This window comes from Posidoniimonas polymericola, assembly GCF_007859935.1.
In the GTDB taxonomy this organism is placed as follows: Bacteria; Planctomycetota; Planctomycetia; order Pirellulales; family Lacipirellulaceae; genus Posidoniimonas; species Posidoniimonas polymericola.
Genome location: NZ_SJPO01000003.1, coordinates 519,045 through 576,715, shown reverse-complemented (window position 1 = coordinate 576,715; position 57,671 = coordinate 519,045). Strand labels below are relative to the sequence as shown.

The window sequence follows — 57,671 nt, the reverse complement described above, 5'->3', positions numbered from 1 at the left end:
GCCTGCGCAAGCGTGCGGCCGACGCTCAAAGCCGCGTCGGCCGCACTCGGTTCGAGAGTTGTCGCGCGGGCCGGTCGGCTAGCGGCGCCGAACCAGCAGCCCCGCGACGCCGCCCACCAGCGACCCGATCAACGCCGCCGAGGGCTCCGGCATACGAACCGGCACGTTGATCCCGGTCAGCGTGGTCTCGAAGAACTCGCCGGAGATGATGTTGCGGGCGACTATCCGCGCCGTACCGATCGGGGCGAAGTCGGTCGCGTCGGTGAGGGTCGACACGAAGTAGCTCTCTTCGGGAGCCAGCAAGTCGTCAACGCCAAACAGGTACTGCAGGCCGTCGCCACTGAAGCTCCGCAGCCCGAAGGAGGGCCCGACATCGCCGAGGCCGTCGGTCCGGTACTCGACCTCGGTCTGGAAGCCGGCGTAGCCGTCGACGAACACCGCGCGGACCTCCATGTCCGGGGCGAACGGCGCCCCAACCAAGTCCCGCAGTCGCGGGGCAAAGATCAGCGTCCCCTCGGTGTTGGACTCTACTACCCGGTCCTGCAAGTTGCCAGACAGCAGCACCTCGCCGAAGTTGCCGAGGATCTCGAACGGGTGCAGCGCGTCGCTCTGGACCGTGCCCGCAAGTCGCGGATCGCCGGCCGAAGTCGTGCCGAACAGCGGCGCCAGGTCGCCGGCGTTGAGCACCGCCGCGGCAGCGCGGTCGGCGATCGCCGCGTTCGCCAGCACAACAGACAAGCCGGCCAGCATCAGCCGGTGGGCAACGGGGTTCGCAAGTTTCATCGGGGGCCTCGCTCTCGTGTTTCCGGTTCCTGCCGCCGCGGCGGTGCGCCGCGGTCGGGTACTTGGGAATCAACAGAACGCGGAGCGGCCCGCCACCCCAGGAGAGATTTCTAAAGCAGCCCACCCCGCCAGGGGTGGGACCGGCGGCGAACTCCACACCAGGGCAACCGGCGAGGCGTAGCTCGCCGGCTAGTGGATTCCGGCGATTGGACTCCCGCTATGGGGCCGGGTAGTCCTTCGCGAGCTGCGCGGCACGCTCCTCGTCGACGCTCAGCCGGCGGATCGAGACCGCCCGGCCCGAGTCGGGGTCGACGTCGATGATGGCGCCGTTTAGCCGCACGTTCTCGGTGGCGACATCGAACGGCGAGGGGAGCCCAGTGAGCGTGGTCTGCAGCACGCGGTCGATGCGGCGGCCGATGATGCTCTCGTGCGGGCCGGTCATCCCGACGTCGCACTGGAAGGCCGTGCCGCCGGGCAGCACCTGCTCGTCCGCCGTCGCGACGTGAGTGTGGGTGCCCACGACTGCCGACACACGACCGTCGAGGTAGCGGCCCATGATCTGCATCTCGCTGGTCGCCTCGGCGTGGAAGTCGACCAGCCGGACCTTCACGTCGGAGGGCATGTGGGCGAGCGCGTCGTCCATGGCCCGCCACGGCGTGTCGACCGGCTTCATGAACAACTGGCCGAGCGCACAGCAGACGCCGACCGCGACGCCGTTCCTGGCTTTGACCACCGCCCAGCGGCGGCCGATCGCCTCGCACGGCAGGTTCACCGGGCGGACGATGTTCTCCTTCGCCTCCAAGATCTTGTAGATCTGCTTGCGGCGGTACAGGTGGTCCCCCAGCGTGATCGCGTCGACCCCCGCGGCGGTGATGTCCCGGTACAGCTCGGGCGTCAGGCCCGAGCCGCCGGCGGCGTTCTCGGCGTTGGCGATGACCAGGTCGAGCCGCTCTTCGACGATTAAGCCCCGCACCGCCTGGGCCACGATGGCCCGGCCGGGCTCGCCAACGATGTCGCCGATGAAGAGAAGGTTCATGTCAAAAGCGGAAATCGGGAAAGGCGAAAGGGGGACGCCCCCTGGCATCCCCCTTTCCACTTTCGACTTTTACTTGGCGGTTTCAGTAAAGCGGCTCTCGCGGATCATCGTGACGCGGATCTCGCCGGGGTAGGTGAGCTGCTGCTCGAACGCGGTGGCGATGTCGCGGCAGATCTTGGCGGCGGACTCGTCGGAGGTGTGCTTGGTGTTGGCGATCACGCGGACCTCGCGGCCGGCCTGAATCGCGAACGCCTGGTGCACGCCCTCGAAGCCGGTGGCGATGCTCTCCAGCTCCTGCATCCGCTTGATGTAACGGTCGAGCGTTTCGCGGCGGGCTCCGGGGCGCGAGGCGCTGCACGCGTCCGCCGCGGCGCAGATCACCGTGTACGGCATGTCGGGGCGGATGTCGTCGTGGTGGCCGAGCGCGGCGTGCACCACGACCTCGTTCTCGCCGTACCGCTTGAGCAGGTCGGCGCCAATCTTTGGGTGGCCCCCCTCGGTGTCGTGGTCGGCGGCCTTGCCGATGTCGTGCAGCAGGCCGGCGCGGCGGGCCAGGTCGCCGTCCATGCCGAGCTCCTCGGCGATCAGCCCCGAGATAAACGCCACCTCGATCGAGTGACGCAGCACGTTCTGGCTGTAGCTGGTGCGGTAGCGGAGCCGGCCGAGCAGCGTGATGACCTTCGGGTGCAGGCCGGGGACGTCGACCTCCTGCATCGCCTCCTCGCCGTACTCCTGCAGCTTGCCGTCGATCTCCTTCTCGGTCTCGGCGACCACCTCCTCGATGCGGCTGGGGTGGATGCGGCCGTCGGTGATCAGCTTGGCGAGCGCGATCCGCGCCACCTCGCGTCGCACCGGGTCGAACGCGCTGACGATCACGACGCCCGGCGTATCATCGATGATGACGTCGACGCCGGTCGCCTTCTCGAACGAGCGGATGTTGCGGCCCTCGCGGCCGATGATCCGGCCCTTCATGTCGTCGTTGGGGATGTCGACCGTGTTGGTGGTCGCCTCGGCGGTGTGGGCGGCGGCGAAACGCTGGATGCAGGTGATCAGCAGTTCCTTGGCCCTGACGTCGCACGCCTTCTCGATCGCCTTCTGCTGCTTGACAATCAGCGCGCCCTGCTCGTGGGCCAGCTCCTTGTCGAGCCGTTCGAGCAGCTGGTTGCGGGCGTCCTCGGGGCTGAGGCCGCTCAGCCGGTGCAGCGTCTGCCGCTCGACATCGAGCAGGTCGTCGAGCTCCTTCTGGCGGCGGTTCACATCCTCGGTCTTCTCGGCCAGCCGGCGCTGGTTGCTCTCGACCATCTTCTCCTGCTTGCCGAGCTGATCGTCGCGCTGCTGCAACGCATCCTCGCGCTTGTCGAGCTGGCGGTCGCGGTCGTGCAGCTCGTTGCGGAGCTTGTTGGCCTCGTCCTCGACGCGGGACTTTTCCTTGAGCGCGACCTCCTTGGCCTCGATCTCGGCTTCCTTGCGGCGGGCGACCGCCTCGAGGTTGGCGCGGTCAAGGATGTCGCGGGCCTCTTTGTCGGCGTCGCGGCGGCGGAGGTGGTTGATCAGCTGCACGAGGCCAAAGCCCATGCCGGCGCCAACCAGCGCGGTGATGATGTAAGCAGCGACCTGTCCGCCGGACATGCCAGCGGGGGCGGCGACGGGTGAGGCGACCGGGGTAGCTTGGGCGAGCAGCAGCCCGCCTAGCGGGGCGCCCAGCGCTGCGATGGGAAGTAGGAGTTGCATGATCGACTGTCTGTAAGAGCGGCGGCCAGGAGCCGCGCGTGAGGCTGGTTAGGACGCCGGCGTGTGCGGCGCACCAGGCAGAGAAGTCGGTCAGACCGACCAGCCACAGAAAGACTAGTAACGTTCAGCGCAACGCCGATGACGTCAGGGCTGCGTTAATCACGCCCCCCGCCTTAGGCATTCCTGATGTCTCTCTCGGCCGCTATCCCAAAATTGGGAAGCCGCAGGCGGCATCGCTGCACGCCCGGCGCGGCTGCGGGAGCGATACACGCTGCCGCAGGAGCGAAACCGGCCGCTGCAACAACCAGGCAGATCCGAGGAACTCTTGCCACCCCAGCACAAGCCGATCGTGCAGCGACAAGGCAACCGGCAACCAGCCAATCGTCTCGCGGCGTGCAATCGGCCAGGGGCGGCCATCAGGAAGCGAACGGGAGAGCCAAACCAACGCCTCCGCAGATCCGTCGGACGCCCCTTGCAGGGCCCGATCGTGCGTGCCGATCGGGGGTTGTCCAACCGGTGGCGGATTGTCAGAGGACGTCGATCTGGTGGTTCCGAGTCTTCGACAAACTCCCAATGCCCAAGGCGATAGCCATAACAACGCCGCAAGACACAGCCGTGCCCGGCGAGGCGGCCCGCCCAAGGGATTGGAGATCGTCGAAACACCCAGATGTGTCAACGTAGGAGCCTATTCTGCAAGCAAACTCTCTGCTCGGCGGCTGTACGACCACCGGCCCGCAACAGATATAATCAGCGAATAAGTTGGAAATGAATCCAGCAGCGCGTCGCGGGCGGCGGGACGATTTTGACCGGCCGGTAAGATCGCAGCAATGTACACAAATCAAAGCTCAGCCGCAAGATACGTCGCCGCGATGGCCGCTGATTGAGCGACGCGATCGGCGGTTCTCATGACACAATCGCCCGCACCCCGGGGACCCGCGTGACACCCTCGCTAACGGAAGCCGTTGCCCAGGCCTGGCCCCCCGCCGAGTGGCGCGACGTGCACTTGCTGGCCGCGGTTTCAGGCGGGGCCGACAGCGTCGCCCTGCTGCGGGCGTTGCACAAGCTAAAACGCGAGGCCGGCGGCCGCGGCCGGTTGCTCGTCGCCCACTTTGACCACGGCATCCGCGGCGTGGCCTCGGCCGATGACGCCCGCTGGGTCGCAGAACTCGCCGAAGGCCTGGGGCTCGAGTGCCGCCTCGGCGTCGCCGCGGGGCCGCCGCCCGCCAGCGAGCAGCACGCCCGCGACGCCCGCTACCGCTGGCTCGCAGAGACCGCCGGCGAGGTCGGAGCCCGGCACATCGCCACCGGCCACACCGCCGACGACCAGACCGAGACCATCCTCTACCGCTTGCTGCGGGGCTCCGGCCTGGCCGGCCTGGCCGGGGTCCCCCCCCACCGGCCGCTCACCGCGGCCTGCGACGTCGTCCGCCCACTGCTTGAAGTGACCCGCGCCGAGGTCGAGCAGCACCTTCGCGCCCTCGACCAGCCCTACCGCACCGACGCCACCAACGCCGAGCCGACCTACGCCCGTAACCGCATGCGGAATGAGCTGCTGCCGGCCCTCCGCCTCGAATTTGGTGAAGGAGTCGACGCCGCGATCCGCCGCGCTGGCCAACAAGCAGGCGAGGCGCAGCAGGTCGTCGGTGAGCTAGCAGCCCGGCTCGCCGGCGAGGCTCGGATCGACGGCAGCCCCGATGAGGTGCGGCTCTCCCCTGCCCTACTAGCTGCCGCCCCGCCGCTGGTCGCCCGCGAGGCGTGCAAGCTCGCCTGGCGTTCTGCCGGCTGGCCGGAGCAGTCGATGGGCGCCGAGCAATGGCAGCGGCTCTACACGCTGCTCTGTGACGCCGGCACGGCTGGCCTTCAACTCCCAGGCGGCGTTGACGCTCGCTGGGTGGATTCTATTGTGGTTCTGCGACGCACCAGCGCCGACTAGTCCGCTTGCCCGGCGCCAGCCTTCTTCACGTCAACGATATCCGACGCCGCGGCCGCTATCCGCACCGCCGCCTTCTCAGCCGCGGGGATGTCGCCGTCGTTGGCTGCCACTGCGACGACCAGGTTGCTCTCGAGGTCAAACGTAAGGTACGCATACCACATGGTGTTCGAGCCGTTGTGCCAGCACGACACGACCTTGCCGTCTCGCTGGGTGACGACCCAGCCGCACCCGTAGTTGTCGAGCACCGGCGTGTGGAGCCGCTGGTAACTTGCCGCGGTGAACAGCTTGCCCTCGCCCCGCTGCCCGCGGAGGTGTTCGTTGCCGTACCGGCACAGCTCTTCGAGCGTCATGCACGCCGTGCCGGCGGGACCCATGATCGGCGTGTTGTCGGCCGTGTCGGCGACCGCGACCTTGAAGCCGAGCCGCGTGACGTGGCCGCGGGGCTGCAGGAACTCCGGCGCCCGACTCTTGGGGGGCCCAAACCCGGCGTGCTCGAGGCCGAGCGGCTCAAAAACCTCCCTTCGTACAAGGTCCTCCCACGACTCGCCGGTGGCGGCCTCGGCCATTGCCCCGGCGATCGTGAAGCCGACGTTGGAGTACCGAAACGCCTCTCCCGGCGGCGTCAACGGGGGCTTTACCAGCACGCCGAGCACCGCTTGGCGGCGGGCGTCGACCGTCGGCCGCCCCTCGGCGGGGCGTTGGATCCGCACGGCGAGCGAAAAGTTAGCCGGCGCCCCGGCGGTGTGCGTCAGGAGCTGGCTGAGCGTGACGCCCCGCCAGTCGACGTGAACGCCCTCCTCGCCCAACGTCTGGCCGACAGTCGACTGCCAATCCAGGTCGCCCCGCTCGACCAGCCGGGCGATCATCGTCGCGGTGATCGATTTAGTGATCGAACCCAGGTGCCAGCGGTCGCCGACCTCCACCGGCACGCCACTGCCGAGCTTCCGCTCCCCGTCCGCCGCCGCGGCGACCACCTCGCCGTCGGCCATCACCGTGGCCGCCAGTCCTACCAGCTTCTGCTCGGCCCGGAGGTCTGCGACGAGCTTCTGCAGCGCGTGCTTCTGCAGCGCTTCGTCGCCAAGCCGAACCGAGTCGGGCTGCGCCCCGTAAGCCAGCGTGGCGGCCGCTAGCACGGCGATCACCACGCCGGTTCGATTGGAAAGCTGGTTGGCGACCGTCATTGGGCTGCTCGGGGCGGCGGTGTGGTGTCAGGATGGGTGGGGGCTATCATTAGAACCGTTCGGCGTGGCTGATTCGACTGAAATCCCGGCTACCTCCCGTGCTAGCACCGCCAGAAGGCGCCTTGACCGGGCGCACAGCAGGCCCCTACTATCCGCGCCTCTCTCGGGAGAAAAACCATCGCCGCTGCGCGGTCTTAAGAACCGCTTGGAGATCATCCGTTGGGCCGAGTCGTCAAATTCTGCTGGAGCTGCTTTAAGTGGGGCGCTGGGATTGCGCTCGTGCTGGCGGTGACGGTCGGCGGCTACCTCTACTTCAAGCTCGACGAGGAGATCACCCGCTACGCCCAGCAGTACCTGGCCGGGCAGTACGCGGAGCTCGACGTCCACGTCGGCAGCGCCCGCTACGTCCGCGGCAGCGGGGTCGTCGTCAGCGGCATCGAGATCGACGAGCCCCAGCCGGGCGGCCCGGCGGTCCGTATGCTCGAGATCCCCGAGCTGCGGCTGGTCGGCGAGATCGACGCCGAGGCGATCACCACCCGTCAGCCGAAGTTCGAGCGGATCGAGTTGATCCGCCCGCGGCTGAGCGCCGTGCGCCAAGCCGACGGCGCGTGGAACTTCGAGCGGCTCCGCCCCGCCCCCAGCGACTCCGGCCCCAGCGGCCTGCCCGTCCACATCCACGACGCGACCATCGCGTTGTCGGATTCTCGCAAACCGGAGGCCGAACCGGTTACGCTCCGCAACGTCGACCTCAAGATCACCAGCGGCCCGGCCGAGCCGGGCGCGGCCGCCGGGGTCCAGCAGATCACCATCGAGGGCCAGGCCGAGGACACCCTCGCCAAGCTGGTCCGCGTGCAGGGCGCCGTCGACTCCGACGGCGGGCGGCTCGACCTGACGATCGACGTCTCGCAGCTCGGCGTCACGACGCAGCGGCTGATGGCCGCGCCGGGCGTCCCCACGCTGCTGCTGGCGGGCCTCGACCTGGACGCCAAGCTCGACTCGCGGACCACGCTCAAACGCCTCTCGCCAGCGGCGCCGATCGACTGGCTGTGCGACTTCCACGTCAGCAAGGGGACGCTCTCGCACCCGCTGCTCCCCAAGCAGATGACCGAGGTCGACCTCCGCGGCAAGTGCGACCAGGCCGGCGTGCGGATCAAGCAGGCGACCGCCAACAACGGCGCCGCCGAGCTCAGCGCCGCGATCAACGTGCTCGGCTGGGGCCCCGAGGCCCGCGCGGCGGGCTGGCTGAAGGCGCTCAAACTCGAACTCAACAACGACGTCTACCGCGTGCTGCCCGACTCGCTCAAACGGGGCTGGGAGCGGTTCGACCCCGCCGGCGAGGTCGACGCCACGGCCTACTTCTGGACCGCCCCCGGCCGGGTCTGGTCCGACGTGAAGATCGACGGGCACAACCTTTCGTTCGAGGACAACAAGAAGTTCCCCTACCGGCTCACCGGCGGGACCGGCTCGCTCCGCTTTGTCGACAAACAGACCAAGGACAAGTCGCGGCTGGTGCTGTCGCTCAACGCGCAGGGGGAGGGCCGGGCGGTGCAGATCGCCGGCGAGTTTCAAGGACTCCCCCTTCCCCCCGAACGCCGCGGCGAGTGCCCCCCGGGCGTCCTCCGCGTCAGCAGCAACGCCATGCGCGTGACGCCGAGGCTGCTGGCCGCCCTGCCCCCCAAGGCGGGCCGCGTGCTCGACTCGCTGCACCCCGAGGGGGAGTTCGGCATCGTGTGGACGATGCGGCGTGACTCGCTCGCGCAGCCCGAGCCCGAACTCACCACCGACCTCTTGATCCACGACGCCTCGGTCCGCTTCGAGAAGTTCCCCTACCCCATCCGCCGCCTGACCGGCCGGGTCGAGCAGCGCGGCAAGCAGTGGACCTTCACCGAACTGCGCAGCCGCGGCGAAAGCGGCGGCGCGATGCTCACCGCCGCCGGAGCCTTTTACGAAGGCGAGGACCCGCCCCGCCTCGAGCTCGCCATCAACGGCGCCGGCGTGCCGCTCGACGAGACCCTCCGCTCCTCGCTCACCGACGAGGAGCAATCCGCCTGGGCGTCGCTCCAGCCGGCCGGCCGCGTCAACTTCCAGAGCCACATCCACTACCTTTCGGGCGAACCCAAGCCGCAGGTCAAGCTCACCGTGCAGCCCCAGGGCCAGACGGTCTCTATGCAGCCGCGGTTCTTCCAGTACCGCCTCGACGCGATCGAGGGCGAGTTCGAGATCAACGACGACAGCATCCGCTTCAACGACGCCCGCGCCCGGCACGGGCCGACCCACCTGATGGCGGACGGCGAGTACCAGAAGCTGACCGGCGGCGGCTGGAAGTTCGACCTGCTGCAGGTGAACGTCGAGCGGCTGGCGATCAACGCCGACTTCCGAGCGGCCGCGCCGCTCGGCCTCAAGAAAGTGATCGACTGCCTCGAGCCGCAGGGCGGCATCGGCGTGCACGACGGCCGGCTCTCGTTCAGCCACAACGGCGACCCCAGCCAGCCGATCCAGTCGGCCTGGGACGTGTTTGTCGACTGCGTGCAGCTGGACGTCAACGCCGGCGTGCGGGTCGACGACATCTACGGCACGGTCCGCGTGACCGGCAACGGCGCCGGCGCCAGCGGACACTCGTTCGGCGAGCTCCAACTCGACAGCCTGATGTGGAACGGCATGCAGCTGACCAAGGTCACCGGCCCGATCTTCTGCGACCAGAACATCTGCCGCCTGGGACGCGGCGTCGCGGAGATCAACCGCGGCCAGCCCCGCCCGATCACCGCCCAGGGGTACGGCGGCGTCGTGACGATGGACGGCCACGCCGTGCTCGGCCTGCCCTCCCAGTACGGCATGCAGGTGCAGCTCACCGCGGTCGACCTCGGCCGCCTCAACACCGACTACCTCCACAACGCCAGCGGCATCACCGGCAAGCTCAGCGGCGAGGTCACCGTGCAGGGCTCGGGCAACACCATCTACGGCATGACCGGCGCCGGCCGCCTGCAGGCGACCGAGGCCGACCTGTACGAGCTGCCGCTGCTGGTGTCCATGCTCAAGGTGCTCCGCAACCGCCCGGTCGACTCGACCGCCTTCAACACGGTCACCGCCGACTTCACCATGCAGGGCGACGACATCCTCTTCGAGCACCTCGACCTCGAGGGCGACGCCATCAGCCTGTACGGCCGCGGCGAGGCCAACCTCGACCGCCAGCTCAACTTGGTTTTCCACACGATGGTGGGCCGCAACGGCCTGGCCGCCCCCGTTCTCCGCACGCTCGCCGGCCAGGCGAGCGAGCAGCTGTTCAAAATCCGCGTTACCGGCAAGATGGACGAAGCGGTTGTAACGAATGAGCCCGTGCCGCTGGTGAGCAATGTGTTCCAGCAGCTCCAGAAAGACTTCCGCCCGCAACCGCTCACCCGCCCCGCCCAACTCCCCGACGCGGCCGCCCAGAGAAGGTAAGTTTTCATTGGAGGTAGTGAGACAACCAACTCGTCCGCGACTGGCGTTCGGCAACCTTCCGCCCCCTCATGGCCGGCGGCCTGGCTGACCGATAGCCGATAGCTGACAGCCAACAGCCTACGGGAGCTAGTGGTATGAGCATCGGACCCATGGGGGGCGTCCTCGGCAGCGCTGCCGGAGCGCCCCTCTCGCAGACCAAGGGCTCGGAGACCGAGCGCTCCGCCCGCGAAGGCGCCGCCCAGGACAAACGGGTCGACGCCGACAACCACGCCGACGCGGCCTCGGGCATCGGCACCACCGAGGAGGACCAGGCCACCGAGGACCGCGACGCCGACGGCCGCCGCATGTGGGAGGCCCCGCCCGACGGCGAGCACGACGCCGACGAACACTCCTCGCCCGACGACCAACACGCTTCCGAACAACCACGCGAACCCCGCCGGGTCCGCGACCCCAAAGGCGACGCCGGCAACCAGCTCGACCTGCTCGGCTAGCCGGGGCTGACCCAAACGGTTTAGTCCGGCTCCATTTTCAGCGGCTCAGCTCCGAGCCCCATTGGGCGGCCGTTTCACGCTGCTATGGCAGTGTTTCTCGCTCCTCCTGCTGCTGCCCTGCCCTCCAGGTTTTGTCCGAAACTTCGAGCCGAGGGGACAAAACCCCCGCGCGTTCTCATCCCCAAGTAACCTCCCGCGGAAGCCGGAGGGCGGCCCCGCTCGCACAGCGGATCCATGCGAGCGCGCAGCACTACCCAAACTGCCGGCTTCCGCCGGCAGCTGGTGAGTTCGGGCGTAGAACCAGGCTTTAACCTGCGATCTGCTTAGCCCCCTATTGGACCACGCAAGGCGGCGATTCTCTACCACGAAATGTGAGCAGGTGCTTGATAGCCGCACGATGGACCTCCCACCGTGATGGCCCATCAGCAGCGGGGCGTTAGCCCCCGGTTCGGCCCCGCCTAGGGAGCAGGACCAAGAGAACGAACCGCCAAGTCACTAAGGCCGCCAACCGAAAAGAGGGGCGTGTTCACGGGTGGCTTGCCCCAGCAGGGCGTGGCGCATCACCAGCGGCGCCGCCGCTGCCAACCCGACGCTCCCAGGAGCAGACAAACCAACAGCGTCGCAGCAGGCTCGGGGGCCGTATACACCAGCAGGAGCGTCTCTCCTTGCTGCTGCACGGTGAACTGCGCAGCAGCCGGCATGCCCAAAGCGCTCTCAAATGGCCCGGCGTCCACCACGAACAAGCTCCGATCAAAACCTTCGATGCTCGCCGCAGTTGCGATGAGCCAGCTCTGCGATTGGCTGGGGTCCCAGTGATCGACCGTGCCGAGCGGCCCGCCGTCCACAACCGAGGCGACGCGGATGACTGCCGGTTCCTCGGGAGTGCTCTGGACCAGAAGCTGCTCACTCACCGCCAGGAGGTCCCACCCGTGCTGGACACCGGCGACGCCGAGCGCGTCGGCAATCTCCCACTGGTACACGGCTCCAGGCCCGAACGTCAGCGAGCCATCGATCGACAACACGCCGGGCGAGTCCCCTGGCGACACAGAGGCGCCACCAGCGAGCACGACATCGCCAATGAACTGACCACTCCCCGCCAGACTGCTGGTCGCGCCACTGAGCATGACGCCCGCCGGCGTTCCGTCCCCAACAAGCGCGAGCGTCGTCCCTTCCGCAAGCTCAATCGAGCCATTGAACTCGAAGGTGTCGTTTCCTTCGAGCCGCAGCTCGGCGTAGGCCGAAGCGGGAGACAACGCGCCGGCCAGCTCCACGAGGCAGTCAAACGACGTCAACGTCGCGACCCCGTGGACGATCAGGTCCGACTCGATCTTCACCCGCTCCTGGAACAACCCCACGTTCCCGTTGACGCCGCTGCCGGGCGCCTGCGCAACGACCAGGTGGGAGCCAACATCGAGATGGATCTCCCCGGCGACCGAGGCGCGCGTCTCGGGTGATTTGGCGCTGCCGGAGATGAACAGGTGCGAGTAGCCCGCCACCCGTTGCGTTCCACTAAGCGAGGCCGCGGCGGCACTCAACTGAAGCACACCTCCCGCAAGGTTTAGGTTGGCGTGGAGCGGCCGGTCGACAATCAGCTGCGACTCGGCCGGAACCGTCACAACGGCCTCGCCGAACGGGGCGCCACCCGATGTTGTCACGCGGGACGCGGCGAGCGTCAGCGGCTTCTCGTACCGAAACTGTTGACCGAGTCTAATAGGGCCGCCGGTCAGCCGGAGCTCGCCACCCAAGGCGGCAAAATCGGCATTGAGCAGCATCAACGCCTCGCGCCCGACGCCCGCTTGGATCACAAGGTCTCCTTCTCCGGAAACCGGGCTCGTGATCTCGGTGGTCCTCTCGCCGCCCCTGATGGTCCCGCCCCCCGGAAGCAGTTCGATGGACGCCGACACCCCGCCGGCGTCCTCCATGAAGAGTACGCCCCCGTCGAATCGCAACGGCCGTTTCGCGAGGGTAGTATCCGACCCGACCTGCAGCGTGCCCCCGGTCTCGATCGTGATGGCAGCGGGCGACACCGCCCCAGTGGGATCCGGCGAATAGTACGAGTCGAGCACACCGCCCTCGATCGTGATCGGCCCGGTGTACAAACGCAGCGTGGTCGAGTAATCGGCTACCCCCGAACCGACCTTCCTGAGTGGCCCGTCGCCGACGAGATCGAGCGCTGAGATCGAGCCCGACTCGAGCAGAATGCTGCTGGGCGTGACCTGAGGCCTGGCTAAGCTCTCGCCTCGAAGATTGCCCGAGCCGCGTACTTCAAGCCGTCCTACTGAACGGGCCGAGTCTCCGCCAGTCAGCAGCGAAAGGTATCCGCCGTTGACCGCCACGTCGCCGCCGTCGGGGAGAGCCTCATCGTGGTCCACGAATAACCGCGCGCCGTTGTTTACTGTCGTAGGGCCGGTGTAGGTATTGGCGCCGGAGAGGCGCAGGTCGCCCGAAACCACCGTCAGCCCAACTGGGCCGGCAGCCCCGTCAACGATGCTAACCTCAATCTTACCGCCGCCGGAAGCGAGGAGCTCGCCGCCCGCTTCGCTGCCGACGGTCAACTCCCCCTCTCCTAGCACGCGTGATAGAGAGCGTCCCGACAGGGCGCCGCTGCCGATCGTCAGCCGATAGCCAGCGAGGTCGACCTCGCCGCCTGCAGTGGTGAGCGAGTTGATGAGTGAGTCGCCGTTCAGCGTGCCGCTGTTCTGGAGTCGGACGTTGTCGCTGCTCGTCGCGGACGCCAACTCGGTCGCGTAGCTGTGGATCTCGCTGTAGGGGACCACGCCATTGGGGCCGTAGGTGGCCAGCTCTCCGTTGGCCAGCGCCCAGCCGCCGATGAGCCCATCGTCGAGCGCCGGGGCGTTGTCGAGCATGATCCGAGCGGTGGGGCCAGTCGAGAAGGCGACCGCCGCGCCCGGTTGCCGAACCAGAGAGTCAACGCGTAGCACCGCGGAGGTTTCGGCGGCGGTTGGCGCCTGAGCGTCCAGGCCGCTCGTGCCGTAGGAGGCCGTCACTTGGCCGATGTTCTCGGAAACCGGCGCGCCGCTCCGTCCGATGAGCGATACGGTCATCCCGTTCGACAAGATCGGCACGCCGTCCGGCAGGCGGTCTGAGAGGGCGGCCTCGCCGGAGTTGTCGAGCTCTAGGCTCGCCCCCGGCCCGCCGACGATGCCGCTGGTCGAGCTGAGTCTGCCCGAGTCGATCAGTGACACCCCCCCGCCAACCAGTTCGGTCGCGCCGCCGTAGGTGTGATTGCCTCCCCGGACGACGCCCCCCAGCCTAATACCCGCGCCCTGGATCGAAGCGTTTGGGCCGAGAATGCCTCCGACTTCTCCGACGCCGGTACCCAAGTCAAGCACGCCGTCGAATACCGAGCCGGAGCCCACCGAGACAACGGCGCCATGACGCCCCGGCACGCTGTTGAGATAGACGGCCCCGCTGTAGGCGCCGGTATTCTTCAACTCGAGTCGGGTGGTCTCATGCGGACTCAAGTAGATCGCGGCGGGCGAAGGGCCCGCGCCGCCTTCGATGACCAGACGGCCTTCCTCAAGGTCGATGCGTTGAAAACTGGACGCCGCGCCGTCAGCCAGGTAACCCGAGGCCGCTCCCTGCTTGACGAGGGTTTTCTGACCGGTGAAGTTACCGCTCAGCTTGCCGCCGCGGAACTGCACGCCACTGGTGAGGTTCAGCGTCGCCCCCTCTTCGACCAATACCGCCGTGAAGTCGGAGCCGTCGTCCCCACCGATATCGCCAGTGTCGAGCACCAGCTCGCCAATGCTGACCTGACCGGCCACGACCAGGTTGGCTCCGGGGACCGCGTGCGTCGGCGCCAGCCGAAACGGCGTGGAAGAGAGGTCATGGTCGCCGGACAGTCGCAACACGCCCTGTTCGACGAAGGCCTCGCCCGCGAGTTCCACCGGCCCCGAGAGCTCCGCGTCGCCGCGGTAGTAAGAGTAGAGGTTTCCCCGCGCGGAGAGCCCGGCCTGCAGTCCGACTTTGTTCATAATGCCAACGGACCCCGTTCCGCTGACACTGCCCTGCAGCAAGAAACCATCAGGGGTCGAATACTCGCCGAGAATGATCCCCTCGCTGTACTGCACGTCCGTCGAGAGAATCACCGGCGTCGCCAAGCTGGATTGCCCCTCGCCACTAAGCCGCCCCGATCGGATCGTGATCTCGTGACCATAGGGGACCTCTGCTTCGGAGAGGACAAGCCTGCCGCGATCAACAGAGATCCGCTCGCCGCGACCACCGCCGGTCAGCACCAGCTGCCCACCCATCACCCGCGTCACGCCGACGGTATCGCCGAGCTGCGCGCCATTGATCATGTGCAGCGACACGCCGGCACCGATGACGGTGTGCCCCGTGTAGTCAGCGTCTCCAATGAAATCGATGTAGGCCGTTAGAGCGGTGGGAAACGTCGCCTCCCGGTTCTCACCTGAGTGGAGAAAAGAAAGCCCGCCGTCACCTGTAATCGAGCCCCTCAGGATAAGTTTCGTGCGACCGGCCGACTTGATGGTGTTGTCGCTAAGCAGCGAGAGATTGACATCGGCCTCCACGCTGCCGATGGGGTGCAGCGGGACCGCCGCCTGAAGCGTGCCGCCGTTGAGATTCAGGCTTGGCAACGAGTATCGACTGCCAGGGAGTTCGCCCGTGTCGAACGGCGATACAATTTTCAGCGTCCCGCCCGGCGCGACGGTCGCCGCGGTGTGCGCGAGGATCTGCGTCCGCTCAAGCCGCAGCTCGCCCGCCTCGATGTCAACACCGCCGGTCAGGCCGCTGAACTCGCTCGCCAGCACGACCGTCCCGTCACCAACCTTGCGCAGCGCGCCGTCCTGCATGGTCACTCCCCCGGAAAGCACTACGGACGCGAACGAATTCGCTTCCAGCTCCAGGGGGTTCTGCGCGGCGACGATAATCGGCGTGGCGACGTTGAACGTTCTGCCGTTGCTGTTGGCGATGGCCGAGATAATTGCAGAGGCTCCGGCCAGATTGTCGAGAGTTATGCCCCCCTCGCCATCGAGGACAACGCTGCTGTGGCCGCTGAACTTCAGCTCGCCGACGGTGACCGGCTGGGACACACTCGCATCGACCATCGGCCCACTAGCGCCAAACAAGCGAGCCACGTCGCCCGGGCCGTTCGGCACATCGCCGAGCCAGTCGTTCGGATCGAGCAGCCAGTCGGAGCCGGTCGACGGGATCCGCCAAGCGGTTTCGACCGCCCACGCGGCAGACGGCAAGATGCACGCTAGTAGACCCGCCAGAAACGAACACCCGGTCACGAAGCTGATTCTACGAGTGACCGCGAGACGCGATTGATTCATTAAAGTCTGCTTGGAAGAAGAGTCGCGTCCAATCGCCGCCGGTGCGGAAGCACATCCGAAACTTCAGCACACGCAGCTGCTCGATGGATTGGAGGAGGCGGGGGAAGACGATCTCTGACCGCTTCAATCTCGCCAGCGGTCATCCGCTATAAGCTACTTGGCCGTGCTGGCCCAGTCAAATAGGGCAAGAAGAAGCGTCACCGTCGAAGCAGGCAGGCTGCGCTACCTCAGAGATTAGAGAGTTGAAAGCCGGCGACTTCTAGAAGCTCGTTCGGTCTCGATGCGATGGCTTCGGCCCCCGAGAAAGGCTGCCCTACCCCGTTTGCCGCCCGCAAGCTAACGCGTGGCGGCAAACACCACACGAACCCTCACGGGTTCGGATTCGGCCACGACGCGGGTTGGGCCGGCACGCCGGACGGTTGCGGCTGGTAGGGCGGCTGCGCGGCGTAGCCGGGCTGCGGTTGGGGCCAGGCGCCGGTGGGCGCGCCGCCGGGGTTGGCGTTCGGCCAGCCGGTCGGTTGTGCGGCCGGCTGGGGCATGGCCTGACCGGTAGCGGGCCAGCCCTGGCCGGCGGGCTGCTGGCCGTGCGGCTGTTGGTTGGGCCAGAGGGGCTGGTTCGACGGCATATTGGGTTGGGGCTGGCCCGGCATCGGTTGGCCGGGCGCTGGCTGGGCGCCCTGCTGCAGGCCGGCCTCGATCCGCTGGATCACCGGGCCGATGACGTCGTGCACCTCGGGCGGGACGACCGAGTGCGTCTTGTTCAGCGCGACCGCGATCGTGCGGCCCGACTTGGTCTGCAGGATCCACTCCTTCTGACCCTGCGGCAGCAGCGTGACCGCGAAGAACGTGATGCCGACGCACCACAGGAAGCCGCGGGATGCTCGCCTCTGGAATGCCCTGAGCTATCGTCGGGCGCCATGGAGCCGCGACCGTTGCCACGCGATGCAAACGGGGCGGCACGGCGCCCGGCCATTGCTTGACAGACCATAGTAGGCCAGATAGCCTGCCTACACCTTCACACCTTGGACGCTCTGGCATGTTTGCTTTTCTCAAGTCTTGCTGCGTCTCCTGGGTCTTCGTCGCGATGCTGGCAGCGACCGTAGGCTAGTCCCTCTGGGTTCTGCTCGTCGTCACCGCGTTCGCCGCTCTTCGGCCGCGTCGCCTCTGGCCGTTCTCGCCAGAGAGCCTCTCCCCACGAAGGGAAAGAGGACTGTCTCCCGCTGCGCCGTTAGGGCAACGCTGGGGACTGGCTCCGCCGCTGATCCACCTTGCAGGAGGGTCCTAGGCATGCTTCGCGCATCTTGTTCTGTACAGAGCTCTTCGATACTGGTGTTGCTCTCACTGGCCGCCACCGGGCTAGGAGCCGACCTCACTTCCATCTGGGATAACGGCGCGGGCGACTGGTCGGACAAAGCCCACTGGGACTCGGCCAACTTCCCCAACAACGGCAACGGCGGGCTCACCTTCGACGCGGTGGTAGGCGGCGGCGAAGTGTCCGTCGACCAGCCGATCGCAATCGAGGTCCTCCACTTCAGCGCCGGCGCCATCGGCGGTTCCGACCCGCTCAACCTCTCTTCGCTCGCCTGGTCGGGAGGAGTGTTCAACGGCACGGGCGTGGTGACCGCCGCGGGCGGCGTGATCGACGCCGGCTACGGCGGAGCCGTCTACCTCGACGGAGCCGCGCTCCACCTGACCGACGACCTCCAGTGGAGCCGCGGCTTCATCAGCTACCTGACTGCCCGCGGCACGATTGAGGTCGCCAGCGGCGCCACCCTCGCCAAGACCACCCTCCTTGAGGGCTGGAACTACCACCTCGACGCCAACCTCGCCGTCGAGTCTGGCGGCAGCTTCCTCCACGACAGCGACGAGACCACCTACGTCTACGGCGCCCTCCTCAACAATGGGACGCTCCATGTAGAACAGGGGGTGCTCTCGCTGCAAGACTCCCTCTCGGGATCGGGGCAGGTCGTCGTTAACGCCGGCGGCACGCTTCAGCTCTATGGAGGGTCGCACACCCCCGGCAACGACTTCAGCGGCGCCGGCACGGTCCAATTCTCCGGTGGCGACGTCGAGCTCAACGGCGTCAGCTACGCCGTCGGGACTACCGTGGTCGACGGTGGCGTTGTCGCCTTCAACACCGGCGGGCCGCTCAGCATTGGCGGCATCGATCTTGGCGCCGGCGCCATCGGCGGCTCCGACGCGCTCAACCTCTCTTCGCTCGCCTGGTCGGGAGGCGTGTTCAACGGCACGGGCGTGGTCACCGCCGCGGGCGGCCTGATCGATACTGGCTACGGCGGAGCCGTCTACCTCGACGGAACCACGCTGCGACTGACCGACGACCTCCAGTGGGGCCGTGGCTTCATCACCTACCAGACTGCCCGCGGCTCGATCGAGGTCGCCAGCGGCGCCACCCTCGCCAAGACCACCCTGCTCGAGGGCTGGAACTACCACCTCGACGCCAACCTCGACGTCGAGGAAGGAGCCCAATTCCTTCATGACAGCGACGAGACCACCTACGTCTACGGCACGCTCCTCAACAATGGGACGCTCCATGTAGAACAGGGGGTGCTCTCGCTGCAAGACTCCCTCTCGGGATCGGGGCAGGTCGTCGTTAACGCCGGCGGCACGCTCCAGTTCTATGGAGGGTCGCACACCCCCGGCAACGACTTTAGTGGCGCCGGCACAGTCCAATTCTCCGGTGGCGACGTCGAGCTCAACGGCGTCAGCTACGTCGTCGGAACGACCGCGGTTGACGGCGGAGCCGTCGCCTTCAACACCGGCGGGCCGCTCAGCATTGGCGGTCTCGACTTTGGCGCCGGCACGATCGGCGGTTCCGACCCGCTCAACCTGACGTCGCTCACCTGGTCGGGCGGCCTGTTTAACGGCACGGGCGTGGTTACCGCCGCGGGCGGCCTGATCGACACGGGCTACGGCGGAGCCGTCTACCTCGACGCAACCACGCTGCGACTGACCGACGACCTCCAGTGGAGCCGTGGCTTCATCACCTACCAGACTGCCCGCGGCTCGATCGAGGTCGCCAGCGGCGCCACCCTCGCCAAGACCACCCTGCTCGAGGGCTGGAACTACCACCTCGACGCCAACCTCGCCGTTGAGGAAGGAGCCCAATTCCTCCACGACAGTGACGAGACCACCTACTCCTACGGCACGCTCCTCAACAATGGGACGCTCCATGTAGAACAGGGTGTGCTCTCGCTGTACGGCGAGCTTGCCAACTACGAGCCGGTCGGGGGCGTGTTGACCGACGGGACCTACCGTATCGCTTCGACCTTGCAATTCCAGAATGCGGCGATCGCGACGAACCGGGCCGCGATCGAGCTTGTGGGGCCCGGCTCGGCGATCGTGGACCAGGCAGACCAGAACGCATTGTCGGCGTTGTCATTGAACGATACGGGCGCCTCGCTGCGGCTGCTCGGCGGCCGCGGCTTCTCGACCTCAGCGGCACTGACCAACCGCGGCGCAATCGAACTGACCGGCGGCACGCTTACAGCGGCTTCGCTGATCAACGCGTCGGCGGGCTCGATTACCGGCTTCGGCAGTGTCGCCCAGCGGCCGAACAACTCCGGCCTGCTGAAGGCGGTCGGCGGCGTGCTCGCTCTTGAGAACGGCGTCGTCGGAACCAGCGGCAAGGTGGAGGCCGCGACCGGCGGTACTGTAAGCGTCTCGGCGGGCGCGCAGAACAGCACGGCCAACCAGCTCACTATCCGCAGCGGAGGCATGCTCGCCCTGGGGGTCCACGACTTCTCCGTTGCGGGCGACTTCCTCAACGAGGACGCAGGCGTTGGCAACGGCTTTGCTCCCAGGACCGGAGTCACTGGGACGGGAAAGATCCTGGCGCCGGTGGGGGTTACGCAGTCAATCGTTGGCGACGTTACCGGGGGCGGAGCCGGTGCGAGCGCGACGCTCGCCTTCGGCAATATCCACGTTGGCGGCACGGCGACCGCAACCTATCGCGTCCAGAACAATGGCAGCGGTCCATTGCTGCGAGGCGCCGTCCAGACCAGCGTGAACGGGGCGAGCGTTACTGACCCACGGCTGACCGGTTCCGGCGTCACGCCGGGCAACTTTGCACCGATCGTCGCCGGGGGGAATTCGCCGAACTACGCGGTGACGTTTACGGCATCGTCGGCGGGGGCACTGGCTGGCCAGAAGGTCCACGTCGCCAATAATTACGACAATGTTTCCAACCAATTGGTAGAGTTCTCCGGCGCCGCCTACCGCCTCGCCAGCCCCTCGGCCCACGCGCCGGAGCCAGTGGCGTTGCCAATCGTCCACATCGGCGATACCGCCCAGCAAACGCTCTCGCTCACTAATACCGCGGCGGCCGACGGCTTCTCCGAGTCGCTCGACGCGGCGTTCGCCGGGGTTACCGGCGCCGCCACGGCGGCCGGTTCCATCAGTCTGCTCGCGCCCGGGGCCGCCGAGTCGTCGAGTCTGGTCGTTGGTCTCGACACGTCAACCGCCGGGGTTAAATCGGGGACGGCGACGATCAGCCTGACCTCCAACGGCGCCGGAAGCAGTGGCCTGGGCGCGACTGCCCTAGGCACACAGACCGTAAACATTCAGGGACAAGTGAATCACTACGCGGCTCCAGCCATCACCAAGGTGGCCGGCGCCGGAACGCTCTCACCGATCGGCCCCAACTCGTACCTGCTCGACCTCGGCTTGATCCCGCTTGCCGGCGTCGGCGCCGTCGTGGAGCTTGGAGTTCTGAACGACGCCCTCGCGCCCGCCGACGAGCTGGCCGGCGACTGGTCGCTGGCCGCGTCGGGGTTCGTGCTGGGCCAGTTCACCAGCTTTGCCGGGCTGATGGCGGGGGAATCGATTACAGGACCTACCGTCAGCGTCGGCGCCTCGATTGCCCAAGACCTGTCGGGCACGATCACCCTGCTTCCTCTGAGCGAGAACGCTAGCGGCTACAGTGGGCAGCTCACTCCGGTGTCGATCACGGTCCAAGCGAGCGTCGTCCTGGCGGGCGACTTCAACGACGACGGCGTTGTCAACGCGGCCGACTACACGACCTGGCGCGACAACCTCGGCGCCGCCGCTGGCGTTCTGCCAAACGACATCGATGGAGGAGCGATCGGCGTCGCCCAGTACAACACCTGGAAGACGCACTACGGGCAGGAGACCTCGACGCTTGCGTCCGCCAGTACGGCGGCCGTGCCTGAACCCGCAGCAACGCTGCTGCTGGGAGTGCTCGCGTGCATGGGGCTCAAGCGTCGCACGCGATCTGGTCGCTGAGGCGGACGGAGCCCGATACAGAATTGCGCCGCCCAGCAGGGCCCGACATGATCGGGTGCTTCGGCCCTCAGTAGCCTCACGGGCTCGGGTTCGGCCAAGCCGCCGGCTGGGCCGGGACGCCCGATGGCTGGGGCTGGTAGGTCGGCTGCGGCGGCTGGGCGGCGTAGCCGGGGTTGGCTTGGGGCCACGCGCCGGCGGGGGAGCCGCCGGGGTTGGGATTGGGCCAACCGGTTGGTTGACTCGTCAGTTGGCCCGCTTGTTGACTCGTCGGTTGGCTGGCCGACTGCCCGGTGGCGGGCCAGCCTTGGCCGGCGGGCTGCTGGCCGTAGGGCTGCTGGGTGGGCCAGAGGGGTTGGTTCGACGGCGTACTGGGTTGGGGTTGGCCGGGCATCGGCTGGCCTGGTTGGCCGCCCTGCTGCAGGCCCTGCTCGATCCGCTGGATCACGGGGCCGATGACCTGGTGCACCTCGGGGGGAACGAACGTCTGCGTCTTGTTGAGGGCGACCGCGATCGTGCGGCCCGACTTGGTCTGCAGGATCCACTCCTTCTGACCCTGCGGCAGCAGCGTGACCGCGAAGAACGTGATGCCGACGCACCACAGGAAGCCGCGGGCGGCGCCGATCAGGGCGCCCATCTGGTGGTCGAAGCCCTCCATCTTCACCTTGTCGATGGCGCCGCGGACGACGCGGAAGCCCATCCAGATGAAGAACGAGGTCACGATGTAGATGACCAGCATCGCCACGAACTTGTTGAACGGCGCCGAGTCGCCGAACATCGGCGCGAACTGATCGGCGAACTTCAGCGCGACGAAATAGCTGGCGATCAGCGAGCCGAGGTACGCGATCTGCCAGGCCATGCCCTTGGAGTAGCCGTGCAGGGTGAGGCCCGCCAGCACGGCGATCATCAGGAAGTCGTAGGGCTGAAACATCAGAGCGGTTCGGACGGTGGGAGGAAGGGCCGCGTGACAGGCGGAGAAGTATACCCAGGGGGCGCCCGACCACGAATATCAACCGGCTATCAACCGCCCGCTGGCGCCGCCAGCAACAACCGGCGTTGTGCGACTTTCCCGCAGAAGTTACCCTCCGGCGAAAATACCGACAGAACCCCTACCCGGCCGCCGCCGTACAAGGGGCTGGGCCGCCGCCGGTTGCGGCGGCGCCACAGTGCCTGTTGCGGCGGCGCCACGCCGGTTGCGGCGGCGCCACTGGGCCGGGCGATCCGTGTTGCCCCGCCGCGACATGACAACGTAAAATCAGCGGCGTGGGACCCTCGGGCCCACGCAAGATCGGAATACCCTGAAAAGTGAGCGTGCCCGCGCTGACTGGCCTTTTGACGAAACGGTGGATGGATTGCCCCTGGGGCGTCGATCCTCTCAGTACGCTCGTCGAAGGGTCACGCAGTCCGCGTGACCGCCGCATGGAGGGGCGCCGCGATGCCGACCTGGCCAGGACGACCTGGCCACCACAGAACCTTTGGTTCTGAGGGGTCGACACCAGCGGTGATCGTGGTAGATGGATCCGCCACACGACCCGCTCCGGGCATTGGTCTAACGACCGGCCTGGGGACGGGGAGCGATGACCAGACTGTCTTACCACTCACAACCTTCGTAAGTTTCGTTCCGCCAGGCGACCGGCCACGGCGGGGCAGCGGCACAACGGGGAGCTATAAGATGCAGATTCACGGCGCCACTCACGTTCACGGACCCCAGGGCCTGTCGGGCCCCCACTCGACCCGCTCGGCGCAGGGCGCGTCGGCGCCGCGTCCGCAGACGGTCGACCAGTTGGACATCTCTGCCGAGGCGTCCGCCGCCTCCCAGGCCGCCGAAGTCCGCACCGATCTGGTGGCTAACCTCAAGAGCCAGATCGCCTCTGGAGCGTACGAGACGCCCGAGAAGCTCGACGCGGCCCTCAACCGCCTGCTGGACCAGATCGGCTAGCGGCCGAAAAGCGGCGCTGCCGCCGCACGGCTTCGGTTGTTGAAACCGCCCGACCGATCTAGAATATGAGCGTCCCTCGCCAAGGCCCGCCGGGGCCCTCCCGAGGATTCTATGCGCAGACGCGTGGCCGGTTTCCCGTCGCCGCGCAAACGGTCGAAGGCAGCATGTCACAGGAAGCGTCCCAAGATTTCTCGCTCGGCAAGGTGCAGGTCGCGTCGTCTCCGCAGGAGCGGTTCGACGAGTACCTGCAGAGCAAGGGCAAGCGCACCACGCAGCAGCGTCGGGCGTTGGTCGAGTGCGTGTTCGAGGAGCACGACCACTTCGACGCCGACGAGCTGCTGGAGATGATCTCCCGCCACGCCGAGGGCGCCGGGGTGAGCCGCGCCACCGTGTACCGCACGCTGGACGAGCTGGTCGAGGCCGGCCTGCTGCGCAAGATGGACCTCGGCGGACGCGCCGTCTACGAGCACGACTACGGCTACCCCCAGCACGACCACCTCTACTGCCAGCTGTGCCGCAAGCTGATCGAGTTCCGCAGCGAGGAGCTGATGGCGATCCGCGACGCCGTCGCCGCCAAGCACAGCTTCCGCGTCACCGGGCACCGGCTGATTGTGTCGGGCGTGTGCGAGGAGTGCAGCCACAAGCGGCACCGCCGGCACTCGCCCCTCGACCTCATTTAGCGGGCGCGAGCGGATGGAAACGGTCCTCATCACGGGCGCCAGCTCCGGCATCGGACGCGAGCTGGCCCGGCTGTTCGCCGCCGACGGCGCCCGGCTGGTGCTGACCGCCCGCCGCGAGCAGAAGCTGCACGAGCTGGCCAACGAGCTCAAGCGCGATCACGGCGCCGAGTCGATCGTGATCCCCAAGGACCTGGCCGACCCGGCGGCGCCGCGTGAGCTGCTCGACCAGCTCAAGGCGGCCGAGGTCGAGGTCGACGTGCTGGTCAACAACGCCGGCTTCGGCGCCATCGGCCGGTTTGTCTGGCTGCCGGTCGAACGCCAAACCGCGATGGCCCAGATGAACGTCGTGGCCCTGACCGAGCTGACCCGGCTGTTCACCCAGGGCATGGCCAACCGCAAACGGGGCGGCGTGCTGAACGTCGGCTCGACGGCGTCGTTCCAGCCCGGGCCGTTCATGAGCGTCTACTACGCCAGCAAGGCCTACGTGCGGTCGTTCAGCGAAGGCATCGCCTACGAGTTCCGCCGCGCCGGCATCACGGTGACGTGCCTCTGCCCGGGCCCTACCAAGACCGAGTTCGGCGAGGACTCCGGCATGGAGTCTACCCTGCTCTTCCGCTACGCGATGCCGGTCGAGCAGGTCGCGCGGGCCGGCTACAACGGCTTCCGCCGTGGCAAGCTGATCGTGGTGCCGGGCGTGCTCAACAAGGTGCTGCGGTTCGTTTCTTGGGCGTCGCCCCCCGCGCTGGTGCGGCTAGTGGTCGGCAGGCTGCAGCGGCCGAAGTAGCCTCGCCTGTTAGCCCGCCCGACGGCGGAACACGGCAAGGGCTAGCACGCTGAGCACTAGCCTTGCGGTGCTCGGCTCCGGCACGCCGGCCAGGCCCCACTCTTCAAAACCGCCCGACGCGCCAAAATCTCCGGTGAAACCGGCTGGGTCGACGCCCTGCAAACCGAACTGCGAGTACAGCGTCACAACGTCCGAGGCGGCGAAGCCGCTAAACAGCGAGAGCGGCAGGTACATGTCGACGTCGCCCGCGCCGCTGCCGGAGTTGAGGTTGGCGTTCATCGCAACCCAGTCGTCACCGCCGGCGTCGAGCTGGTAGACGAGTGTACCGTCGTGATCGAGGATGCCGAGCGTGAACGTGTCGACGTTCGAGTTGGGCGTGCCCCCGACAAAAATCTGCACCTCGTCAAGCGAGATAAACTCGGCCCCGCCGCCGATGGACTCGTTGAGGTCGAGGCTGAACTTGAGCGACGGCACGCCCGCTCGATTCACCACTGGGGCGTCGCCCAGCTCGATCGAGTAATTGAAGTTGTCCGCGCTCTTGTTGTCCAGCACGTTGTTGACGGTCGTGTTGTACGCCCGAGAGATGGTCCCGTTGCCCTGCGGGCTCTGCTGCACAAACGTGTCGAAGCCGCCGGTGCCGGTGGCTTGGACGATGTTGGTGTCGAACTCCGCGGCGACGATCGAGCCGCTGCTGCCGGCGGTGGTGAGGTCGACAAACGCGGCCGAGGCAATGCCGCAGTCGGGCGGTGCGACGAGCAGGCCGACAATCAGCGAGGCGGGCAACGCGACGGCGCGGGCGCACGCCGGTGCAGAGTAGTTGCGGGTCATTAGGCGGACTCCTGAAGAACTCGGTGAGAAGAGCGGTCGCGCTACGCGTCGGCCAGTTCCCTGCCAGGTGTCCCCTTGCGCACTACTGCCACCCTAACTTCGGCAAACCGAAACGGCAACGAAATTGCCGCCCAAGGGTCCAGAATCCCGCAATCGCCTCGCAAGCCGCCGTTCTCGATGCCGCTGCCCCCAGGCCGGACGGCCTACACCCGCAGCTCGTCGCCGCCGGCGGACTGCTCACCAAGCCGGACCAGGATCGGCTCGACCACCTCGTTGAGGAACTCGTCGACCTGCTCCGGCGCCCGGCCGACCAGGCCGGCGGCGTCTACGGCGGCGTCGATGTCGACGCCGGCGAAGGCCGGGTCGTTGCGCAGCCGGTCGAGCAGGTCGTTGTCGCCACCTTGCTGCTTGACCACCGCGGCCGCCTCCTGGCTGTGCGTGCGGATCACCTCGTGCAGGTCCTGCCGATCGCCGCCGGCGCGGACCGCCTCCATCAGCAGGTTCTCGGTCGCCATGAACGGCAGCTCGGCCGCCAGGTTCCGCTCGATCACCTTCGGGTACACCACCAGCCCGCTCGCCACGTTGTGGTAGATCGACAGCACCGCGTCGACGCCCAGCAGCGCCTGCGGCAGCGACAGCCGCCGGTTGGCCGAGTCGTCGAGCGTCCGCTCCATCCACTGGGTGGCGTGCGTGTCGGCGCCGTTGGCGGTGAGGCTCATCACGAACCGGGCCAGGCCGCAGATCCGCTCGCTCCGCATCGGGTTCCGCTTGTACGCCATGGCCGAGCTGCCGATCTGGTTCTTCTCGAACGGCTCCTCGAGCTCCTTGCGGTTGGCGAGCAGCCGGATGTCGGTCGCCGCCTTGTGGCAGCTCGCCGCCACGCCGCCGAGGGTGCTCAGCACGTGCGTGTCGACGCCCCGCGGGTAGGTCTGGCCGGTTACCGCGTAGGTGCGTTGGAAGCCCATCTTCTGCGCGACCAGGGTTTCCAGCTCACGGACCTTGGTGTGGTCGCCGTCGAACAACTCGAGGAAGCTCGCCTGGGTGCCGGTCGTGCCCTTGGTGCTGCGGGCGCACAGCACCGCGATGCGGTGCTCGACCTCCTGCAGGTCGAGCACGAGGTCGTAGCACCACAGGGTGGCCCGCTTGCCGACCGTGGTCGGCTGGGCCGGCTGCATGTGGGTGAAGCCGAGGGTCGGCAGCGCGCGGTGCTCGCGGGCGAAGTTGTCCAGCGCCTGGATCACGGCGACAATACGGTCGCGGACCAGCTCGAGCGACTCCCGCAGCAGGATCAGGTCGGTGTTGTCGACCACAAAGTTGCTGGTCGCGCCGAGGTGGATGATCGCCTTGGCGCCGGGGCACTGGTCGCCGTAGGCGTGCACGTGGGCCATGACGTCGTGCCGCAGCTTCTTCTCGTAAGCCGCGGCGTTGTCGAAGTCGATCTTGTCGACGTTCTCGCGCAGCTCGTTGAGCTGAGCCTCGCTGATCGGCAGGCCGAGCTCGGCCTCGGCCTCCGCGAGCGCGACCCACAGCCGCCGCCAGGTGCTGAACTTCTTCTGCGCCCCCCACAGGGCGGCCATCTGCCGCGAGGCGTAACGGGTGATCAGGGGGTTCTCGTAGTACTCGGACATTTTTTGGCTGCTGTCGGTTAGCTATTGGCTGCTGATGGTATCCACGGTTCTCCGAACCGAGAACTAGCGACTCGGAACCGTGATCTTAAGTTTGTGTAGCGTTTCATGGCCGGCTAGATTTCCCGGCTCGGAGAGCCGGGGATACATTCGGTTGAAAAAGGGGACTGGCTCGATACCTTGAGCAAGTCTTGCCCTAGCGTTGTCTCGCCGCGGTTTCGTGCCTGTCCCCTTTTTCGGCCACCGGGTGAGGCACGCAGAAAAGGGGACATGCGCTGCTTCCTCGCTCTGCAAAGAGACCAGCTCCTAGCGGCCGCGAGCCAGTCCCCATTTCTGCTCTGTTGGCTCGGCTCACATATTCGTCAGATCGTCCTCGCCGCGGCTGCCGACAATCGCGTCGAGCGCCGCGCCGACGGCGCTCGCCTGTTCGGGCGTGTGGTCCTTCTTGAGGTAGATCCGACACGCGCGGTGCGCCAGCGGCAACTGTCGGAACAGCTGGTCGTCGGTCAGCGGGTACACCTTGCCGGTCGCGGGGTTGAACTGGAAGTTCTGGCCCGCGGTCGCGGCCAGCGCGTCGGGCCGGTAGATGTGCCGCGGCAGGTCGATCTGCATCGGCACGTCCTGAACCCCGAGCGGCAGCGTGCTGCGGAGCACTTGCTCGAGCACGGTCTCGTCGGCGAAGATGCTCGTCTGCTCGCTCTCGCCCTCACGGATGGTCTGGTTGCGGTCCTCGACGCAGATCCAGTCGACCTGCCGCTCCAGCAGGCGGTCCCACCGCTCGCCCAGTTCGCGGGTGCGATCGTCATCGGACCTGCTCCACCGCGACACGTCAATCAGCAGCGACCACTCGGTGAAGCCACGGTAGTCGTTGAGGTGCTCAAGCGGGTTGCCCGGGAACAACAGCTCGCGGCTGTCGCGGAACAGGCCCTCGAGCGTCTTGTCGATCGCCCGCACGGTGCGGTGGAAGTAGACCGCGCGGAACAGCTCGCTCTTGGTCTGCATGAACTTCAACAGCGCGTTGATCCCCTTCTGGTGGATCGTCAGACCGCGTTCGCTGAAGAAGCTGTACCGCAGCAGCCGGTCGAGGTCGTACGCCCGCGGGCTGTAGCCCGACATGTACGCGTCGCGGAGCACAAAGTCCATGTTGTCCACGGTGTAAAGGCCGCAGAACAGGCTCCTCAGCAGGATCAGCCAACGCGGGTGCTGGTCGGCGTCGTGCGACTTGGGCCGCGTGATCAGCGTGCAGACCTGCCGCGGGTCGAGCGTCGCGCTCTCCACGATCCGCGTGTTGGGGCACTGGCGGACGCCGCGGAGCAGGTCACCCAGTTCGTGCTCGATGATGTGGGCGCCGAGGGTCTCGTGGTTGAGGCCGAAGTGCGGCTTCAGGAAGTGCGCGTCGAAGAAGTGCCCGAACGGCCCGTGCCCCACGTCGTGCAGCAGCGCGGCCATCCGGGCCAGGCACTCGACGTAGCCGCGGCTGGGCACGTCGCCCTTGCAGACCTCGCGCAGGCTGGGGTAGAGGCCGTCGACCGCGCGGCTCGCCATGTGCATGGCGCCTACCACATGCTGGAACCGCGTGTGCTCAGCCGACGGGTAGACCCACCAGGCGGTCTGGAGCTGGTGGATCTGCCGCAGCCGCTGCAGCCACGGGCTGTCCAGCAGCTGCCGCTCCGAGACCTCGCCCTCGGGCACCTTCGACGTAAACGGGATGTAGCCGTGCACGGGGCAGTGCAGCAGGCTCTCGCGGTTAAAGTCCTTCATCCGGGTATTCTGAAGGGGGAAGGCAAACGGCGGAAGGGGGAGCCGTTTTCGCACGGAGCCAGTCTCAGAAAGTAGCCGGCGAGCTACGCCTCGGCGGGAGTCCAGGGGAAGTCCTTCCTGTCGAGTGAGAATCAACACCGGGGTCCCCGGCGAGGCGTAGCTCGCCGGCTAGGGGGGATCGCATCAAGAACCGTTCATGCGGTAAGTGGTCAGTCTTCCCGGCGTTCTGGCAATTGGTCGGGGAGCAGCGGTGCATCACTCGGCCTGCGTGTTCGCCCGCAGTAGCGAACCGCCGTGGGGCGGCCCAGGGCGACCAGCGGCGCCCATAAACAGAGGGCGGCGACCGCAAGGGTCGTGAGGTGCACGATCGTCCACAGCCAAACCTGCGACGGCGGCACACTGTAACCGAGGAATGCGAAACCCGGAGACGCGACCACGCCGCCACCCGGCGAGGCGGCCCCGAGACCAACGACCACCAGAACAAAGGTCATCAGCGATGCGTAGAGCAGCAGCACCAGCCGCGACAGCAGACGGGATCGTGGGGTGCGTAGCCAGATCCCCAGCAGCGGCAGCGGACCCCCGGCGAATACCGATGCCGTTATGAGAGCGGCGACGCTCGTGACTCCAAACTGCCTCGTATCCGACACCAGAACCGCTAGGAACAACAGTGAGTAGAGCGCCAGGCAGGCGACCGACACCTTCACGCTTGCCGGCATGCCGCCGTACTCACCAAGCGGTGGCCTGACGCGCTCGGCCGCCACTCCAGGCGAAGCGTACGGGTTGTCTGGTGCAGACGGCATCACGAGATCGGGCTCCTCTCGATTCGACTAGCCGGCTCTTCTTCGCCCCACCGGGCAGCGGGCTCGAAATGTCGCACCGCCGCGCGTCGGCCGAGGGCGAAGTAGGCAATCCAGAGGGACGCCGCCTGAATCCCGAGGGGGAGCGCCATGAGCACGAGCCGCAAGTTCTCCGGGATCGACGCCCCAAACATGAACGGCTGTGGCGTCGTGTTGAGGAATGCCCCGCGGCGCCACATCGCGTAGCCAAACGCCACCACCCACAACGTCATGAGCACGGCGCCCGCGAACGAGAGCACGCGTCCCCACAGCCGCGCGTAGCGGTTCCTCTTGAAAAGCCCGTTTGCAATGCGCGCACCGGCCAACGCCGGCACGCCCGACAACACCGCGATCTCCCACAGCTGAGCGCCCTCCCGCCAGAACTGCACGCAGATACAGAAGGCCAACAGCGTGAACAACGCCACGCCGCTGATCGCTAGCTTGACGCTCGCGGGGCGGGCGCCGAGCAGCTCCGCCGGAGCCTGGGGCTCGGCAGTCGACTCGGGCGACACGTACGGGTTGGGCGTTGGCGTAATCACTACACAAGTCTATCAAACCGGGTCGGCAGGTTGGTCGGTTGGCAATTGGTGCTGGAAGAACCGCCGCGCCGACCGGGTCATCAGCCCAACGCAAGCCGTCCCCAGCAGCGTGGCGAGCGCCGCCAGCACCACGGTGGCGACCCAGTAGGACGGCAGGGCCGTGTTCGTCGGCACGGGCACACCGTTGAACTCCGTATCGTGGACCCCGATTCCCCACCACCGCTCGGCCACGAAGATCGCCACGGCGCCCGCTACCAGCACCGAGAACATCGCCGCGACTATCGCGGAGAACCCAAACGCCGCGGCGCCGGCGACCGGATTCCGCCGACGCATCCCCTCGACTACCCCGGCAATCAGCAGCAGCGGAACGAGGTGGAACCCTAGAAAAGCGGCCGAATCGCCGTACTCGGTGAGCCATCGCAAAAGGTTCGCGGCGACGACTGCCCCAAACAGGAGCAGGCAACCGATAGCGAGCTTGACGCTGCTGGGCATCGGGCAACACGGCGGAGCGGCGTCGCCCGCCTTGGGCGACGCGTAGGGATTCTCGGCTTCAGTTGTCATTGCCCAAGCTTGCGATCGGCCCAGAGAAATAAGTCCGTGCCGACCTTCGGCCCAACGCGAAGACGGGGATCCACAGACCTAACGCCACCGCAGCAATCGAGCCGACCATGAACAGCTCGAATGCTGGACGAACGCTTTCGGAGATTGGAATCCCATAGTACGAGGTGCTGCTGCTCACGACCGTGCCGGCTGGTGGCCTGAACATCAACTCAATGACTGCGATCAAAGCCAACGTCATCATCACCGCAGAGGTCAACGCCATGAATCGACAACCACGCCGCGCTAGTTGAGTACGCACTCGCACACATACAAGCATGATCGCGATCGCAGAAAGAGGAATGACCGCGGATAGCAGCAACTCCTCGGCGTCGGCGCCAGAAAACAGGCAGCCCATTAGGTTGAGACCGAAATAGAGGCCCACGGCGGTAAAGCATCCTCTCGACAGTTGTACACTGCCGGGCATGTCACCGCGCGGCATGGCAACGGGCTCTGAGTCTCCTGGTGACGCGTAGGGGTTGCCACCTTCTGCATGCGGATCGCTCATAAGCCCCATCCTACCAAGACTCACCTTGCAGTGACGTTCGGCTGCGTGGACTGGGGCGGACGCCACTCGTGGCCGCAGCCGCTGCAGTGCAGATGATCCGCCGACCGGTTGACGGCCGTCACCCGCTTGCCGTGGCACTCGGGGCAGAGCAGGTAGAAGTACTGCCGGGCGGTGGTGGTCCCGAGGGTGAAGAACACCGTTAGCAGCAATACAGCGGGGATCACGTAGATCGACATCCCAAGTACTAGCGACAGCGTCATCTCCCAACCGCCGAACGGCGCGCCCGCCTGCTGCATGCTCGACTGGAAATCGGAGTCGGAGTAGAAGCCGATAAGGCTGATCGTGCTCACCGCCACTAAGAGCATTATCAGAGAGCCAAGCCCGACCCCCATCGCCCGGGCGCAGACCCTGCTGAAGCGGTTGCGGCGGAAGACACCAACCAGCACCGCCACCCCGCCGCCGAGCACGGCCATCAGCAGCAGCTCATAGAACGACACCCCGCCCAACGCCAGCAGCAACGACAACGCAGCCAGTGTCAGCCCTAAGAACGCGATGAGCGAGCCGATCGCCAGCTTCACGCTGCCCGGCATCCGCCCGTGCAACTCCACGAGCGGGTCGGGCCGCGGAGCGTCTTCCGACTGGGGGGCGGCAAACGGGTTGTTGTCGGCGATGGGCACGATTGGTTACCACGACAAGTGTGCCGAACGGAAACGCGACGACTGACGGGTTGCTCGTAGCCCGCGGCGCTGCCGGGGGACGGCGTCACCGACAATCGAGCCTCTGCATTCTCGCATGGATTGATTGGCCACGAAAACGCACGAGAAGGCACAAAAACAGTGGGCAGAATCGGGAAACGGCTTGCCAATGAGTTCTTGTGTTCTTTGTGCCTTTTCGTGGCTATTCTCTTTGCCTTTGCGCGGGCGATCCCCCGGCAGGGCCGGGGGCTACGCGGGGAATCGTTGGCCGCGAGTGGTCGACAAGGCAGAATCGGCGCCGGGGCGCCCCCACCCTAGCCCTCCCCCATGGGGGGAGGGGATTTGATGTCTACTCGCCTAGCAGCAGCCGGGCAACGTCGGCGAGGTCGGCCGCGTCGGTCGGCAGCTCGTCGAGCAGCCGGTCGGCGTGCTCGCGGGCGGTGCGGAGGGCGCTGGTCTTGTCGGTCAGTTCTTCGGCGGCGAGCACCTTGAGCATCTGCGCGTCGATGCTCGTGACCAGCGCCGCGGGCGACTCGCCTGGGCCCTGCTGCTCGAGGTCGTTGAGCGCGTCGGCGGCGGCCTCGAGCTTGCCCGACTCGGGATTGCCGAACCCGAGGGACTGCTCGGCGATCTCCACCCGCACGCGGCGTTGTTCTTCCGCGGTCAAGCCGCTCTGCGTCAACGCCGAAGAAAGCAGCGTGGCGGCCTCGTCGTGCCGCCCGACGGCCGCGAGCAGCCGCGCTAGCGCGACCTTGGAGTGCGCCCGATCGCTCGCGGTCGGCAGGGCCTCGATCTGATCGGCGAGCTGCTCCTGCCGCTCGGCGAGCAGCCGCCCGATCAGCTCGCGGCGCCAGTCGCTGGTGCGCCGGGGGTCGATGCTGGTGATGGCCGCGAGCCGCTGCTCGGCGGCGGCCGCCTTCTTCTCGAAGCGATTGCGGTCCTGCTCTGCCTGGATAATCAGGCCGTTTCGCTCGGCTAGCTGCTCCTCGATCCGTTGGTTCTTCAACCCGATGACGACCGCCGCGGCCGGGCCGCCGATGGCGAGCGCGACCGCCAGCGCGAGCGCCGCCGCCAGCGCCGGGTTCCGCCGGGCCCAGCGGGCGGCGCGGCCGGCCGGCGAGAGGGGCCGCGCCTGGATCGGCCGACCGTCGAGCCAGCGGCGGAGCTCGTCGGCGACCTCGGCGGCGGCCTGGTAGCGGCGGTTGGGGTCGAGCTCCATGCACTTCAGCGCGATGGTCGCCAGGTCGGCCGGCACGCCCCGGTTGAGCGTCCGCGGGTTCGGCGGGTCGTCGGTCAGGCGGCGCTGGATCTGCGCGGCGGCGTTGCCGCGGAACGGCAGCTCGCCGGTCAAGAGCTCGAACAGCATCACGCCGAGCGAGTAGACGTCTGTGCGGCGGTCGGTCCAGTGGCCGTGGCCGCGGGCCTGCTCGGGCGACATGTAGGCCGGCGTGCCGAGCACCTGCCCGTCCATTGTCATGGTGACCTCGACCGCGTCGCGTTTGGCGAGGCCGAAGTCCATCAGCCGCGGCCGGCGGGAGTAGTCGAGCATCACGTTGGACGGCTTCAGGTCGCGATGCACGACGCCCTCGGCGTGCGCACAGTGCAGCGCGTCGGCCAGCGTGGCGCACAGCTCGGCCACCTCGCGCGGCGGCTGCGGCGTGCGGGCGGCCCAGTCGGACAGGGTCGCGCCGCGGACGAACTCGCTGACGATGAACAGCGTGTCGCCCTCGCGGCCGACCTCGAACACCGGCACGATGTTCGGGTGGCGGAGCTGCGCCGCGGAGCGGGCCTCGCGCAGGAACTGCTCGACCTCGCGCGTGCTCAGCCGGCCCTTGCGGGGGATCTTCACCGCCACGATGCGGTGCAGGTCGGTGTCGCGGGCCTTCCAGACCGTGCCGAAGCCGCCGACGCCCAGCCGGCTGAGCAGCTCGAAGCGGCCGAGGGTCTCGAGCGTGTGCTGGGCGTCCTCGTCGTCGGGCGAGCCGACCAGGCTGAACTGGCTGCCGCACGAGTCGCACTCGACGTCGTCCACGGCGGCGTCGGCCAGCAGCTCGACCGCGTTGCTGCAGTGCGGGCAGCGGATGTGCAGCCCGCGGGAGTCGGTCGGCCCGCGACCGCCCGCGTCCGGGGCGTGGCGGGTCTGCATGAAAGAGTGGGCGTTCGTCGAGCCGAGCTGGAAGCCGTGGGTGACGGCCGCCGGGCCGACGCCGTCGAGCGTGGGGAGCTCGGCCAGCAGCGGCGCCAGCTGCGGGTGGAACTCGGCCAGCCAGGCGTCGTCGACGCGGCGGCCGTCGGAGTCGCGGCGGTGGTGCAGCTCGATCGCCCACAGCTCCGCCAGCACCCGCAGCCGCAGGTGGGGCGGCGCCTGGTCGAGGTAGGCGCCGATGTCGGGCGGCGGGCCGTCGGTCCACGCGAGCTCGAACCGGTCGCACAACGCGTCGACGAGCTGCTCGACGTCGAGCTCCGAGCCGTCTGAGCTGGACTCGATGTCTTGTGAAGAGGGGTCTTCGGCCATACCAGCGGGGCGTGTGCGAGGGGTGGCGGGTCATTCTATTAACGCCTACCGGCCGGCCGAACGCCAGGGTTTGAACCGCCCGCGGGAGATGGGAGACCAGGAATCAAGCGCGTATAATCTGCGTGATCCGGCTTGTCGCACCGACTACCCCAGGAACCCCGGCCCAAGCCTACGGAGAATCATGGTCCACCACCTTCCGAAAACCGCCCTGCTCGCTGCTTTTTTGACCTTCGAGATCGCCGCGCCGCTTTCCGCCCACGAGGCCGAGAAAGTCGAGAACCCGCTGCAGACCGCCCGGGTCCGGGTGGTGGATTCCCTGGGCGAGCCGATCGCCAACGTGACGGTGGCGCCGTGGGCGATCCGCTCGGAGGACGGGCACGGGAGTTGGCGGAAAGACGGCCTGGGGCAGTCGGAGCCGCCGACCGTTACGACCGACGCCGACGGACGTGCCGAGTTCCAGTACCCGATGTACGCCTCGCCGTCGCGGCAGGTGGCGTGCCAGGCGATCACCTGCCGGGTTGAGCACCCGGGCTACGCCGACACGGTCTACAACGATGTGCCGGTGCCGCAGGTAGGCGAGCCGACCACCATCGAAATGCTCGAGGGCGCCAAAGTTGGGGTCAAGCCACTCGGGGAGGACATGGCGCCCTTTGCCGACGGCGTCTACGCGATGTGGAGTGATGACTCCTACGGGCGAGGCCGCGAGCAGGTGGTTTGGGAAGGCGACACGCTGTCGCTGCCGCGGATCCAGAGCGGCGAGGAGTTGATCCGGCTGGTGCGAATCGACCAGCACGCCGCGACGCACTTCAGCCCGCCGCTGCCGTTTGTGCTGACCGAGGGGCAGGTGGTCGACTTGGTGTGGGCGCTGCGGCCGGCGGTCTCGGTGCGGGGCGTGCTGAGCGACAACGTGCCCCGCCCCGTGAAGAACGGGCGGGTCAGCGCCACCGTCATCGCCAAGGCGCCCGGCGACAACTGGGAGAACCTCCACTGGACCGACTGGGCCGCGGTTGCCGAGGACGGGACCTTCGAGCTCAGCGGCCTGCCGGCCGGCGAGCCGCTGCAGATCATCGCCCTGTGCGATGGGTACATCGCCGCCTCGGGCGAACCGCCGGCGTTCGTCGACGAGCAGCAGCGCCAACCGACCAGCGTTCAAATGCCGCAGGTATTCGACCTGCCGCCCGAAGGCCAGGGGGAGATCACCCTCGAGATGGAGCCGAGCGGGACCTGCGAGTTCACGGTGCAGGACGCCAAGGGCCAGCCGGTCGTCGGCATAGGGGTGGTCTGCTGGCCCAACGTCAAGTGGTGGGATAGCGGCAGCCAGATGTATTGCGACTCGCTCATCCGCAGCGTGGACTGGGTCGCGGCGCCCGCCGCCGACTACACCGAGCTGCCCAATGGCGTCGAGCAGTATGAGAACCGCTACCGCGACGAGACCGACGCCCAGGGCCGCGCGGTGCTGGCAAACATTCCCGTGGGGGCGTTCCGCTTCCGCATCGCCGAGGCCCGCGGCGTGGCCCACCAGTACCAGGACCTCCAGGGCCAGGCCGACGCTGCCGCTGAGGGCGGCAAGCAGTCGGTGACGCTCAAGCCGAAGCCGTAACCCGGGCCAACCCCAACTTAGCGGCGGTCGCGGCCACGCCGGCGGCGATCACGTCCGCGGTCTTCGTTTTGCGGCGGCTGCTGGGGCTGCTGCTGGGCAGACTCCTCGGGCTTGCCGCCGACCCAGGTCTTGCCGAGCGTGCTAGAGAGCGCCTTCTGGATCGAGTCGACCTGCGCCGCGCTGACCCGGCGGACCTGCACCGTGTTGTGCGGCTGCGCGGCCTCGTCCAGCAGCGTGATCATCCGCACGACGTCGTCGTAAATCTCGGTGCGGGCGGAGATCAGCAGCATGCCGGCCACCTCGTCGACGCCAATCGACAACGCCCCGTCGAACCGCACGCGGATCGGCTTCGACTCGGACGTCGGGCCGCCGGACGACTCGATGCCGGCGAACTCTAGCCGCGTGGTCTTGGCGGTGGTGTAGCTGCCCGACTTCTGCTCCTCGGTCTGGAACTCCTTGTCCCGCGAGCTCAACAGGTCGCGGTAGACCTCCTTGAGCGCGTTGGCGATCTTGGTCGGGCTCGAGTACTTCACCTCAACGATGCCGGTGCGGCGGTTCATGATGTCGTCGGCCCGGGGGGGCTGGTCCCAGATCTCGATCAGCTTGCCGATGGTGTCGAGCTGCTGCTTGTTCGCATTCGCCACGATCACGCTGTTGGTCTGCAGGATGTACAGGAACCGCAGCTGGCGGCGCATCGACAGCATCATGCTCTTCTTGTCGTCCTTGCTGCTGGGCGCGTATTCGTAGAAGTAGTAGTTCCGGCCGTTGCTGTTGGAGGTTTCCTCCTCATCAAGCTCGTCCTCAAAGTAGTCCTTCAGGTCGAGGTAGATGTACCAGGCGTCGGTGTGTTCGATCTTGAATTCGCTGAACTGCTCCTCACGCGGAGCCAGGGTGTTGAGCAGGTCTTCCGCCCGGGCGACCGCGGACGGGTCGTCGGACATCAGCACGATGCGGCCATCGGGCGCGACGGTCACCGCGAGCGGGGCCGGGTCAGTCGCGGCGGGGGCGGGGACGGGGGCGGGGGCGGGGGCGGGGGCGGGGGCGGGGGCGGGGGCGGGGGCGGGCTGGTTGGCCGGTTGCTCCTCGCCCTGGGCGGGCAGCTGATCGGCGGCAAAGCGGAAGCGTCCCGCCGGGGCCGCACCCGCGCCCGCGATGTCCCCACCGGCACTGCCCACGCCCGCACTCTGGTCCTCTGTGCCGGGCTGCTCGGGCGCGGGCTGCTCCTGCTTTGGCTCGAGGATCAACTCGGCGCCGCCGCTGACCGCCGGCCAGGCGGCGCGGAGCTGCTCGAGCAGCCGTTGGGTCGCGGCCGGGTCGAGCGCCTCGACGACACGCGTCGTCGGCCCGCCGTCCTGCCGCTTGCCGTTCAGCTCGCCGAGCTTCGTCAGCAGTCCGCGGACCTGCTGCAGCTCTTCGGTGGTCCCCCGGACCAGCAGCCGGTTGTTCTCGACGTCGGCCGTGACGCGGAGGCTCGACTCCTGCTTGTTGTCGTCCTGGTTGCCACGGCCGTACGAGTAGTAGTAGTACGGCCGGCGGTTGTTGTCGTCCTCCTCTTCCTCCGGGCTGAGCAGCTCCATCACCGTGCCGGCGACCGCGTCGGCCGGGTGGTAGCGGAGCTGGAAGACCTCGAACTCCTGCCCGCCGACGTCGAGCTGGTCGATGATCCGCTGCACCTTCTCGTGGTCGCGTTCGGCGCCACGGACGAACAGCAGGTCGGCCTGGTTGTCGGCCCGCAGCTCGGTGAGCGGGTCGAGGTCGCCGATCTCCTCGAGGGTCATCATCAGCGACTCGGGGTTGACGTTCTCGAGCGTGTAGGTGCGGGCGGTCCGGACGCCCGATCCGCGCTCGGCCCCGCCCGCCAGACCCACGTCGGACCCGGCGGCCGGGATGTCGAGGATCTCGATGGTGCGTTCGATGATTCGCATCTCGGCCGGCTCGGCGTTCGCCAGGACGCTGTTCTCCTTCTGGTTGAACGCCAGGTAGACCTTCGGCCCTTCCCGGTTAAGCATCTTGGTGACGTCCTTGCCCTTTTGGTTCATCTGCTGCAGCAGCTGCATCTTCTGCATCTGGATCTGCAGCTCCATCTGCGAAGGCTGCGACATCGGGTCCATGCCGAGCACTACGTACAGCGTGTTGATCACCTTCTCCGCCCGGGCGTGCTTCAGCACAAACCGGCGGGGGATCTCCTGGCCCTCGCTGGCGAGCCGCTCCTGGTTGAGCAGCTCGCTCACCAGCCGCAGGTTGGCGGCGGTGTCGATCACCAGCACCCGGCTGGTTGCCGGCAGCGGCATCAGCTTGGCGTTCTTGCCGACCAGCTTCTGGAAGTCCTCGACCGCTTTCGCGGCCTCCATGCCGGGGGCCAGTTCGAAGACGGTCTTGACGATATCGTGCGGCTGGCGGTCGTACAGGCCGGCCTCTTCGACCTTGGGGATCAGGCTCGGCTCGAGGTTGTCGAGCTTGAACACACTGAGCACCTCGCCCGAGAGCACCAGCGTGTAGCCGCGCGCCTGCAGGTGGCGGTTCAACAGGTCACGGGCCTCCGGCAGCGTGTAGCGTCGGCTGGTCGTGAGGTTGAGGTAGCCGGAGGGGAGCTCCTGCCAGTCGAGACTCAGGTTGCTGACGTTCGCCAGCCACTGCAGCACGTCGGGCCAGGGCTGGCCGTGGAAACTGAACGGCACGCGGTCGTCGTCGCCGAGCTTGGTCTCGAGCTCGCGCGGGTCGGGCGGCTGTGGCGGTGCGTCGGGGCGGGTGACCTTGTCGGGCTTGTTCTCGTCGTCCTTCTTTTCGCCGTCTTCCTTCTTCTCTTCGTCCTTCTTCTTGTCTTCGTCGGGCTTGTCGTCCGGCTTCTCTGCGGGCTGGGCCTGCGGGCTGGGCCGGCCGCCGGGCTGCAGCGGTTGGCCGTTCCGGAAGGGCTGGCCGTTGCGGATCTCGATCGCCCCGGACGGCTGCGCCCAGGCCGGCGCCGCCAGCAGCGAAAGGCCGGCCAGCAGCGAAAGGCCGGCCAGCAGCCTCGCCGAAACAAGCGATCCGCAAACCGCGTGCAACATGGCAAAGATTGGTAGGGAGGGGCGTTCCGCCATGAAGACCGCCTTGCGGAGTAGGTGGGAAGGAGGGAAACAAGTTGGCGTGACCACAGCGACGCTCAACCGACGGCGTCCGGCCAGCAGCCGACCTGTCATGCCACTAGTATACGGCCCCGGCCAGCCGCACTCAAATCAGGGGCCGATCCCGGGGGGAAACGCCACGGCCAATTAATCGCGGTGTAATCGCGGATCATTCGCCTTGCGCCGCAAAATCTAGAGATTGCTGCGCGGACCGTCAAACGTCGTCGGCAGGGCCGGGCTACTCGGCCTCGGGCCTGGCTTCGAACGGGGCGGTGAGCGCCGACGCACCTCCGCTAGTGATCCCCACCACGAGAATGCCATCGGTGGGGACACCCCCCTCGAACACCGGCGCGAGATAAGGGAAGTACTCGGGGACCTCTCGTCGGCAGTCCTCCCAGCTGAAAGCGGCCGCGAAGACCACGGTGTCGTCGTCTGGGTCGCGTTCGGCGATGGCGTCCTCGACTACCTCCTCGCCTACCCAGGCGGCGGCGATCTGTCTGCCGAACTCGTCGAGGCAGTCGATCACCATCACGACCGGGCTGGCGATCTTCTCTTCGAGCGCCGCGTCGTAGGCCTCGAAGACAGCGGGCAGGCTCGACTCGACAAGGTTCTGCTGTTCTTCCAGCGCGGCTTCGAGGTCGGGGTTGGGTAGCTCGGAATCTTGCATAGGTTTCAACGGCGCGGTTGAGGCTCGCCCTAGCCTACCCCAATTGGGGTGGGTTTGATTGCCGTGGGTTCGGGTCCCACCCCTGGCGGGGTGGGCTGCAGCAGAAGCTACAGCCCTAGTAGAACCTTTACGCGCGGCGCAAAAAAGAAGGCCCGACCCCCACACCGGGGGCCGGGCCTGTTTGGGTTGCTTTGAGAACAGGCCTTGGAGATCCGCCCTTAGGACGAACGTCGTCCTGTTGACCAGAACGGCTCCGCAGCGGGAACTCAGAAGCAGGTGGTGGTCGCCTAGGCGACCCGCCGGCCATCTAGGTTAAACCACCTCGCTGGCTACAGTTAATATCAGACAATTAACCACCTCCTTCCTACCTAGAAACATGGCGGGGCAGACGTGAATGCCAGAGACACGCCCACCTGGCCCTCTAGTTAGCCGTGCCGCGTAAGCACGAGCCCGGTAAGTAACTCCTGCAGTATAATCGGCCGCCTGGCAAAACGCAGCAGAGATTTCCTACAGGAATTTCGACTCTTTCCTAGACGCAAGCGGCGCCGGTAGGGTTCGCCCGCGGCGAACAAAATCTCCCCACTTTGGGGGATTATGCCTGCGGAAACACCGTCCCTCGCCGCCTGCCATCTCCCGCAAACCGGCGTTCGACTTCTGCCGCCAGGTCGGGGTCGCGACTGGCGAACTGACAGTAGTCGTCGTGCGAGAAGTAGAAGCCGTGACCGCCGCCATCCGCGATGCCGTAGCAGTCCCACGAGAAGAGCAACGCGGCCGTGACGATCGACAGCGCGTCGTCGCGGTCGACTTCGGAGACCAAGTGCCCGGGGGCCTCGATGAGCGGCCTCTCCTCACCGAGCGCTGCCCGGAACCGTGTGAACAGCGGCATGCGGTGCATCTCCGACCAGACCGCCCAGTCGTCAAGCAGCAGCAACGTTTGCGGCGACGGCTTCACGAGTGAGCACAACTCGCCAGCAAGGTAGACTTTCCTTCCCGCATCAAGGTCGATGGGGATGTCGACAACATGGTACGGGTCGACGGTGAGGTCGGGCCGCAGCCAGCCCGCCTGTCGCAGTGGGACGCCGCTCCCGACGCACCACGCCTGCCATTCGCTAGGGGCTAGGAACTTCACTGACAATCCTTCTGACGCGGGTTCTCTTCGACGTGGCGTGGCCGCGAACCTAGAACGCCCTAACCGGGTCTGCAACCTACCATGAACCGCAAGCAACTCCAAAAACTAGGCGTCCCGCCCGACTGCGTGAAACTCGCCGTCCAGGCCCTAACGCGCGCCGCGCAGCAGGACCAGGGCTTCGGGCTCAAGGGCAAGCGGGCGAAGGAACTCGTCGGCGCCGTGCTGGGCGAGCCCCGCGCCTATTTTGAGGATTCGGTGTGGGGTGAGTTCGCCAAGGAACTGGTCGCCGACGCCGAGCAGCCCGCCCTTTCCAACATTGATTACCGCACGTGGGGCGACGAGATCGACGACGCCGCCCACGCGCAGATGCGTCAGGCCTGCCTGGTGCCGACCGCCGTCGGCGCGGCTCTGATGCCCGACGCGCACCTCGGCTACGGCCTGCCGATCGGCGGCGTGCTGGCGTGCGAGAACGCCGTGATCCCCTACGCCGTGGGCGTCGACATCGCGTGCCGCATGAAGCTGTCGGTGCTGGACCTGCCGGTCGAGACCCTCGACTCCCGCCGCAACGCCTACAAAGAGGCGATTATGGGCGGCACGCGCTTCGGCGTCGGCGTCGAGCACCACCCCAAGCAGCAGCACGACGTCCTGGACCGCGACTGGGACGTCACCCGCATCACCCGCGAGAAGAAGGACACCGCCTGGCGCCAGCTGGGGACCAGCGGCTCGGGCAACCACTTCGTCGAGTTCGGCGAGCTGACGCTCGAGGCGCGTGACGACGAGTTGGGCCTCGACGCGGGCCGCTACGCGGCGCTGTTGTCGCACAGCGGCAGCCGCGGGCCAGGCGCGGCGGTCTGCAGCACGTACTCGGCCATTGCCCAACGAAACCTGCCGCGGCGGTACGCGAACCTCGGCCGCCTGGCGTGGCTGTCGCTCGACAGCGAGGAGGGCCAGGAGTACTGGGCCGCGATGAATCTGATGGGCGAGTACGCCGCCGCCAACCACGCGGTGATCCACCGGCTCGTGACCAGCCTGCTGGGCGCGCATGTGGTGGCCGGCGTCGAGAACCACCACAACTTTGCCTGGAAGGAATTCCACCACGGCAAGGAGGTGGTCGTGCACCGCAAGGGCGCGACCCCGGCCGCCGCCGGCGAGCTGGGCGTGATCCCCGGCTCGATGGCCGACCCGGCGTTCGTGGTCCGGGGCCGCGGCGAGCCGTCGAGCCTGTGCTCGGCGTCGCACGGCGCGGGCCGCTGCATGAGCCGCCGCCAGGCCAAGGACACCTTCCGGTTCAACGCCGTGCGGAACGACCTTGCCAAGCGTGGTGTGGAAGTCCTGGCGGCCGGCGCGGACGAGGTCCCCGGCGTGTACAAAGACATCCGCCGCGTGATGGACGCGCAGCAGGACCTGGTGGAGGTCGTCGCCCGCTTCGACCCGCGGATCGTCCGCATGTGCGGTGATGGGTCGAAGGCAGAAGACTGACGCAGCGGTTGGCAGTTGGCGGCCACTGGCAATAATGGGGACGCGCGGCGGAGCCGCGACGCTTCATTGCTTCCCAACCACCATCCTGCCCCTGCCGCCCATGACCCCCGAAGCCTCCTATATCTGCGGCGAGTGCGGCGAGGAGATCGTAATCCCGATCGACCTCTCCGCCGGGCACGAGCAGCAGTACGTCGAGGACTGCCCCGTCTGCTGCCGCGCGAACGTCATCACGGTCGAGATCGACGACGACGGCGAGCCGCGGGCGTGGGGGGAGCTGGAGTGAGTTACACGAGCCGATCCCGCTAACGTCGCGGTAAACAATTTAATAGCCAGCACTTGTGGCCCTGTCCCATTCTGAGAATCCCCACGACGCCGCATGCTCGGATGTTGATCGCCGCAACACGGTACGGTAAGCTGTGCGGCGTTAGTAGCGTAAGGCGGGCTTCGCAATCAATTCTTTCATTCGTAGCCCACGCGGCGAGTCCACTGATTTCCAGGGCTAGTACGCCGCCGTTTGCAACACAGGCGCGACAACTGACGAGGCCAAGAAGCTAGCAATGAGCATGATCAAGAACATCCTATCCCTACTCCTGGTTGGAGCCCTCGCTGCAACCGCGTCCGCGGATTTGGTCGCCACCTACACGTTCGACTTTGAAGGGACGGCAGGTGCGGACTTGATCTCGGTCGGTAGTACGACGGTAAGCGGCCCTCTCGGTGATCTGACACTCACTGCAAACGCGGTCGGCGGAAGCTTTTTTGTCGGCTCAGCAGGACTTGGAATCGGCAACACAGTCTTCGATAGTGGCGGCACTGAAGCGATGCAGTTCTCGTTTAGCTTGACGCCTCCGCCAACCACCGAGACGTTCAACTTCTCCGTTATGACTTTGGGGTCGTTCGGTGGAACACAAGGCACCGACACTGCTAGACTGACAGTCGATGGCGACGAGTATTTGTTTACGAAGTCAGCCATCGGATCCGACACGGTTCCGGTGAACGTGTCCTTCGACCTCAGCGATGACTTTGAGTTCCGCTCGGAAGTCGGCACAGTTGCGCTGCGGAACTTCGTAATCCAGATCGCGTCGGTCCCTGAGCCGACCGCCTTCCTGTTCGGAAGCCTGGTCGCCGGCTGCGTCGGCACGGTTGTGGCCAGGCGCCGCAAGCGTGAGGCGTAACCGCCTACAGCGCGAAAAAGCTCGGCAAACGGCTGCAATACCGCGATCCGCCTCAACAGATAAGAATACGGGCCCGTCGAACACGGGCCCGTATTTTTTGGTTTGGTGCGTGCGGGCGGCTCAGCGAGAGGTGAAGGCCTTCGCCGCTACCGCCCCCCGCCCTATTGGTCCACCGGCTGCACGATCACCGAGTGCCAGCCGGTGGTGTAGGTCTCGAAGCCGGGGGCCTGGGCGTGGGCGACGCAGCACCGCCGGCCGCCTTCCTTCTGCATCTCGAAGCCCTTGGGCTGGTCGAACAGCCGGTCTGGGCCCGCGAGCGTGAGCTTCCCGTGGAGCTGCTCGCCCCACGAGTCGGCCAGGATCCGGCCGGTGCTGTCGCAGATGCAGCAGCGGGTCGCCTCGCGTTCGTCGTCGGCGATCGGCGTGGTGTTGACGATCTCTTGGGCGAAGTCGGTCCAGTTGAACAGGATGCCGAGCACGCCGAGCAGCTGGCCGTCGGCCTCGCCGCCGACACGCACGCCGCACGAGTACGCCAGCACGCCCCGCCCGTCGACCAGCGACGACTCGTGGGCGCTCTGGAAGCCAAACTCGTCGCCGCTGCGCGAGTCGCGGGCGGCGCGGAACCACTCGCTCGAGGCGACGCTCGCGCCGATGGATTGGAATTCGTCGGGCCGGCCGTTGGCCACCACTCTGCCCTGCGGGTCGCAGAGCACGAGGTCGTGGTAGACGGTGTAGGCGTTGAGGATCACGCCGAGCCGCTTGCTGGCGTAGCCGTACGCCGCGTCCGACTTGGCGGTCAGCGCGTCGACCAGGCTGCTGTCAGTCGCCCACCAGCGGACGTCGCACGTCCGCTCGTACAGGTTGCGGTCGATCAGGTCGATGTTGGTAAGGGCCAGGTCCGACAGCCGTGTGCCGCGGATGCTCGAGCCGATCACGTCCAGCAGCCCCTCGATCTTGCCGCTGGTCTGGCTAGCGAGCTGCCCCGCGATCTGCGAGGTCTTGGCGCCGAGCGCCTGCATCTCGGTTGCGACGACGCTGAACGCCGCGCCGGCCTGACCGGCGCGGGCGGCCTCGATCCGGGCGTTGAGCGCCAGAAGCTGGGTGTCGTCGTTGATGTTGGTGATTTCGTCGATCGCCTGGGTCATGGTGACCGACAGGTCGTCCACGTAGGTGGCGATCGACTTCACGCTGCCGACATTCTCTTGCTGCGACATGATGGGTGTTCCGGATGACGCTTCGTGCTCAGTCCGGCGGCCGCCTAGCCCCCACGAAGGGACCCCGCCACGCAGTCCAGAAACCTAGACCGCCCGACGAGCGGTAAACCACTATTTGCAATCAGCTGCCTCTGCTTTCCGGGGCGCCGTATGCCGCGTGGTCTGATTACACTGAACGTAGTATCCGAAATCTTGTCTTCACGATCCGAATTCTGCCCGACCAATCCGCACAACATGCCCAAGCCCATCACCTTTGACCCCGGCGACAAGATCAAGCTCGAGGACGTGCCCGCTAGGCCGGACGTTGGCGGGTGGGACAAGAAGTCGGCCGCCGAGCGGATCGAGCACAACACCGAACAGAGCCGCGAGCTGGCCTACCGCCTGTACGCCGAGAACAAGCAGACGCTGCTCCTGGTGCTGCAGGGGATGGACACCGCCGGCAAGGACGGCACCATCCGCACCGTGACCACCGGCATCAACCCGCAGAGCTTCCAGATCGCGCCGTTCAAGCAGCCGAGCGCGGAGGAGCTCGACCACGACTTCCTGTGGCGGGTGCACAAGGCGGTGCCGCGGCGGGGCAACATCGGCATCTTCAACCGCTCGCACTACGAGGACGTGCTGGTCGTCCGTGTGCACAACCTGGTCCCCGAGTCGGAGTGGCGCCGCCGCTACGACCGCATCAACGAGTTCGAGAAGCTGCTGACCGAGGGCCACGTCAAGATCGTCAAGTGCTTCTTGCACGTCAGCAAGGAGGAGCAGCGGGAGCGGCTGCAGGCCCGGCTCGACAACCCCGACAAGCGGTGGAAGTTCAGCAAGGGCGACCTCGCTGAGCGCAAGTTGTGGGGCGACTACCAGGCCGCCTACGAGGACGCTCTCAACAAGTGCAACACCGAGCACGCCCCCTGGCACATCATCCCCAGCGACCGCAAGTGGTTCCGCAACCTGATCGTCAGCGAGCTACTAAAAGACGCCCTCGAGCGGCTCGACCCGCAGTTCCCGCCCAGCGAAGAGGGGTTGGACGGGATTGTGGTGGAGTAGTGATCCCAACGCATCAACCGAGTACAAATCGTCACGTTCTTGAAGCGTCGCGGCTCGGCCGTGCGCCTAGCCACCCGAAAGGAAGCCCCGCCAAGCTAGTAGCAGCAGCTCTAGTACCAGCGGTGCGTACGAGCCGGCCCTGCCTCGGGGCGCCGCCGCCATGCGGCGCAGGTCGGCCTCGGTGGTGAGACTCTTCGACTCCATCCGCGCCCAACGTTGAGCCGGTTCATCATCCGCGCTTATAGCCCCATGCAGGGGCGAGCAGGCGTGTAGCGGACTCATTACCTTCCCCCTCAGCAGCAGTCGTGCGTCCTGGCGTGACCGGGCAGGATTGTCGCAGGACAACCGAGCGGCGGGAGAGGTTCACGTCGTGCAGAGGTTTCTCCCCCCGGGGATTAGCACGCGGGTAAGGCAGCCAACGCTCGCCGAGGACGTGCGACGTGAAGACACCGTGCGGTCCTTGCCGGCCGAGCCGCGTTGGGCCAGCTACCCACTAGAGCATTTTCCGTGTTGGCGTTCCGATCCGGCGCAGGCTCCTCGCCCCGATGCGCCCAGGGCGAAGCAGGCAGGTTGCTACCCGTCGATGCAGGCCGACAAAGCAGCGGTGCGAGAGGCCAAGCCCGAGCGGAATGCCAACTCGGAACGTGCTCTAAGCACGCCCGGACCTGCAACGCCGACGCAGAGCGGCCGCCACCAGCAGGCAGGCGATTGTCGCGGCAGATGGCTCAGGCACGTTCGCCGCCGGCCAGGCGTACCCAACCGGCCCTGCGTAGTGCTGCTTCCAAATCCGGAAGTCGGCGAGGTCAACGACGAAGTCGCCGCTCAGGTCGCCGCTCGCGAGGCCGCCTGGCTGGCGGAAGTTGGCGGCGATGATGTCGAGGTCGATCGCGTCAACGAAGCCATCGCCGTCGACGTCGCCGGGGACGCGGGGGACCGACGTGTCCTCCAGCAGGAAGACCTCGCTGCCGGCCAACAGGAACGCGCCCAGGCCGTAGTCCTCGAAGTCGGGGACGCTCGTGTAGCTGACCGGCTGGCCGTCGGAGGGTTGCTTGCCGGTCGCCTGCACGTAGCCGAGGAAGCCGTCGGGGTGCAGGGCGTCGGCCGCCATGCCGTTCCAGCCGGCGACCGCGGCCTGCAGGTACTCCTCCCCTTCCAGCAGTCCGTTGTTAAGGCCCCAAGCGAGGCCGTAGGTAAAGAACGCCGTGCCGGAGGTCTCCGGTCCGCCGAAGTTGTTGGGGTCGTGCAGGCTGACGTTCCAGAAGCCGTCGGGGCGTTGGATCGGCACGAGCGCGGCGGCCATCTCCTGGAACGTGAGGGCGAGCTCGTCGCGGTGCGGCGCGTCGGTCGGCATCACGTCGAGCGACCGCGCGAGCCCGGCGAACACCCAGCCGTTGCCGCGCGACCAGTACTCGTCCTCGCCGCTGGGCGTTGTGTACGGAGGGTCGAAGTCGCCGTCGCGCCACCACAGGTGGTCGGTCGTGCTGTACAGCCCGTTGGCGCCGTGCTGGGTCTTGGTGTAGTCGAAGATGTCGTACAGCTTTTCGTAGTAGGCGTCGTCGTCGAGGATGGCGCCGAGTTTGGCGAACACCGGCATCGCCATCTGCACCGCGTCGACCCACGACCAGTAGTCGTCGCGGCTCGAGGCCAGCATGCGGTCGATGTTGGTCTTGATTGGCGCCAGCCGCTCGGGCTGCGGGTCGATCTGGTAGAGTTCGAGGTAGGTCTGCCCGGCGGCCTGGTTGTCGGCGTTGGTGGTGGTCGTGCCGCCGTAGGCCGGCTGCCAGTTGTGGCCCGCGGCCCAGTCGACCGCGTAGTTGTAGTAGGTGGGGCTGGCGTCGATCTGGTGCAGCGCCATCAGCCCCTCATAGTAGGTGGCGCGGGTCCAGATGTTGCTCGGCCGGGCGCGGTTGGTGACGATGTCGACCGTCGGGTCGGGCCACTTCGCCATGAAGTAGTCGTTGGCCAGCGTCATGTCGGCCAGCACGCCCGCGGGGTCCGGGACTTCGACGCCCACGCACACGCTCGTCAGCAGCAGTGCGCAGACCCACGCAGGAATGGTGCGCGGCCTCATCGGCGACATTTGCGTGCGGACAGGCGACAGTAGCGACATGCGACGACACCCGGCACGTAGGGGATCCGATGGGAACGACGAGCAAGGGAGATGAGCAATCCCGACTATATCCGCGCTCTACCCCGCACACAACTTTGCGACCAATCTCGCGCAGCCGTTGATTGCAAGACGTGTGACCAACGCTGCACGCAGGCGTTCTAAGCGGGGTAACGCGCCCTAGAATGGCGTCTTCATCCGACCGTCTCTCTTCATGCACCACTTCTCGCTCGACTGCTCGATATGCGCAAGCTGACTTCTGACCGGCCTCCTTTTCCTACTCTGCTCGCACTGCTGCTAGCGACCTCTTGCCCAGCGGCGCCGTGGGTCCCCGACCTGGGCGACGGCCGGTACAAGAACCCGGTGCTGTTTGCCGACTACTCCGACCCCGACGTGGTCCGCGTTGGCGACGACTTCTACCTGACCTCGTCGAGCTTCTCGCACGTGCCGGCGTTGCCGATCCTGCACTCGCGGGACCTGGTGAACTGGACCCTCGTCGGGCACGCGGCGCCGCGGCTCTCCGAGCGGTTCGACCGGGTGCAGCACGGCGACGGCATCTGGGCGCCCTGCCTGCGGCATCACGACGGCTGGTTCTGGATCTTTGTCGGTGACCCCGATCGGGGGATCCTGATGACCAAGGCCCGCGACCCGCGGGGGCCGTGGACGCCGCTGCACGTCGTGAAGGCGGGTAAGGGGTTGATCGACCCCTCGCCGCTGTGGGACGACGACAACCGCGCCTACCTGGTGCACGCCTACGCCAAGAGCCGCGCCGGCAAGAACTCGATCCTCGTCGCCTACGAGATGGCGCCCGACGGCACGCGGTTGCTGGGCGAAGAGCACCTGGTGGTCGACGGCCAGGGCGGCGTGCACCCGACGATCGAGGGGCCGAAGTTCTCCAAGCACGACGGGCGGTACTACATCCTCGCGCCGGCGGGTGGTGTGAAGCCGGGCTGGCAGATGGCGTTCCGCGCGGACAAGCCGTTCGGGCCCTACGAGGGCAAGCGGGTGCTGGAGCAGGGCTCGACCGACATCAACGGCCCGCACCAGGGCGGGCTGGTGGAGCTGCCGAGCGGCGAGAGCTGGTTCCTGCACTTCCAGGACCGCGGCGCCTACGGGCGGATTGTCCACCTCAACCCGGTCCGCTGGGTCGACGGCTGGCCGGAGATGGGCGCCGACCTCGACGGCAACGGCGTCGGCGAGCCGGTTGCAACGCACGTCAAGCCGAGCGTGAACGCTCTGACGCTCAAGCAAACTCCGCAGACGTCCGACGTGTTCGAGGGCTCGTACAACCTCGCCTGGCAGTGGCAGGCCAACCCGCAGCCGAACTGGAGCAGCGTCGACGACCGCCCCGGCTGGCTGCGTCTGTTTGCCCAGCCACCGGTCGCCCAACCACCAGCCAAGCGAAACCTGGTCGACGCGCCGCACCAGCTGCTGCAGAAGCTGCCAGCGCCCGCGTTCACGGCGACGACCAAACTCGACGCGGCCCACCTCGGCGACGACGCCCGGGCGGGGCTCGTGGTGATGGGACTGGAGTACGCCGGCGTGATGGCGCGCCACGACGCCGGCGGCATCCGACTCGCGCGGATCGAGGGCAGGCAGGGCCGCGAAGAGCAGACCACCGCCGAGGTTGCCCCACTGCCGGAGCGGCTGTGGCTGCGGGTCGAGGTCCGCGTGGAGGCGGTCTGCCGGTTCTCGTACAGCACCGACGGGCAGCGGTTCGAGGCGATCGGCGACGATTTCATCGCCGCGCCGGGCCGCTGGGTCGGCGCCAAGGTTGGCCTGACCTGCGAGGGCGGAAACGGCTACGTCGACTTCGACTCGTTCCGCGTCGAGTGAGCCGCGGGCGCCGCTACAAACGCGAAAGCGTGAAGACGTGCCGCGACTCCTGCTGCTCGTAGACGAGCGACCGCTCGGACTGCTTGAGCGGATCGGCCGCTTCGCCCGAGGTGACGGCGGCGGCCATCCACCGGCGGAGCTCCTCGGCGTCGTAACCGCCGTAGCCGACGCAGAGCTCGGCGGCCTCGCCGAACGCCTTCTTCGGCATGGCCCCGCTGGCGTCGACGGTTACGGTGAGTTCGCTCACGTTGGCGGGCGGCCCGGCCAACTGAACCCGCAGCGCCGGCAGATCGCTGCGCCGCAGGTCGACCCGCAGGCCGCGTTGATCGGCGTCCCAGTCGGAGATGGCCTCCGGCTTGAACCCTTGCGCCGCCAGCTCCTCGACCACCGCTGCTAGCCGGTAGCCGAGTCCGTCTTCCGAGAGCGAGGCGGACTCGGCGTCGCGATCCTCGGCGTCCTCAAGCTTCTTGCGGAGTCGCTCGATCTCACGGACCAGCGCGCTGCTGTTAAATTCTTCGACCAGCTTGTCGTAGCGTTGCTGGAGCTGTTGGTGCTCGGCCTCCGAGACCCCGCCCGCGGGCGACTTGCCCCGCGAGCCCATCTGGTCGCAGCCGATCACACACACCAATCCAAGCGCAACAAATGCCCTGTGCATCGAGACCCCCCTCACCTTGATCTGCATCAAACAGCCACCAAGAACGGCGGCGAACCCGTGGGTAATCAGGGCCACGGCTACCCGCCATCGTAATTGGGGACCGCCTCCGTTGCGAATCTTGGCCACCGATGCGGTTTACCGGCCAGCAGGGGCCGGCCGGACCAGCGGATTGCCAGCCGGGCGAAGACTGGCAACGCCGCCCAGAATAACTCGGTAACAACCCGGCGCCGCTGCCGTAGAAGAGGGCAGAACAGCGGGGCGCCTGCCTACGCACCGATCCTCAACCAGACCAGGAGCCAATCGATGAACCGTAAGAATCTTGTAGTCGCCGCCGTGCTTGCCTCGGCATTTGCCCTCGGCATGCTCACCTCCAAGCAGGCCTCGGCCGGCAAGTACGGCCCGGCCGGACTCGGCGCCAACCTGCACCGGCGGCACGTGATGAAGCAGGCCACGAAGAACGCCCGCCGGGGGCTGCCGGTCCGCAAGAGCGCGATTGTCTGGCTCTCGGCTCCGCAGTCGAACCTGCGTTGGGCCCGCTAGCCCAATGGCCGCAGAGTCAACGCGAGCAGCCGCCGGCGCGACGCGCCGGCGGCTGCTTGGTTGTGGTTCTACTCTTGAATACGCTACGCGCGACGGCGGATACCGAATGCCATGGCGCCCATCGCAGCGATCAGCGCGGCCGAAGCGGGTTCGGGCACGTTCATGACCTGGGCGCGGAGTTCACCCGCCGGGTTGGCCTCGGTGTGAACGTTCAAGTACCAGAGGCCGCTCAGCACGTCGTCGAGCTGCTGGCTGGTGAGCGACGCCATGCCGCTGAGGTTGCCGCTGGCGGGCTCGGGCGGGTCGCCATCGGTAAGAAAGATCTGCACGCCGGCGTTCGAGCCGAGCATCGCCGGACCGTGGAAGTGAGCGCCGGGCGAGACGATGGGGCCCGTGAGATCCTGGTAGTCGACGTCCCAGGTGATGGACATGGCGTCGCTGTCGATGATGACCGAGGCCATGCCGGTAGGCAGCGGATCGCCGCTGGGAATAACTGCGGGCGGGTTGGCTTGGGCGGTGGATAGCGGGAAGGTCCACTCGGTCAGGTGGTCGGCCGACGACGCGAGCGGCGTCGCGAGCGCGGCCACAATCGCCAACATGGGCAGGCTGCGTGAGATCATGGATCGAACTCCTAGGAATCAGTGGGGAAGCGGGAGGTCTCGGCAACGGGGCGTCGGGCGCCCTGTCGACGGGGTTACGGCCCTGGCGGCGGGGCGGATTCGAAAAGTCTTGAATTCTTGACGATTTGCTTGCAGAAGGCTGCCCAGCACGGGCGCGGCGGTTGCTGCCCGCCTCCTGCGGCGCTACGATGTCGGCTCGCGCGTCGCTGGCGCCCCGACCGATCCCCCTTCCCCGGCGGCCCCTGTGCGGATCCTGATCCTGACCGTCGGCACCCGCGGCGACGTCCAGCCGTACTTGGCGCTCGCCAAGGGCCTGCTCGCCGCAGGTCACAACGTGCGGCTCTGCACGTGCGGGCGGTTCGAGTCGTTTGCCGCCGCCCACGGCGTCGACTTCGCGGCGATCAACAACGACCTGCTCGATTTCATGGACTCCGACCTCGGGCGGAGCGTCATGGAAACTACCACTAACCTCTTCGAAATGGTCCGCACCGTGCGCCGGGTGTGGCCCACAGTGGGGCCAATGATACGGCGGCACATCGATGAGATGGCCGCGGTTGCCATGGCCTACCGGCCCGACCTAATCTTGTTTCACAAGAAGGCGATCGGCGCCGAGGACTTCGCCGAGAAGCTCGGCTGCCGCTGCGCACTGGCGTTCTACCTGCCGATGTACGTCCCCTCGAGCCACGCTCCGGCGTTTGGGCTCCCGCGTCTTCCGCTCGGCAGTGCCTACAACCGCCTGACCTACCGCTTCATCAACGCCGTGACCAAGGCCAGCTCGGCGTCGTTTGCGCGGCCTTGGAGGAAACGCCAGGGGATGTCGCCGCGGGGCCGCTACCGTCGGCATGCGGATGGTTCGCCGATCGGCGCGATCCACGCCTACAGCCCGTCGGTGCTGCCAGAGCCAAGCGACTGGCCCGAGTGGGCGATAGTCTCCGGCTACTGGTTCCTCGACGGCCCTGAGGACTACTCACCGCCAGCAGAGCTGCGGGCGTTCCTTGCTGCCGGGCCGCCGCCGGTCTACGTCGGGTTCGGCAGCATCTTCGGACGCGACCCACGCGGCAAGGCCAAGGCCGTGATCGAGGGCGTCCGGCGGTCCGGCGCGCGGGCAATCTTGGCGTCGGGCTGGGGCGGCATCGACCTTACCGACCTCAAACTGCCGGAGACAATGCTGGCGATCGAGTCCGCCCCGCACGACTGGCTGTTCCCGCGGGTCGCGGCCGTGGTGCACCACGGCGGCTGCGGCACTACGGGCGCCGGACTCCGCGCCGGAAAGCCGACGATCGTCTGCCCGTTCTTCGCCGACCAGCCGTTCTTCGCCGACCAGCCGTTCTGGGGCCGCATCGTGCACGAGCTGGGCGTCGGCCCGAAGCCGATCCTGCAGCGCCGCCTGACCGCCGACAAGCTGGCCGCCGCGATCCGCTCGACGCTGGCCGACGAAGCGATGCGGGCCAAGGCCTCCGCCCTAGGTGAGACGCTACGCTCCGAACGCGGCGTCGAGAACGCGGTGGCGTTTGTGGAGCGTTACATGGCGGGGCAGTAGCGGCGTGATTCGGAATCGCGGCAGAGCCGCGACGCTTCATCTCCCCCGCGACGTGGGCCGTGATGACGCGCCGCGGCGTTTTTTCCCAGCTGCCTAGCTGGCCTCGTCGAGTTTGCCGAGCGCGAAGCGGCCGAGGGTGTCCTGGTACCGCTGCTTGCCCTCCTCTACGACGCGGCGGATCTCGCGGGCGTTCTCCTCGCTCTCCTTGCGGAGCTCGGCGATCGTCTGCAGCGACTCGATCTGGTAGTCGCTGATCGCTTTGACGAGCTTCTCGAGTGACTCGGGCGCGATGGTCGACCCGTAGCCGGCCTTCAACGCGGCGCGCTCGAGCTCGCGACCGAGGTCGGCGATGTCCTCGAGGCTCTTATTGACGCCCTCCTTGAGGGCCTCGGTCGACTCGGTCGCCTCATGCAGGCCCTGCTGCGAGGTGTACACCGTGCCGAGGATCGTGAACACGTGCTCGTTGGTGGTGAAGAAGGTGACCGCGCGGCGGTACACCTGGTCCTTGACGTCGTGCGTCTGGCGGAGCTTGGTGACCAGGGTCTCGCCGACGTCGTAACCGATGGCCAGGTTCTCGGAGACGTCCTTCAGCAGCTGGTAGATGCGGTCCTCGCGGGTGTAGGCGTCGTTGGCCTCGTCGCGGCGGAGCTCCAGCCGCGAGCGTTGGCTCTCGTCGTCGCCGGCGTAGTCGCTGACCGCCTGCTGGGCTTCGGCAAGTGTGGCCTTCGCCTCCTCCAGGTGCGGGATCTGCTCCTCGAGCACCTCGCGGGCGAGCACCTCGGCCTCCTTCAGCGCAAAGCGGAAGTCGATGTAGCCGTCCATGATGACCTGCTCGCGCTCGAGCTGGTCCTTGGTGTCCTTGCAGACGTCCTGGTAGACGTCGACGATCTTCTCGAAGCGGGCGTGGGGCGTGCCGCGGCGGATCTTCATCCAGACGTTGCTCATCTTCTCGGTGACGCCGATCTTCCCGTCGTCGAGCTGGCCGATGAGCCGCTTGGAGTCCTCGCGAATCGAATCGAACATCTGGCTGATCTCCAGATACCGATTGCCGATATTGATGTCCTCGACGTTGTCCCGCACCAGCTTGTTAAACGTGCTCATGTGCTTCACGACGCCCGCCACGGCCAGAACCTTGGCCTCGTCGACGTGGCGGACCTCCTCGAGCAGGCGGATCAGCTCGCTCTGAGCCTCCGAGTCGGCCGAGATGCCGAACTTCTCGAGCACCTCCTTCGCACGGTCCAGGTACTTCTGCATCGACTTGCTGGCGGGGGCGGGGGCCTGCTGGGCAGCTTCGGAGGACATCGGTTACGCCTTGAGCATGTGGGTGGGCAATTGGCTGGACGCCTGAAGTAGACAATAATTTGAAGCTGCCGACAAGAAACAACGCCGCGGGGCGAATCCCCGAACAAGCCACGCTGCAAGCGGCGGCCCCCAGCCCAAGACACAGCCCGCATGCCCTCCGAAGCCCAGCAATCCGCCGCCGCCCCGCCCGACCTGTCGAGCGTTGCGCGGGAAGAGCAGATGACCATCGCCGAGATGACCCGGCTGATGGACGTCGCGGCCGCGATCCGCAAGGAGAGGCTCACCGCCGAGCAGCAGCTCAACATCGACGAGACCAAGCAGCTGCTCCGTGAGCGGCTGCTCGAGACCGCACGGATTACCGGCGACCCGGTCACCGAGCAAGAGATCGACGCCGCCATCGACGCCTACTACGAGCGGCGGCACGAGTTCACCCCGCCCGAGCCCGGCATGGAGACCCTGCTCGCCTCGCTCTACGTGCGGCGGGGCACGATCACCAAGCTGGCGATCACCGTCGCGACGATCACGGCGCTGTGGTGGTCGGTGTTCGCGTTCGGGCTGGTCGGGCCGAAGCGGCAGGAACGCCGCCTGGCCGAGCTCTACACCGGCGTCCAAACCAACGCCGCGGTGGTCGACGAGCTGGCCCAGACGCCCGACCTGCGGCAGCGTGTTGAGCAGCTGGTCGCCCAGGCCGACGCGGCCCGCGCCGCCGGCGACGCCGACGCCCTCCAGAACGTGCAGGCCGAGCTGATGGAGCAGGCCGCCACGCTCAAGCAGCAATACGTGATCCGGGTGGTCGCGGGCGAGAACGAGCGTTCGGGCACGGAGCGGCTGTTCACCGACGCCGACGGCACGCGGACCTCCGGCTTCTACCTGATTGTCCAGGCCGAGACGCCCGCCGGCGAGGCGCTGAAGCTGCCGATCCGCGACGCCGAGTCGGGCGAGATCAGGCTGGTCAGCCGCTGGGGCGAGCAGGTGCCCGAGTCGGTGTTCGAACAGATCGCCGCCGACAAGCAGACCGACGGCGTGGTCGACAACCGCGACTTTGCCGAGAAGGAGGTCGGCCGCCTGGAGCCGACCGTCCGGCTGACCGGGCCGGACGGCGCGCCGCTGACGCGGGGAAGGCAGATCACCACATGGTAGTCGACGGCATCCGCGGCTCGGACGTGCTCAACCTGATCCGCCAGACCCACTCGGCCGCCGGGGCGGAGGTGCAGTCTGCCCGCAACCACCTGGACGAGCTGGAACGCGCCACGCGCGACGGCGTGAAGCGGCGCGGCGAGACGATCGTCCGCCTGGCCAGGCACTACCTGCCCGACATCAGCAACGACTCGATCGGCCAGTCTTTCGCCGGCGTCCGCGACGACCTGCGTCAGGTCCTGGACGACAAGAACCGCCGCGAGCAGCTGCTGCGGACGCAGTGGGACCAGGCGATCGACCGCCGGGCGCAGCTCGAGGTCCAGCTCGACGAGGCGACGGTCGAGCTCAACGGCTGCGTCGAGCGGCGTGAAGAACTCGAGCAGCAGCTGGCCGACATCCTGGCGACCGACCAGGCGTTCGCCGCGGCGTCGGACAAGGCGATGGCCGCCGAGGCCGAGCTCGCCCGCAACGAGCAGCGCGTCGCCGAGAGCCGCCAGGAGGCCTCCGACAAGCTGCCCGCCTACCAGCGGAGTCGGCTGTTCCAGTACCTGCTCGAACGCGGCTTCGGGACCAGCGGCTACAAGCCGCGGGGCCTGACCCGTCGGCTCGACAAGTGGGTCGCGCGGCTGGTCGACTTCGAGAACAGCAAACGCAGCTACAACTTCCTCCGCGCCACACCCGAGCTGATGGCCGCTGAGGTCGACCGCCGCCGGACGGAGTTCGACGCCCTCATGCAGGCGGTCGAGGAGATCGAGCGGCATCACTCTGACGAGATCGGCCTGACCACTGCGCTCGAGCAGGGCGTGCAGGCGGGCGCCCGGCGGGACGCCCTGCTCGGTAACCTCGAGCACGAGCAGCAGACCCGCGACGAGGCCGAGCGGCTGCTGGCCGAGCTGAACAGCGAACGCAGCGAGTTCTACAACCGGGCGGTCACGCGGATGCGGCGGTTCCTGGAGACCGTGCAGCAGTCGACGCTCGACGCGCACGCCGCCGCGACCCCGAGCCCCGAGGACGACCAGCTGGCCGCCGAGCTCGCCGCGCTCGGCGGGGAGCTCGACCAGACGCACCGCGAGGCCTCGGAGCTGCGGCACGCGCTCACGGCCCGGCAGCGGCAGCTGGCCGACCTGGCGGACCTGGCGCGGAAGTTCCGGGCCAGCGAGTTCGACTCTTACCGGTCGGTGTTCGCCAGCGGGTTCGATGCGCGTCACCACCTCGAGGCGTTCCTCCGCGGCCAGATCGGCAAGCAGCAGCTGTGGCACGCGCTGCGTCAGTCGCAGCGGTTCCTGCCGCAGATGGTGGAGCAGCGGTGGGAACGCCCGCCGACGGGCCTCGACAACGACTTCTCGTACGTGCTGATGCGGATCCTTGCCGAGGCGGCCGGCGCGATGGTCGACCAGGCGGCGCGGCGGGGCGGCGGGGGATTCAACCTGCCGCCGGCGCCGCGGCGGCGGAGCGGGTCGCAGCAGCCCCCGTCGGTGCGGCGGAGGGCGCGGGGCGGGTTCACCAACGGACGCGGGTTCTAACCGACCGCCGAGCGGGTCACGCGAACGCCGACCCGACGCACAGCTCCGCGGCGCGGAAGGCGTTGGCGAAGCTCTGCTCCCGGTCGTTGCTGAGCATCTGGTCGAGCACCGAACCGTAGTAGATCTGCACGAGCATGCCGGCCAACGCCGCGGCGTCGGCCGCGCCGGCCTCCTCGGCCCAGCCCTGCACCAGCTTGCTCATCGCCTGCTTGTTACGGGAGACTGCCTGGTGGATCGGGTCGAGCTCGTTGGGATAGTCGGCCGCGGCGCTGATCAGCAGGTTGCAGCCAAAGCAACCGCCGTCGAGGATCTCGGGCAGCACCCGGAACATCGCGACCAGCTTGCGGCGGGGATCGCCCGCGGCCTGCTGCTCGACCGCCGCCGACACGGCCTCGCGCATCTGGTGCTCTTGCAGGTCGAGCACCTCGCGGATCAACTGCTCTTTGCTCTCGAAGTGATTGTAGAAGGTCGTCTTGGTAAGACGTGCCTGCTGGACGATCTGGTCGAGGCCGACTTGGCCAAAACCGTGCT

Annotated in this window: 42 protein-coding genes (1 of these 42 only partly in view); 17 read left to right on the top strand and 25 right to left on the bottom strand. The window is 67.4% G+C overall.

What is annotated here, in order from left to right; translation table 11 throughout:
- Positions 1-78: 78 nt before the first annotated feature.
- From Pla123a_RS09045 to rny, 3 genes are all read right to left on the bottom strand, one after another.
- A complete protein-coding gene (locus Pla123a_RS09045) occupies positions 79-783 on the bottom strand; it encodes a hypothetical protein (RefSeq protein ID WP_146586049.1) in 705 nt (234 codons plus the stop codon).
- Between the two features lie 217 nt (positions 784-1,000).
- Complete coding sequence (locus Pla123a_RS09040; protein ID WP_146586047.1) at positions 1,001-1,819, bottom strand: TIGR00282 family metallophosphoesterase; 819 nt, start codon at positions 1,817-1,819, stop codon at positions 1,001-1,003.
- Between the two features lie 69 nt (positions 1,820-1,888).
- Positions 1,889-3,550, bottom strand: a complete 1,662-nt coding sequence (rny, locus tag Pla123a_RS09035) for a ribonuclease Y (protein WP_231956366.1) — start codon at positions 3,548-3,550, stop codon at positions 1,889-1,891.
- Between the two features lie 937 nt (positions 3,551-4,487).
- Between rny and tilS the strand changes: the two genes are divergently transcribed.
- A complete protein-coding gene (tilS, locus tag Pla123a_RS09030) occupies positions 4,488-5,483 on the top strand; it encodes a tRNA lysidine(34) synthetase TilS (RefSeq protein ID WP_197527814.1) in 996 nt (331 codons plus the stop codon).
- On the opposite strand, the gene Pla123a_RS09025 is transcribed toward tilS, so the two are convergent.
- Entirely contained in the window at positions 5,480-6,664 is a 1,185-nt protein-coding gene (locus Pla123a_RS09025) for a serine hydrolase domain-containing protein (protein WP_146586043.1), read from the bottom strand. The two genes, tilS and Pla123a_RS09025, sit on opposite strands and share 4 nt — an antisense overlap.
- A 219-nt stretch (positions 6,665-6,883) precedes the next feature.
- Between Pla123a_RS09025 and Pla123a_RS09020 the strand changes: the two genes are divergently transcribed.
- Positions 6,884-10,102, top strand: coding sequence for an AsmA-like C-terminal region-containing protein (locus Pla123a_RS09020; RefSeq protein ID WP_146586041.1), 3,219 nt, complete (start codon positions 6,884-6,886; stop codon positions 10,100-10,102).
- A 134-nt stretch (positions 10,103-10,236) separates the two neighbouring features.
- A complete protein-coding gene (locus Pla123a_RS09015) occupies positions 10,237-10,593 on the top strand; it encodes a hypothetical protein (protein WP_146586039.1) in 357 nt (118 codons plus the stop codon).
- Positions 10,594-11,153: 560 nt separating this feature from the next.
- Here the strand turns inward: Pla123a_RS09015 and Pla123a_RS09010 are convergent.
- Together Pla123a_RS09010 and Pla123a_RS09005 are read right to left on the bottom strand one after the other, a co-directional pair.
- Positions 11,154-15,827, bottom strand: a complete 4,674-nt coding sequence (locus Pla123a_RS09010; RefSeq protein ID WP_197527813.1) for an autotransporter-associated beta strand repeat-containing protein — start codon at positions 15,825-15,827, stop codon at positions 11,154-11,156.
- A gap of 452 nt (positions 15,828-16,279) precedes the next feature.
- A complete protein-coding gene (locus Pla123a_RS09005; protein WP_146586032.1) occupies positions 16,280-16,642 on the bottom strand; it encodes a hypothetical protein in 363 nt (120 codons plus the stop codon).
- Between the two features lie 598 nt (positions 16,643-17,240).
- Between Pla123a_RS09005 and Pla123a_RS09000 the strand changes: the two genes are divergently transcribed.
- A complete protein-coding gene (locus Pla123a_RS09000; protein WP_197527812.1) occupies positions 17,241-21,173 on the top strand; it encodes a beta strand repeat-containing protein in 3,933 nt (1,310 codons plus the stop codon).
- 76 nt (positions 21,174-21,249) lie between these two features.
- Here Pla123a_RS09000 and Pla123a_RS08995 read toward each other — a convergent pair whose 3' ends face one another.
- Positions 21,250-22,101, bottom strand: a complete 852-nt coding sequence (locus tag Pla123a_RS08995) for a CvpA family protein (protein WP_146586028.1) — start codon at positions 22,099-22,101, stop codon at positions 21,250-21,252.
- A 741-nt stretch (positions 22,102-22,842) separates the two neighbouring features.
- On the opposite strand from Pla123a_RS08995, the gene Pla123a_RS08990 reads away from it, so the two are divergent.
- The 3 genes from Pla123a_RS08990 to Pla123a_RS08980 all read left to right on the top strand — a co-directional run bounded on the left by Pla123a_RS08990 (position 22,843) and on the right by Pla123a_RS08980 (position 24,573).
- Entirely contained in the window at positions 22,843-23,109 is a 267-nt protein-coding gene (locus Pla123a_RS08990) for a flagellar biosynthesis anti-sigma factor FlgM (RefSeq protein WP_146586026.1), read from the top strand.
- 164 nt (positions 23,110-23,273) lie between these two features.
- Complete coding sequence (locus tag Pla123a_RS08985) at positions 23,274-23,789, top strand: Fur family transcriptional regulator (RefSeq protein ID WP_146586024.1); 516 nt, start codon at positions 23,274-23,276, stop codon at positions 23,787-23,789.
- 13 nt (positions 23,790-23,802) lie between these two features.
- The gene (locus tag Pla123a_RS08980) at positions 23,803-24,573 is read left to right on the top strand and encodes an SDR family NAD(P)-dependent oxidoreductase (RefSeq protein ID WP_146586022.1); all 771 of its coding nucleotides are present in this window, start codon (positions 23,803-23,805) and stop codon (positions 24,571-24,573) included.
- Positions 24,574-24,582: 9 nt separating this feature from the next.
- On the opposite strand, the gene Pla123a_RS08975 is transcribed toward Pla123a_RS08980, so the two are convergent.
- The 9 genes from Pla123a_RS08975 to Pla123a_RS08935 all read right to left on the bottom strand — a co-directional run bounded on the left by Pla123a_RS08975 (position 24,583) and on the right by Pla123a_RS08935 (position 34,477).
- Positions 24,583-25,401 (bottom strand): hypothetical protein, encoded by an 819-nt coding sequence (locus Pla123a_RS08975; RefSeq protein WP_146586020.1) that lies wholly within the window; start codon positions 25,399-25,401, stop codon positions 24,583-24,585.
- Positions 25,402-25,604: 203 nt separating this feature from the next.
- Positions 25,605-27,029 carry an adenylosuccinate lyase gene (gene purB / locus Pla123a_RS08970; RefSeq protein WP_146586018.1) on the bottom strand — a complete coding sequence of 475 codons (1,425 nt, stop codon included), beginning with the start codon at positions 27,027-27,029 and terminating at the stop codon, positions 25,605-25,607.
- A 348-nt stretch (positions 27,030-27,377) separates the two neighbouring features.
- Positions 27,378-28,787, bottom strand: coding sequence for an HD domain-containing protein (locus Pla123a_RS08965; protein WP_146586016.1), 1,410 nt, complete (start codon positions 28,785-28,787; stop codon positions 27,378-27,380).
- 209 nt (positions 28,788-28,996) lie between these two features.
- Positions 28,997-29,587: a hypothetical protein gene (locus tag Pla123a_RS08960; RefSeq protein WP_146586014.1), complete on the bottom strand. Its 591-nt coding sequence runs from the start codon at positions 29,585-29,587 to the stop codon at positions 28,997-28,999.
- Positions 29,587-30,162, bottom strand: coding sequence for a hypothetical protein (locus Pla123a_RS08955; RefSeq protein ID WP_146586012.1), 576 nt, complete (start codon positions 30,160-30,162; stop codon positions 29,587-29,589). Before Pla123a_RS08955 ends, Pla123a_RS08960 begins: the two co-directional genes overlap by 1 nt.
- A 12-nt stretch (positions 30,163-30,174) precedes the next feature.
- On the bottom strand, positions 30,175-30,723 hold the full coding sequence (locus tag Pla123a_RS08950) for a hypothetical protein (protein WP_146586010.1): 549 nt from the start codon (positions 30,721-30,723) through the stop codon (positions 30,175-30,177).
- Positions 30,713-31,267, bottom strand: coding sequence for a hypothetical protein (locus Pla123a_RS08945; protein WP_146586008.1), 555 nt, complete (start codon positions 31,265-31,267; stop codon positions 30,713-30,715). Before Pla123a_RS08945 ends, Pla123a_RS08950 begins: the two co-directional genes overlap by 11 nt.
- A gap of 20 nt (positions 31,268-31,287) precedes the next feature.
- Positions 31,288-31,944 (bottom strand): hypothetical protein, encoded by a 657-nt coding sequence (locus Pla123a_RS08940; RefSeq protein ID WP_146586006.1) that lies wholly within the window; start codon positions 31,942-31,944, stop codon positions 31,288-31,290.
- Positions 31,945-32,311: 367 nt separating this feature from the next.
- The gene (locus tag Pla123a_RS08935) at positions 32,312-34,477 is read right to left on the bottom strand and encodes a serine/threonine-protein kinase (protein ID WP_146586004.1); all 2,166 of its coding nucleotides are present in this window, start codon (positions 34,475-34,477) and stop codon (positions 32,312-32,314) included.
- A gap of 181 nt (positions 34,478-34,658) precedes the next feature.
- On the opposite strand from Pla123a_RS08935, the gene Pla123a_RS08930 reads away from it, so the two are divergent.
- A complete protein-coding gene (locus Pla123a_RS08930; protein ID WP_146586003.1) occupies positions 34,659-36,077 on the top strand; it encodes a carboxypeptidase-like regulatory domain-containing protein in 1,419 nt (472 codons plus the stop codon).
- Between the two features lie 17 nt (positions 36,078-36,094).
- On the opposite strand, the gene Pla123a_RS08925 is transcribed toward Pla123a_RS08930, so the two are convergent.
- The 3 genes from Pla123a_RS08925 to Pla123a_RS08915 all read right to left on the bottom strand — a co-directional run bounded on the left by Pla123a_RS08925 (position 36,095) and on the right by Pla123a_RS08915 (position 40,977).
- Positions 36,095-39,124 (bottom strand): secretin N-terminal domain-containing protein, encoded by a 3,030-nt coding sequence (locus Pla123a_RS08925; protein ID WP_197527811.1) that lies wholly within the window; start codon positions 39,122-39,124, stop codon positions 36,095-36,097.
- A gap of 295 nt (positions 39,125-39,419) precedes the next feature.
- Entirely contained in the window at positions 39,420-39,848 is a 429-nt protein-coding gene (locus tag Pla123a_RS08920; RefSeq protein ID WP_146585999.1) for a hypothetical protein, read from the bottom strand.
- Between the two features lie 592 nt (positions 39,849-40,440).
- Positions 40,441-40,977, bottom strand: a complete 537-nt coding sequence (locus Pla123a_RS08915) for a hypothetical protein (protein ID WP_146585997.1) — start codon at positions 40,975-40,977, stop codon at positions 40,441-40,443.
- Positions 40,978-41,058: 81 nt separating this feature from the next.
- Here Pla123a_RS08915 and Pla123a_RS08910 point away from each other — a divergent pair, with 81 nt between their 5' ends.
- From Pla123a_RS08910 to Pla123a_RS08900, 3 genes are all read left to right on the top strand, one after another.
- Positions 41,059-42,456, top strand: coding sequence for an RtcB family protein (locus Pla123a_RS08910; RefSeq protein ID WP_146585995.1), 1,398 nt, complete (start codon positions 41,059-41,061; stop codon positions 42,454-42,456).
- Positions 42,457-42,556: 100 nt separating this feature from the next.
- Complete coding sequence (locus tag Pla123a_RS08905; RefSeq protein WP_146585993.1) at positions 42,557-42,739, top strand: CPXCG motif-containing cysteine-rich protein; 183 nt, start codon at positions 42,557-42,559, stop codon at positions 42,737-42,739.
- Between the two features lie 274 nt (positions 42,740-43,013).
- Positions 43,014-43,628, top strand: coding sequence for a hypothetical protein (locus tag Pla123a_RS08900; protein ID WP_146585991.1), 615 nt, complete (start codon positions 43,014-43,016; stop codon positions 43,626-43,628).
- Positions 43,629-43,789: 161 nt separating this feature from the next.
- Here Pla123a_RS08900 and Pla123a_RS24545 read toward each other — a convergent pair whose 3' ends face one another.
- The gene (locus Pla123a_RS24545; RefSeq protein WP_197527810.1) at positions 43,790-44,842 is read right to left on the bottom strand and encodes a methyl-accepting chemotaxis protein; all 1,053 of its coding nucleotides are present in this window, start codon (positions 44,840-44,842) and stop codon (positions 43,790-43,792) included.
- A 234-nt stretch (positions 44,843-45,076) separates the two neighbouring features.
- Between Pla123a_RS24545 and Pla123a_RS08890 the strand changes: the two genes are divergently transcribed.
- Positions 45,077-45,880 (top strand): polyphosphate kinase 2 family protein, encoded by an 804-nt coding sequence (locus Pla123a_RS08890; RefSeq protein WP_197527809.1) that lies wholly within the window; start codon positions 45,077-45,079, stop codon positions 45,878-45,880.
- Between the two features lie 649 nt (positions 45,881-46,529).
- Here Pla123a_RS08890 and Pla123a_RS08885 read toward each other — a convergent pair.
- Positions 46,530-47,951, bottom strand: a complete 1,422-nt coding sequence (locus Pla123a_RS08885; protein ID WP_146585987.1) for a glycoside hydrolase family 88 protein — start codon at positions 47,949-47,951, stop codon at positions 46,530-46,532.
- Positions 47,952-48,230: 279 nt separating this feature from the next.
- On the opposite strand from Pla123a_RS08885, the gene Pla123a_RS08880 reads away from it, so the two are divergent.
- A complete protein-coding gene (locus Pla123a_RS08880) occupies positions 48,231-49,823 on the top strand; it encodes a glycoside hydrolase family 43 protein (protein ID WP_146585985.1) in 1,593 nt (530 codons plus the stop codon).
- Between the two features lie 13 nt (positions 49,824-49,836).
- Here the strand turns inward: Pla123a_RS08880 and Pla123a_RS08875 are convergent, their stop codons facing one another.
- Positions 49,837-50,553 carry a hypothetical protein gene (locus Pla123a_RS08875; RefSeq protein ID WP_146585983.1) on the bottom strand — a complete coding sequence of 239 codons (717 nt, stop codon included), beginning with the start codon at positions 50,551-50,553 and terminating at the stop codon, positions 49,837-49,839.
- 228 nt (positions 50,554-50,781) lie between these two features.
- Between Pla123a_RS08875 and Pla123a_RS08870 the strand changes: the two genes are divergently transcribed.
- On the top strand, positions 50,782-51,018 hold the full coding sequence (locus Pla123a_RS08870) for a hypothetical protein (protein WP_146585981.1): 237 nt from the start codon (positions 50,782-50,784) through the stop codon (positions 51,016-51,018).
- A gap of 83 nt (positions 51,019-51,101) precedes the next feature.
- On the opposite strand, the gene Pla123a_RS08865 is transcribed toward Pla123a_RS08870, so the two are convergent.
- Positions 51,102-51,638, bottom strand: a complete 537-nt coding sequence (locus Pla123a_RS08865) for a CHRD domain-containing protein (protein WP_146585979.1) — start codon at positions 51,636-51,638, stop codon at positions 51,102-51,104.
- A 244-nt stretch (positions 51,639-51,882) separates the two neighbouring features.
- On the opposite strand from Pla123a_RS08865, the gene Pla123a_RS08860 reads away from it, so the two are divergent.
- Positions 51,883-53,178, top strand: a complete 1,296-nt coding sequence (locus Pla123a_RS08860; RefSeq protein ID WP_146585978.1) for a glycosyltransferase — start codon at positions 51,883-51,885, stop codon at positions 53,176-53,178.
- A gap of 93 nt (positions 53,179-53,271) precedes the next feature.
- Here Pla123a_RS08860 and Pla123a_RS08855 read toward each other — a convergent pair whose 3' ends face one another.
- The gene (locus tag Pla123a_RS08855; RefSeq protein WP_231956365.1) at positions 53,272-54,480 is read right to left on the bottom strand and encodes a cell surface protein; all 1,209 of its coding nucleotides are present in this window, start codon (positions 54,478-54,480) and stop codon (positions 53,272-53,274) included.
- Between the two features lie 150 nt (positions 54,481-54,630).
- Between Pla123a_RS08855 and Pla123a_RS08850 the strand changes: the two genes are divergently transcribed.
- Together Pla123a_RS08850 and Pla123a_RS08845 are read left to right on the top strand one after the other, a co-directional pair.
- Complete coding sequence (locus Pla123a_RS08850) at positions 54,631-55,620, top strand: DUF6384 family protein (protein ID WP_146585976.1); 990 nt, start codon at positions 54,631-54,633, stop codon at positions 55,618-55,620.
- Positions 55,614-57,140: a hypothetical protein gene (locus Pla123a_RS08845; protein ID WP_146585973.1), complete on the top strand. Its 1,527-nt coding sequence runs from the start codon at positions 55,614-55,616 to the stop codon at positions 57,138-57,140. The genes Pla123a_RS08850 and Pla123a_RS08845 overlap by 7 nt, the downstream gene beginning before the upstream one ends.
- Before the next feature lie 16 nt (positions 57,141-57,156).
- On the opposite strand, the gene Pla123a_RS08840 is transcribed toward Pla123a_RS08845, so the two are convergent.
- Positions 57,157-57,671, bottom strand: partial view of a TetR/AcrR family transcriptional regulator gene (locus tag Pla123a_RS08840; RefSeq protein WP_146585971.1) — the 3' portion only. It continues 55 nt past the right edge of the window; 515 of the gene's 570 nt are visible here — the last part of the coding sequence; its start codon lies beyond the right edge, outside the window; it ends in the stop codon at positions 57,157-57,159.

Excerpts from the sequence above, each read along its gene's own strand:
- Pla123a_RS09045 (WP_146586049.1), bottom strand. The coding sequence starts at position 783 with ATGAAACTTGCGAACCCCGTTGCCCACCGGCTGATGCTGGCCGGCTTG.
- Pla123a_RS09040 (WP_146586047.1), bottom strand. The coding sequence starts at position 1,819 with ATGAACCTTCTCTTCATCGGCGACATCGTTGGCGAGCCCGGCCGGGCC.
- rny (WP_231956366.1), bottom strand. The coding sequence starts at position 3,550 with ATGCAACTCCTACTTCCCATCGCAGCGCTGGGCGCCCCGCTAGGCGGG.
- Pla123a_RS09025 (WP_146586043.1), bottom strand. The coding sequence starts at position 6,664 with ATGACGGTCGCCAACCAGCTTTCCAATCGAACCGGCGTGGTGATCGCC.
- Pla123a_RS09015 (WP_146586039.1), top strand. The coding sequence starts at position 10,237 with ATGAGCATCGGACCCATGGGGGGCGTCCTCGGCAGCGCTGCCGGAGCG.
- Pla123a_RS08995 (WP_146586028.1), bottom strand. The coding sequence starts at position 22,101 with ATGTTTCAGCCCTACGACTTCCTGATGATCGCCGTGCTGGCGGGCCTC.
- Pla123a_RS08990 (WP_146586026.1), top strand. The coding sequence starts at position 22,843 with ATGCAGATTCACGGCGCCACTCACGTTCACGGACCCCAGGGCCTGTCG.
- Pla123a_RS08985 (WP_146586024.1), top strand. The coding sequence starts at position 23,274 with ATGTCACAGGAAGCGTCCCAAGATTTCTCGCTCGGCAAGGTGCAGGTC.
- Pla123a_RS08980 (WP_146586022.1), top strand. The coding sequence starts at position 23,803 with ATGGAAACGGTCCTCATCACGGGCGCCAGCTCCGGCATCGGACGCGAG.
- Pla123a_RS08975 (WP_146586020.1), bottom strand. The coding sequence starts at position 25,401 with ATGACCCGCAACTACTCTGCACCGGCGTGCGCCCGCGCCGTCGCGTTG.
- purB (WP_146586018.1), bottom strand. The coding sequence starts at position 27,029 with ATGTCCGAGTACTACGAGAACCCCCTGATCACCCGTTACGCCTCGCGG.
- Pla123a_RS08965 (WP_146586016.1), bottom strand. The coding sequence starts at position 28,787 with ATGAAGGACTTTAACCGCGAGAGCCTGCTGCACTGCCCCGTGCACGGC.
- Pla123a_RS08960 (WP_146586014.1), bottom strand. The coding sequence starts at position 29,587 with ATGCCGTCTGCACCAGACAACCCGTACGCTTCGCCTGGAGTGGCGGCC.
- Pla123a_RS08950 (WP_146586010.1), bottom strand. The coding sequence starts at position 30,723 with ATGACAACTGAAGCCGAGAATCCCTACGCGTCGCCCAAGGCGGGCGAC.
- Pla123a_RS08945 (WP_146586008.1), bottom strand. The coding sequence starts at position 31,267 with ATGAGCGATCCGCATGCAGAAGGTGGCAACCCCTACGCGTCACCAGGA.
- Pla123a_RS08935 (WP_146586004.1), bottom strand. The coding sequence starts at position 34,477 with ATGGCCGAAGACCCCTCTTCACAAGACATCGAGTCCAGCTCAGACGGC.
- Pla123a_RS08930 (WP_146586003.1), top strand. The coding sequence starts at position 34,659 with ATGGTCCACCACCTTCCGAAAACCGCCCTGCTCGCTGCTTTTTTGACC.
- Pla123a_RS08925 (WP_197527811.1), bottom strand. The coding sequence starts at position 39,124 with ATGTTGCACGCGGTTTGCGGATCGCTTGTTTCGGCGAGGCTGCTGGCC.
- Pla123a_RS08920 (WP_146585999.1), bottom strand. The coding sequence starts at position 39,848 with ATGCAAGATTCCGAGCTACCCAACCCCGACCTCGAAGCCGCGCTGGAA.
- Pla123a_RS08910 (WP_146585995.1), top strand. The coding sequence starts at position 41,059 with ATGAACCGCAAGCAACTCCAAAAACTAGGCGTCCCGCCCGACTGCGTG.
- Pla123a_RS08905 (WP_146585993.1), top strand. The coding sequence starts at position 42,557 with ATGACCCCCGAAGCCTCCTATATCTGCGGCGAGTGCGGCGAGGAGATC.
- Pla123a_RS08900 (WP_146585991.1), top strand. The coding sequence starts at position 43,014 with ATGAGCATGATCAAGAACATCCTATCCCTACTCCTGGTTGGAGCCCTC.
- Pla123a_RS24545 (WP_197527810.1), bottom strand. The coding sequence starts at position 44,842 with ATGTCGCAGCAAGAGAATGTCGGCAGCGTGAAGTCGATCGCCACCTAC.
- Pla123a_RS08890 (WP_197527809.1), top strand. The coding sequence starts at position 45,077 with ATGCCCAAGCCCATCACCTTTGACCCCGGCGACAAGATCAAGCTCGAG.
- Pla123a_RS08885 (WP_146585987.1), bottom strand. The coding sequence starts at position 47,951 with ATGAGGCCGCGCACCATTCCTGCGTGGGTCTGCGCACTGCTGCTGACG.
- Pla123a_RS08880 (WP_146585985.1), top strand. The coding sequence starts at position 48,231 with ATGCGCAAGCTGACTTCTGACCGGCCTCCTTTTCCTACTCTGCTCGCA.
- Pla123a_RS08870 (WP_146585981.1), top strand. The coding sequence starts at position 50,782 with ATGAACCGTAAGAATCTTGTAGTCGCCGCCGTGCTTGCCTCGGCATTT.
- Pla123a_RS08865 (WP_146585979.1), bottom strand. The coding sequence starts at position 51,638 with ATGATCTCACGCAGCCTGCCCATGTTGGCGATTGTGGCCGCGCTCGCG.
- Pla123a_RS08855 (WP_231956365.1), bottom strand. The coding sequence starts at position 54,480 with ATGTCCTCCGAAGCTGCCCAGCAGGCCCCCGCCCCCGCCAGCAAGTCG.
- Pla123a_RS08850 (WP_146585976.1), top strand. The coding sequence starts at position 54,631 with ATGCCCTCCGAAGCCCAGCAATCCGCCGCCGCCCCGCCCGACCTGTCG.
- Pla123a_RS08845 (WP_146585973.1), top strand. The coding sequence starts at position 55,614 with ATGGTAGTCGACGGCATCCGCGGCTCGGACGTGCTCAACCTGATCCGC.